This window comes from Microbacterium sp. CCNWLW134, from assembly GCF_037083565.1.
GTDB lineage: Bacteria > Actinomycetota > Actinomycetes > Actinomycetales > Microbacteriaceae > Microbacterium.
This window is the reverse complement of sequence record NZ_JBAOJU010000002.1, coordinates 730,966-787,937: the sequence shown is the minus strand read 5'-3', so window position 1 is coordinate 787,937 and position 56,972 is coordinate 730,966. Positions and strand designations below refer to the sequence as shown.

Below are 56,972 nucleotides of genomic sequence, written 5' to 3'. Positions count from 1 at the left end.
CCATCCCCGGTCCCGGCCGTCTCGACGCTCCACCCGTCGGCGCGGAGGAGGGCGATCGCGCGACGCAGGACGACATCATCCACGGTCCGCCCCAGGAACAGCACCTGTCGGCCGCCCGCGTGGCCCGCTCCCCGCCCGTCGTACCGCGACACCCCGCCGACACGTCGGACGCGATCGTCGAAGCCTGCCAGGCCTTCGGCCGGGATCGTGCCGACCGCCCACGGTGCGAGGATGCAGTCGGCCATCTCGTACGCCATCCGGTGCGGACGATCCGTTCGGCGGCCCGGCTGGGCCACCACCACGGTCGGGATCCCGAGCAGCCGCACGAACGCCGAGACCTCGGCACTCACGTCGACGACGAAGGCCGACACCTCGCCCGCGGCGGCCCAGTCGGCGATCACCGCGAGCCGTGCGCGGTGCCCGGGGTGCGCGATCGGCGCCCAGTGCAACGATCCGCGCGCGGTCTCGTCACCGAAGTGTCGCGCAGGACGCCGAGCGCCGTCCACGCCGATGATGTCGTCGGCATCAGAGGGGAGCCTCACCCATCGCGCGCCGGCGGGGAGGCCGATCGGCTCGGGCAGCGAGGAGAACACGGTGACCTCGTCGTCGAGGTGCGGAACGATCGCCCGAAGACGGGTGGCGTGCCCCCAGCCGTGGTGATGGACGTACCAGCCGATCACGCCCCGACCGCCGTGCCCACGACGTCCGCCGAGGCGAGCGCAGGAACCCCCGAACCGGATGCGGCGACCGACAGCACCCGCTCGATCTCGCGATGGCGCAGCTCGAGCGAGTAGCGCGCCGCTGCGGCATCCCGGATGCGGCCGCGAGGAAGACCCCATCGCGAGAGTCCGGCGAGGCCTGCGGCGGCGCGCGCGAGCGCGCCGACGTCGCCGGCCGGCACGACGGCCGTGGCGGGCATGCCGGCGAGGACCTCGCCGATTCCGCCGGAGTCGAAAGCGGCGACCGGGGTACCGGTCATGAGCGTTTCAGCGGCGACGAGCCCGAACGGCTCGTCCCACACGGGGGTCACGAGGGCAACGGCCGAGGCGCCGATCACCGCGCTCAGTGCGGGGAGGCTCATCGGGCCGAGGTAGTCGATGCCCCCGCCGAGGAGGGGTTCGATCTCCCTGGTGAAATAGGTCACGTCGCCGATCCGGCCGGCGATCCGCAGGTGAGCCCCGGCCCGCAGGGCCGCGCGGATCGCCAGGTGCGGCGCCTTCTCGGGAACGATCCGCCCGAACCACACCCAGTCCCGCCCGCCCGGACCGAGGCGCCACTGGTCGGCGTCGACGCCGTTGGCGAAGACGAACGAGTCGACGCCGGCCTGCGACCACGCCCGGGCGGTGAACTGACTCACGGCGAGGAAACGGTGAGGCTCCCGGCCGGACAGGCGCTGGGAAGCCTCGACCATTCCCGGCAGCGGCGGCGTGTGCAACGTCGTCACCACCGGCAGCCCGAGGTCGCGGCTCCAGAGGATCGGATCGGGGTGAAGGCTGTGGTTGTCGACGACATCGACCGGCAGCATGCCGGTCGCGAGCAGATGCCGCACCCGGTGGAACGCCTCGCCCATCCGCTGCTCGTGCCCTCGCGGGCTCAGCGAGTCGGAGGCGTCCTCCGGCCGGTTCCAGCGCGGGCTCGGAAGCCGCAGCTCCGGGTGCGCCCCGAGGAAGTCCGAACCATCGGCCGCGCACAGGAACACCGCGTGTCCCTGCCGCCGCAGCCACCGCACGCGATTCCAGACCACCGCCTCCAGGCCGCCTGCGTGCGGCTGGCGAAGCGCGTGCCGTTCCGGCGCGACCACCAGGATCCGCAGTCGCTCGACCCCGCTCATCGCCGCCCCTCCTCGGCAGGGCGACGCCGCGCACGTTCGTCGATCGCGCGCCGGTAGAGCGCGAGGTGCGCGGCCCGCACCTCGTCGCGCTCGCGCAGGCGCGCCCGGCGACGGGCGTCGCGCACGGCCGGCTCGTCCGCCGCCTGTCGGGCGACCCGAGCACGACGGATCGCCGCGGCCAGCGTCGCGGGGTCGTCGAGGTCGATGATCGAGAAGGACGATGGATGCTGCGAGGCGATGTGACCCACCGCGGTGCCCGCGACGGGCACCCCGAGGTCGAAGCACAGTTCCGCCCACCCCGAGTGCGTCCCGTGGCGATACGGCACGACGAACAGGTCGAGCGCGGCGAGCCACGCCTCGACGTCGACATCCGTCATGCGAGCCGTGCGTCGCAGGTGCACGGACGGGTGCTGCGCGGCGAGCGTCTCGAGACGCACGGCGAGTTCGGCGTCGCGCACCCGTTCGTTCATGAGGATCTCGATGATCACGGGCGTCTCGTCGCCCTCGAACAGGTCGGCGGCCGCCCCCGCAGCACGCACGGCGCCCGCAGCGTTGATGTTCGGCCGGAGGTCGCGCAGGTGCATCCCGACGCGCACCTCCTCCCTGCGCGGGGCGGGCGTGCGCGCGTCTCCGTCGTCGCCGGCCAGCGAGGGGTGGGGGATCACCGCGCATTCGCGGCCCCAGCGATGCCCGACCTCTGCGTCGGCGCCGGCGGTGAGAGTGGTGAGGTGGTCCGCGGCGGGGATGATCACGTCGAGCAGGTCGACGTAGCCGGTCTGGTCGAGGAGCTGCGGATTCTCCAGGTCGTGCACGGTGTAGATGACCGGAAGGCGGAGGTCACGAGCGGTGGCGAGCGCCGCTCGGAGTTCCGCGGGCGAGAACGACTCGAGTCCGAAGTGGACGTGCAGCGCGTCGAGGTGCTCGGCGTTGGCTCGCAGCCACCCCGTCGTCAGAGCAACGGGCGGCCACCACTGGCCGTCGGGAGCGCCGGGGACGGGCGGATCGGGCAGGACTTCCACGAAACGGCGGTCGGTGATCGCGTCCACGTAGGGATGCGCGGCAGGGATCGAGGCGATGCGGACGAGGCCGGTGTCGGTGCGTATTTCTTCTCTCCCTCCGCCCGTCGAGCGCTCCGCGGTACCAGATCCGCGCAGACGTCGCAATGGATACGGGCGAGGGAGGGACGACGTCATCGACAAGCTACGTTCACATCATGAACGGTGCCCCGAATGTGCCCGCCGCCGTTGCGCCGGGCGACCCTTCGGTGATAACGCGGCAGCAGCACTACGCCGAGTTCTTCGGGCTGTCCCCCGTGCCCGATCGGTACGGGGTCGTCGTCGGCAACTGCCAGGCCGAATCCCTGCGGATCGTGCTGGATGCCCCGGATCGGCGCTTCCTCCGCGTGCCTCCGGTGCACGAGATGACCGCCGACGAGGCCGCGAGACTCCACGAGATCATCACGGATGCGGCGTACGTGGTGACCCAGCCGATCCGACCCGATTACCGTGGCCTCCCCCTGGGCACCCGACAGCTCGCGGCCGCGACGGGGGGCGCCGTGCTGACCGTGCCGTCGGTCCGCTTCGCGGGGCTCCAGCCGTTCCAGGCCGCGATCCGGGTGCCGGGCGTGGACGAAGACCCGCCGATCGTGGCCTACCACGACGTCCGCACCCTGGCAGAGGCGGGCGGGATCGCCACGCGAACCGCGCTGGAGCCCGGCGACGTCCGCAGGGTCGCGCAAGACTCGCTCGGCGAGCTCCGCGCCCGTGAGCAGCACATCGACGTGCCGGTCTCGGACCTGTACGGCACAGGTCGAAACGGCGATCTCACCGCAGAGCACGCCCGCACGGTGAACCACCCCGGCAACGCGATCTGGCTGCCCCTCGGTGCGCGCGTGCTCGAGGCGCTCGGCCTCGACGGACCGGTGCACGATCCGGGGCGTCCGCTCCTCGCATCGGTCCGGAGCCCCCTCATCCCCGAGGTCGTCGAGGCCTGGTCGCTTACGGAGCCCCCGCGCACCCACTGGCTGGTGGAGGGCCGACCGGTCGACGACGCCGACGTGCGCGAGGCCCATCGACGCTGGTATGCCGCCCACCCGGCCTTCGTCGATGCAGCGCTCACGCGCCTCGCGCCCCTCCTCGCCCGGTGGCGGTCATGATCGCTGCGCCGTCCCTCGTCACGCACGAAGGCACGCACGGGGTCGCCGTGTACGGCCGGCAGCTCGCTGGGACGATCGCGGCGCAACGCCTGGGCGTGCGAGTGATCGACGTGGCCCACGAACCGGGCGTCGCAGCGGGCACGCCCGTCCATGTGCAGTTCACCGATCGCCTGTGGGGAGAATCGCCCGAGTCCGCGGCCGAACGCGTCACCGCCCTCGCCCGGCGGCGACCCGTCACCGTCACGCTGCACGACGTGCCCCAGCCATCGGACGGACCGCGGAACCTCCCGCGTCGGCAGGCCGCCTACGCCGCCGTCGCGGCCGCCGCCCGCGCCGTCGCGGTCAACAGCGATCACGAGCTCGCGCTGCTGGGCGAGGCGGACATCCGCGCGAGGTCGGTCACCAGCATCCCCCTTCCCGTCGATATCGCCGGCAGCACCGGCGCGGGTCCCCTCGACGGCACCGTCGGGGTTCTCGGCTTCTTCTACCCGGGCAAGGGTCACGACGAGGTGGCCCTGGCGGCGGCGCAGGCGGGCCTGCCACGGATGACGGTGCTCGGCCGGGCCTCCGACGGCCACGCCGCCGATCTCGAGACCTTCGTCCGCCGCGCGCACGCGCTCGGCGTCGAGGTGGAGGTGACCGGATGGCTCGATGACGCCGAGCTCGCCCGACGCGGTCGCACCGTCTCGGTGCCCGTGGTCGCGCATCGCCACGTCTCGGCCTCGGGCTCGCTCGCCACCTGGATCGGGTGGGGCCGGCGCCCCGTCGCCGAGCGGAACCGCTACGTCGACGAGATGGCGCGGCTGCGCCCGGGAACGCTGCACACCGCCGACCCCGCGGACCTCGCGACCGCCCTCCGCGTCGCGGCCGGCGACCCGGAGTCCACCCGACACGGTCTGAGCACGGTGCCGTTCTCCCTCGCCGAGGTTGCCGACGCGTACCTCTCCTGGTGGGACGATCTGCCATGACGGCCCGCGAACCGTGGATCGTCGGGAACTGCTGGGACTCCCTCGACGGCGTCACCCCCGAGCCGCTCCCCCGGGTCTCGGTGATCGTCGCCCACTTCGACCAGCCCGCCGAACTCGCCCGCACCCTCCACGCGCTGGATGTGCAGGATTACCCCGCCGACCTCATCGAGATCATCGTCGCCGACGACGGCAGCCCCGGAGAGGTCGCGGTTCCCTCCGGTGTCAGGCTCGTGCGGCAGGACGACCGCGGCTTCCGTCTCTCCGCCGTGCGCAACCTCGGCGTGCGCGCCAGCTCGGGCGATGTGCTGTGTTTCCTCGACGCCGATACGGCACCCGAGCCTGCGTACGTCCGTCGACTGACCCGGCTGCCGGCGCTCCTCCCCGAGGCCGTCACGGTGGGCCGGCGACGCCACGCCGACTTCGGCGCCCTGCGCCGCGACGCTCCCCTTCCCGAAGCGGCCGCCGAGCGAGAACTGGCCGAGCCCACCTGGCTCCGCGACGCGTATGCGCAGACCCGCAACCTGCTCGACGCCGACGACCGGTCGTATCGCTTCATCATCGGCGCCGTCATGGCCTGCTCGCGGCGCCTGTACGACGACGTCGACGGCTTCGACGAGTCGTTCACCGCGTACGGCGGCGAGGACTGGGAGTTCGCACACCGCGCCTGGCAGGCGGGCGCCGTCTTCGCCCACGTGCCCGACGCCGTCGCATGGCACGACGGCCCGGAGTGGTCCGAGCGCGACGGCTCGGACATCCCGCGTGCCAACGCGCAGTCGATCCGCCTCGCCCGCGACATCCCCGTCCGCGGCTCCGCGCCGCGAGGTTTGTTGCCGACCGCGCCCGACCTCGTCGTGCACGTCGCGGGCTCTCCTCCCGCGGCGGCGCTCTTCCTCACGGTCGACTCCGTGCTCGCGGCCTTCCCCCGGGCACGGGTGGTGCTCGACGACGGGGTCGATTCACCCCTTCCCGACCCCCGGGTGTCGTGGGGAGCCCTCCCCGATGCTCGGGTGGCCCTCCGCGTCGACCGGCCATTCGTCATCACCGACCCTGCCCGGCTCATCGATCTCGTCGATCGGCTGGGTACCGGAGACGTCGGAACGCTCCGCCTCACCGACGACACAGGCACACACCTCGGCGCGCTCCGCTCGCGCCGCGCGACCAAGCGCGCCGAGCGGTGGGGCACCGAATCCGCCTTCCGCGTCGCATCCGTCGTCGCATCCGGAGTGTTCCCGGTGCGCGACGATCCTCGGATCGAGGCCTGGGTGGGCGGATGGGGCGGACCCGACTCCTTCCGCTGACGCCGGCGTCTCCTAGTCGCGATGGTGCCGCATCGGCGGCAGCGTGGAGACCAGCACGGTATCGGGGCTCGTCTCCTTCAGAGCCGCTCGACGAGCGCCCCGCACTCTGACGGAAAAGTGCCTGCTCCGCAAGCCCGGCCCGGATCCCTTCGTGCCACATATCGTGACCGCATGAGCACTCGGGACCAGTACACCTTCGACGACCCGGTGAAGCGCTATCCCCGCGTCGAGCCACCGCTGCAGCACCAGCCCGAGCCGGGGGTGCAGGCGCGGATGCAGCCGGTCCCCGACCTGGGTGAAGAGACCTACCGCGGCACCGGGCGCCTTGCAGGCCGGAAGGCCCTGGTCACCGGCGGCGACTCGGGGATCGGCGGCGCCGTCGCGATCGCGTTCGCCCGCGAGGGCGCCGATGTCGCGATCGTGCACCTCCCCGACGAGACGGAGGATGCCGCACACATCCTGGAGCAGATCGCGGATGCCGGAGCGCGGGGCCATGCGATCATCGCCGACATCGCGGACGCCGCGCGCTGTCGCGAGGTCATCGACGAGGCGGTCTCGGCCCTCGGCGGCCTGGACATCCTCGTGAACAATGCCGGACGGCAGATCGCGGTCGACCGGGTCGAAGACCTCAGCGACGAACAGTTCGAGCTGACGTTCCGCACGAACGTCTTCGCGCCGTTCTGGCTGACGAAGGCAGCCCTCGCCCACCTCCCCGCGGGCGCGAGCATCATCAACACCGCCTCCCTCGAGGCGTACAAGCCCGCCCCCGACCGCCTCGACTACGCCGCGACGAAGGCGGCCATCAACAATCTCTCGAAGGGCCTCGCGCAGCAGCTCGCCGAGCGCGGAATCCGGGTGAACGTCGTCGCACCCGGGCCGGTCTGGACCGCCCTGCAGGTCTCGGACGGCGTCTCGGACGAGCAGATGAAGGCCTTCGACGACGAGAACACCTACCAGCGCTCCGGCCAGCCCGCCGAGCTGGCGCCCGCATACGTGTTCCTCGCCTCGGCGGAATCCAGCTACGTCTCGGGCGCGACGCTGAACGTCAACGGCGGGATGATCACCCCGTGAGACCCGAAGGCACGGTCTACGTGCTGCCGGGGCTCGGGCTGTCGGCCGAGGCCGCCGTCCCCCTCGTCACGCACCTCTCCCCCGGCCTCGCGGTGGTCGGCATCGACCTGGCGGGGCACGGCGGACGTGCGGATGCCGCGGACGGAAGCGTCTCCGCCCTCGCCGACGGCGTCATCGAGGCGATCGCGCAGACGGCGACCGGTGGCCCGTGGATCCTCTGCGGCCACAGCATGGGAGGAAAGGTCGCCGCCGTCGTCGCCGACCGCGTCCTCCGCGGTGACGCGCCCCTGTTCGGGCTCGCGGGGCTCGTCCTGCTCGCCCCCTCTCCGGCCACTCCAGAGCCCATGGCCACCGAAAAACGAGACCAGATGCTCTCGTGGGTGACGGATGGGCCGATCGCCGAAGAGCACGCAGGGGAGTTCGTGGCCGACAACGTCGCCGCGCCGCTGGATCCCGCCGACGAGACGGCGGCGATCGCGCAGGTGCGGGCGATGTCGCCGCTGGCCTGGCGACGCTGGCTCGAAGAGGGCAGCCGCGAAGACGTCAGCGCCGACCTGGACATCTCCGCCCTCCCCGCCGTCGTCCTCGCAGGTGCGGAGGACGGCGATCTCGGCGCCGACGCCCAGCCGGGCCTGGTCGCCCGCACCCTGCCGAATGCGACGGTCACGTCGTTGCCCGGAGCCGGCCATCTGCTGCTGTTCGAGCGCCCGGCCGAGGTCGCCGCGGCGATCGAAAGGCTCTGGGACACCGTCTCGGCGGCCTCCACCCGCGTACCCGAGAGCTGGGGACGTGTCATCGCCTCCGATCGGACCGATGCCGAGACCCGCGGCATCCTCTCCCGCCGCCATCTCGCGGACGACCCCGACGCCGAACCGCGGGCACTCTCGCGCGGGCAGCTGGTCCTTCTCGGGTCGATCGCAGCGCGCCTGATGCCGCGCGACCTCGACGACCGGTTCGACCTCGCTCGCGTCGTCGACCGCGAACTCGCCGCCGGCCGAGGCGACGGCTGGCGCCCACCGGGTCTGCCCCGCGACGCCGAGGCCTACCGGCTCGGACTCGACGCGCTCGCCGATGTCTGGCCGGGAGACACCACCAGTCAGGATCAGCTCATCTCCGACCTCATCGCCGGGGACGGTTTCACCGGCTCCCCGTGGGACGACGAGACCACCCGGCGGTGGTTCGAAGACATCCGTTCCGACCTCGCGCAGGCGTGGGTGTCGCATCCCGCCACCGCCGCCCGCCTCGGCTTCGACGGTTTCATCACCGCGATCACCGCTTCAGACCCCGGGTTCTCCGAGCTGCGCGCCGACCGCCGCGCAGCCTGGGAACCCGACACCCTCGGCACCCTCGCTCCGGAAGACGACGAATGAATCTCACCCATATGCGCACCTACCCCACCGACGAGACCGTCGACGTGGTGGTGGTGGGCACCGGAGCCGGAGGCGGCCCGCTCCTGGCCCGCCTCGCCGCCGCGGGCCTCCGGGTCGTGGCGCTGGAGGCCGGCCCGAACTTCGACCCCGACCGGCTGATCCCCGACGAGGTCGAGGGTCGGCGCGTGAACTGGATGTCGGAGCGGATCAGCGGCGGTGACGCCCCGACCGCGTTCGGGCCGAACAACAGCGGCCGCGGAGTCGGCGGCGGCACCCTCCACTGGGGAGCGTTCACACCGCGCCCCGACGCGCGCGACCTGGCGCTGCGGACCGAGTTCGGCGTGGGCGAGGACTGGCCGATCGACCACGGCGAGCTCACCCGCTACATCGAGGAGGTCGAGCGCACCATCGGCGTCTCGGGCCCGACCCCCTACCCGTGGGACGAGGAGCGGACGTACCACTGGCCCGGCACGGAGCGGAACGCTCCCGCCGAGCTCGTCGCCGAAGGGTGCGATGCTCTGGGCATCCGCAGCGCCACAGCCCCCGCGGCGATCCTCACCCGCGACCACGACCAGCCGCACTACGGCCGCCGTTCGCGCACCCTCAACCTCGGCAGCATCCACCAGGGCGATCGCACCGACGCCAAGGCGACGACGGCGAACACCTATCTGCCTGCGGCGGTGGCGGCCGGCGCCGAGATACGCCCCGACAGCACAGTGCACGGCATCGAGCTCGACCGTGCCGGCCGGGTCGTGGCGGTGGTGTACACCCGCGACGGGCGGGAGATGCGTCAGCGGTGCGCGACGCTGGTGCTGGCCGCAGGCGGGGTCGAGACGCCTCGCCTGCTCCTCCACACGGGGCTTTCGAATTCCAGTGGGATGGTGGGGCGCAATTTCCTCGCGCATGGCGCGCTGCAGGCGTGGGGGCGGGTCGATGCACAGGTCCGGGGCTACCGCGGGTATCCGTCCTCCCTCATCAGCGAGGACTTCATCCGACCCGCCGACGCCGATTTCGCCGGCGGCTATCTCATCCAGAGCCTCGGCGTCATGCCGGTGACGCACGCCACGATGCTCGTGCGTGGCGGCGACCTGTGGGGCCGCGAGCTGATGGAGGCCCTCGACGCGTGGCAGTTCTCGATCGGCGTCGGGATCAATGCCGAGTGCCTTCCCGCCGAGCGGAATCGGCTGGTGCTCTCGGACGAGCACGACGAGTTCGGTGTGCCCCGTGCCGAGGTCACGTTCACCCCGGGGCCGAACGAGAAGGCCATCGACGACCACGCGTCCCGTACCCTCACCGGCATCCTCGAGGCGGCAGGAGCCCGCGACATCCGTGTGCTCGCCCGTTCGGCGCACACCCTCGGCACGTGCCGGATGAGCTCCGACCCGGCCCGCGGCGTCGTCGATGCCGACGGCCGGAGTCACGACATCCCGAACCTCTGGGTGTGCGACAACTCGACCTTCCCGAGCGCCCTGTCGGCCAATCCGTGTCTGGCGCAGATGGCCCTGTCATTGCGGACGGCGGATCGGATGCTGGGCTCCCGCGCCGCCTGACGCGAGCCGAGGGTCAGTGGCCCTCGAGCTCGTCCTCCGACACGAGCTGACGGATGGTCAGCGCGGCGCTGACGAGCGCGAGGTGGCTGAGGGCCTGGGGGAGATTGCCCCAGAACGCCCCGTCGTCGGCGGAGATCATCTCGGCGTAGATGCCGACGTCGTTGGCGGCGCCCACGAGCGCATCCATCGCGGCGAGCGCCTCGTCGTGACGGCCGACGCAGGCGAGCGCGCCGGCCCGCCAGAACGCCGAGGCGACGAACGTGTGCTCCTCATCCGCCATGCCGGTGTACCGGTACAGCAGTCCGTCGCCGGCGCCCAGGGCCGCGGTGAGCGCGTCGATCGTCGCCGACATCCTCTCGCCCCGATCGAAACCGCTCTCGGCGTGCAGGAGCACGGAGGTGTCGAGATCTGCGGACCCCGGGTACATCACGTAGCTGCCGGCGTCGTCCGACCAGCCGAACTCGGCCACCCACTGTCGGATGCGCTCGCGCTCGGCGCGCCACCGGTCGGAGTTGCCGGGGATCGACCCGCGTTCGGCGAGCCACGCGGCGTCGTTGAGCGCCTGCCAGCATCCCATCTTCGACGAGACGTAGTGCCGGATCTCGGGAAGCTCCCACATGCCGGAATCGGGGTTGCGCCACAGATCGCAGGTGCGATCGGCCATGTCGGCGAGCATGCGTCCGGTGGCGACATCCAGGATGTTGCCGGCATCGACGTACGTCCGGCAGATCGCGAAGAGATCTCCGTAGACCCCCAGCTGCAGCTGATCGCGGGCCGGGTTGCCCGAGACGACGGGGCCGATCCCCTTCCACCCGTCGACGTCGAACTCCTCCACGCCCGACGTGATCTCGCCGCGGAGGGAGTACAGCACGTGCAGGTCGGGGCCGTTCTCGCGAATGGTGCGCAGCAGCCACGAGATCGCCGCGTGCGTCTCCTCCCGCAGGCCGAAGCGCACGAGGGCGTGTGCGGTGTAGGCGAGATCGCGCACCCACGCGAATCGGTAGTCCCAGTTCTTCCCACCCCGCGGGTTCTCCGGAAGCGAGGTGGTCGCGGCGGCGGCGATCGCCCCCGTCGGGGAGTACACGAGCAGCTTCAGCGCCAGCGCGCTGCGCTGCACGGCGTCTTGCCACGGGCCGTCGTACGAGAACTCACGAGACCACGATCGCCAGCCGTCGATGGTGCGGTCGACGCTGCGGTCGACGTTCTCGGGCACGGGAAGGTGGAGGGGTTCGCCGTCGGTGGCGACGACGACGATCAGGTGCCGCGACGCGGCAGCTGTCGTGAACCGGCCGCGCAGCACCGGACCGGTCACGCCGTCGGGGTCGGGGTCGTCAGGGCCGTGCTCGCTGCCGACGACGGCGAGGGACACACCCCCGACGCGGAGCACCGCGGCGCCCTCGTGCTGCTCGATCCACGGCGCCGCCGTCTGCAGTCGCGAGCCGGGCTGCACGGCCCACTGGAACTCGACACTGCCCTCGACACCCTCGATGCGGCGCGCGAGCTCGGCCCACGGCAGACGCCCCGCCACGCCGGTCACCAGCGCATCGGTCACCCGCGCGCGCCCCGACGGCGTCGTGAAGGTCGTCTGCAGCACGTTCGTCCGTGCGACGTAGCGCCGGCGGACGGTGTACTCCCCGACAGGCGCGAGCTCGATGCACCCGCCGGTGGCGTCGTCGAGGATGCGGGCGAAGACCGGCGGGGAGTCGAGGTTCGGCAGCGGAAGCCAGTCGATCTGACCCCGAAGACCGACGAGCGCGATCGTGCGGCCGTCGCCGATGGGTGCGTAATCGCGCAGGTCGCTGTGCGAGGGGGATGCGGGGGTCACGCGTTCAGGCTACGAAGGGTCGACGCATTCGCGGCAGGGTTGCGCCCGGAGGCGTCGGAAGGTAGCGCCGTATCGCGGTCTCGGCCCGCGCGCAACCCCGGGCCCCGGCATCCGTCCTCCCGCCTAGCGTGGCGGGCATGGCGAACATGTACACCCCTCAGGACCCCACGACCCAGTTCCCGCGCCCGCCCTTCCCGCCGCAGCAGCAGAGCGCGCCCGGCGACATCCACAAGATGGACCCCGCACCCGACCACGGCGAGACGACCTACGTCGGCTTCGGGCGCCTGCCCGGCCGGAAGGCTCTGGTGACCGGGGCGGACTCGGGTATCGGGCGCGCCGTCGCGATCGCCTTCGCCCGCGAGGGCGCCGACGTCGCCCTCAGCTACCTCGCCGAAGAGCAGGCCCAGGCCGAGGAGGTGGCCGCCCTCATCGAGAAGGAGGGCCGGGTCGCCGTGCTCCTGCCGGGCGACCTGCAGGAGGAGCAGACCAACATCGAGATCGTCGAGAAGGCCGTCGAGGGCCTCGGGGGACTGGACATCCTGGTGATCAACGCCGGCACCATGCCGACGGTCGACAGCATCGACGACTTCGAGACCAAGACCCTCGACCACGTCGTGAAGGCCAACATCTACCCGCTCTTCTGGCTCACCAAAGCTGCGTCGCCGCACCTGAAGCCCGGGGCGTCCATCATCACGACCTCGAGCGTCCAGGGCTTCCAGCCCTCGCCCTCGCTCGCCGAGTACGCGGTGTCGAAGGCCGGGATCGCGAATTGGACCCGCGCCCTGTCGCAGCAGCTGATCGAGCGCGGCATCCGCGTGAACGGCGTCGCGCCGGGCCCCATCTGGACGCCCCTGCAGCCGGCGTTCGTGCCGAACGAGAAGATCGAAGAGTTCGGATCGCAGACCCCGATGGGCCGCGCGGGCCAGCCGGTCGAACTCGCCCCGGCGTTCGTCTTCCTCGCCTCGCAGGAGTCCAGCTACGTCGTCGGCGAGACCATCGCGGTCACCGGTGGAATGCCGGTGCACTGACCCCGGAGGCGTTGTCTACACCGCACCGGTGCCGATCCGATCAGTTGCGATCGTTCGGGTCGACACCGGTGCGCTCACCGGTCTCGAGATCGGCGATCGCGCCATGATCAGCAGAGGTCAGTGAGAAGCCGAACAGATCGAGGTTCTGCCGAATCCGGTCGGGGTTCACCGACTTCGGAATGACGGTGACGTCGTTCTCCAGATGCCAGCGCAGCACGACCTGAGCCGGCGTGACGCCGTGCGCCCGAGCGATCCTCGTCAGCACCGGTTCATCGAGCAGACGGCCCCGGGCCAAGGGCGACCACGCCTGAGTGATGATGCCGAGGTTGGCGTCATAGGCGCGCACTCGGTGCTGAGGGAAGCGCGGGTGCAGCTCGACCTGGTGCACCGCGGGAATCACACCGGTCTCGGCGACGATCCGGTCCAGGTGCTCGGGATGGAAGTTGCAGACCCCGATCGAGCGGGCCCGCCCCTCTTCCCGGAGACGGATGAGCGCGCGCCACGCCTCGACGTATCGGTCGCGCAGCGGCGCCGGCCAGTGAATGAGGTAGAGGTCGACGTAGTCGGTGCGGAGCTTGTCGAGGCTGTCGTCGAACGCCCGCAGCGTGGAGTCGTACCCGTTGTCCTCGAAGCGCACCTTCGTGGCGACGAACACGTCGCCACGGGGCACATCGCTCGCCGCCAGCGCCGCTCCGACACCTGCTTCGTTGCCGTACATCGCGGCGGTGTCGATGGCGCGGTACCCCGCGTCGAGAGCCAGCGCGACGGCAGCGGCCACCTCGTCATCGGTCATCTTGTAGACGCCCAGGCCGACCCGAGGCATCCGGTGCCCATCGTTCAGGGGGATGCGGCGGTCGTCGCCGCCTTCATGGCTGACCAGAGGATCGACGGCGTGCGACGCGGACACAGCCTCATGCTAGCTGGCCCGTCGACGCCCGGTGACGGGACTTTCGGTCCGAGCGCGTCCGTCGCAGCGCCATAGCGTGAGGGCGGCAGATCGGAGAACGAGGTGCGACAGCAGACGATCGTGGTGGGTATCGAACCCGGGGTGGCCTCCATGGCTCTCCTCGACTGGGTCGCCGCCCGCGCAGCGCGCATCCCCCTCCGTGTCCATCTCGTCGCGGTCACGCGGTTCGGGATCGGCGGCTCTTCCGACGTCGAGGCGCAGACCGAGCTGGCGGCCGCGTATCTGAGGTCGGCGTCGGGCGACATCGCCGTCGACACCCACATCGTCACCGGCACCATGCCGGAGGCGCTCATGGAATACGACAGGGCGGCCGACCTCGTGGCCCTCGGCATCAGGCGCGGTGATCCGCTTCACAACCTCCTCCACGGCTGGATGCCGGTGCGCGCAGCCGCGCGGGCGGTGTCACCCGTCGTCTTCGTGCCGACCGACGGGGAACGGCCCGACGGGCCGGTCGTGGTCGGAATCGATCTCGAGACATCCGACGCCGCCGTCATGATCGCCGCGCGCGAAGCCGAGCTCTCGGGCGAACCGCTGGTCGTGGTGCACGTCGGGGCCGACCGGGGGGCGCTGGATCGCGCCTGCGAGCAGGCGAGGAGCATCGCGTCCGGCATCGAGGTCCGTCCGGAGTGGGTGCCACAGGGCGATCCCGTGGCGGTCATCCAGTCGGTCGCCGCCGACGCCTCCCTCGTCGTCGTCGGATCCCACCGCCGTGGCCCGCTTTCGAGCGCACTGCTGGGGTCGGTGAGTGTTCCGTCGCTGTGGCACCTGCGCGCCCCGGTGTGCGTCGCGGCGGAGCGCGAGGAGTGACGGGTCGGCCACGCCCACGGCAGGACCTTCGGCCCGCTTCCGACGCGGCCCCCGCGATGCACTGACCATGACCGGCCGGATGCCGGGGAGACCAGGGAGGAAACGTCCATGTCGAACGATTCGCATCGGTTCTCGGGCCGGACCGTCATCGTCACCGGCGCCGGGGCCGGTATCGGCCGAGCCACGGTGGAGCGGCTGCTCAGCGAGGACGCCCGAGTGATCGCCGTGGACGCTCTCGAGGAAAGACTCGCGCACCTTCCCGAAGCGGCCGACGACCGCCTCGTCGTCGTCGCGGCCGACATCACCGACCCCGAGGCCGCAGCTCGCATCCTCGGCGCCGCCGGTGCGCAGATCGACGGCCTGGCGAACATCGCCGGCATCATGGACGGTTTCGAACCCACAGCCGAGATCGACGACGCCACCTGGGATCGGGTGCTCGCGGTGAACCTGACCGGGATGATGCGGCTCACCCGCGCGGTGCTTCCGGGCATGGTCGAACGGGGTCGAGGCAGCATCGTCAATGTCGGGTCGGAGGCCGGACAGCGGGGATCTGCGGCGGGGACGCCCTACACGACGTCCAAGCACGCGGTGAACGGTTTCACCCTGAGTACGGCGTTCTTCTACTCGCCCAAGGGGGTGCGCTGCAACGTCGTGGCTCCCGGGCCGGTGGCCACGAGCATCGAGGCACCCTTCCACTCCGAGTGGGCGCAGCAGCGGCTCGGACCGTTGTTCCAGACCAATCTGCCGCCCGTGGCGCAGCCGCAACAGCTGGCATCGGCCATCGCGTGGCTGCTGAGCGACGACTCCTCGAACGTGTCGGGCGCCGTGCTGAGTGTCGACGGCGGCTGGGCCGCCGTCTGAGACCCGGCGGGACCTTCGACCCCCGCTCACCGACGCGACGCGCTCGATCCTGGGCGCATGACATCTGATCGACCGCCCACCGGGCAGGGCGCTGCGGCCTGGCCCTCCCCTCCGGCCCGGCCCTCCGCGTCGGCGGAGGGGAGTCCGGTCGGCGCACCCGTGGTGGCCGAGAGCTCCCGCTCCTTCGTCGCCGCGTGGCTGCTGTCGCTTCTTCTCGGGTTCCTCGGGGTGGACCGGTTCTATCTCGGCAAGGTGGGCACCGGCATCCTCAAACTCCTCACCGCCGGTGGACTCGGCATCTGGTACGTCATCGATCTCGTGCTGCTGCTCGCCGGACTGGCGCGCGACGCCGAGGATCGGGCGCCGTACGGCTACGAGGGCGCCAAGAAGACCGCGTGGATCGTCACCGGCGCGTTCGCCGCCGTCGCCCTCCTCGGCGGCATCATCAACTCAGCCATCGCCGCGCTGGCCGCGGCCATCGGACAGTAGGGAGTCGGCGATGAGAGTTCTCGTCACCTATGCCAGCAAGAACGGATCGACCGAGGAGATCGCCGAGACGATCGCCGACGAACTCCTGGCGTACGGCCTCGATGTGGTGTGTCGCTCGGCCCATGACACCGACGCGGCCGATGTGGATGCGGTGATCCTCGGGAGCGCGGTGTACGCGGGCCGGTGGCTGCGACCCGCGCGGCATTTCCTGAAGGAACAATCCGACCGCCTGCGGCGGATGCCGTTCTGGATCTTCAGCTCCGGGCCGTTCGGCGAGCAGGCGACGCGCCCCACCGAGGACGACCTCCGTTGGCAGGAGCCGCCGCGGGTCCTGAGCCGCGCGGAATCCCTGGGGGTGCGCGGGCATGTCGTCTTCGGTGGTCGACTTCCCACCGAGCCGCACGGGTTCATCGAGAACGCCATGGTGCGCAACACCCCGGAGGACACCCGTGATGCGCGGGACTGGTCGGCGATCCGCGCGTGGGCGGCCTCGATCGCACGCGAGCTCGGCGCGCAGGAACGGATCGGGCGCCCGGTCGTCAGCGCCTGACGCCGCGACCCCGCCGTCACGGAGGAGCACACGATGAGACGACTCTGGGTTCAGATCATCCTCGGGGTCCTGGTCCTCGTCGCCGGGGCGCTGCTGCTGATCGAGGCCACCGAGGTGGCCGCGGTGCCGTCCCTCGTCTGGGGCGGTGTGCTGCTCGTCGCCGGCGCCACGTTCTGGTTCGTGTTCTTCACCGACCGCCCCTCGTGGTGGGCGGCGATCCCCGGCGCGGCGCTGATCGGCGCGGCCATCACGATGGTGATGCAGCTCGACCCGGCCGGATTCGGGCAGTGGACGGAGGTGCCGATGCTCGCGGTTCTGGGCGTGGGCTTCGCGGCGGTGTACCTGCGCGACACCCAGCGGTGGTGGGCGGTGATTCCGGCCGGAATGCTGCTGACCCTTTCCGTTGTCACCTGGCTGGCGGGCTCGGCCTCCGGCCCCGTGGTGGGCGCGACGTTCCTGTTCGGCGCCGCCGTCACCTTCGCTCTGGTCGCCCTGGTGCCGGGGGGTGCGCAGCGCCGGTGGTGGGCGTGGATTCCCGCCGGCGTGCTCGCCGGCGGCGCGATCGTCATCCTCTTCACGGCCGCGGAGTGGTTCACCGCTCTGACGTACGTCTGGCCGGTCGCCGTCATCGTCGCCGGCGGCGTGTTGATCTGGAACGCCATCCGAAACCACCGGCAGCGGGGGGACGAGGGCGATTCGGGCACCGCACAGCCCGGCGGGGCCGCTTCGGGGAATCGGTAGTCGACGAGGAGGAGTCGTGTTCACCGGTCGTGGTGCTGGCTAACATGAGCTCAGCAGCCCCCTGAGGATGACAGATGACCGTCACGCCCCCCGCGGTGTACCCACGGCGCTCTGTGCTGCGATTCGTCCCCGTCGGCGTCGCGCTGCTCTGCGTGCAGCTGGACTTCTTCTCTCTCGGCCTGGCGCTGCCGTCGATCGCCGCGGCGTTCGGCGCCTCGGTCACCGACCTGCAATGGGTGCTGTCGGCGTACATGCTCTCGCTCGGGGCGTTCTCCGTACCGGCGGGGCGGGTCGGCGACGTGATCGGCCGACGGGCTGCCGTCATCGCCGGTCTGTCCCTCTTCGCCGGCGCATCCGTCCTCTGCGCGCTCAGCGGGGATGTCGTCACGATCGTCGCCGGTCGGTTGGTGCAGGGCGTCGGAGCGGCGCTCATCCTCCCGAACGCGTTCGCACTGATCACCAACGACACCGACGACGCCGAACGACCCCGCGCGCTCGGGTGGATGATCGGGGTGTCCGGGCTCGGTACGGCCCTCGGTCCCATCGTCGGAGGACTGCTCGCGTCCACGGTCGGGTGGCCGTGGGTCTTCTGGCTGAACGTCCCGCTGGCGACGATCGCCGCCGTCGGCACGATGCGGGTCCGGGACTCGCGCAATCCCGAGGCCGGGACATCGCTGCGCACGATCGACTGGGCCGGAGTCATCACGGTCGTCCTCGGCCTCGGTCTGGTCAGCGTCGGGATCGACAACGTTCCGGACCTCGGTTGGGCGGCAGCGTTGTCATCCGGCCTGATCGTCGTGGGCCTGTGCGGACTCGTCGCGTGGGTTCTCGTCGAGCGACGAGCCCGAAATCCGCTGATCCACGCCTCCCTGCTCCGCAACCGCGCCTACCTCGCCCTTCTCAGCGTCGGCACCATCGGGAACATGGGAACGAACGTGCTCATCGTCACGGCGACGTTCACGCTGCAGTCGATTCGCGGGTTCGATCCGCAGGTCGCGGGGCTGTACTTCCTCGCGGGATCGACGGGGGTGGCCATCGCCGGCCCGATCGCCGGCCGGCTCTGCCAGCGGTGGTCGGCGATCCGGGTCCTCGGCGCCACCACGGCCCTCACCGCGGTCGGCTTGTCGGCCATGCTCGTCGACACGCTCCCGCTGTACTGCGTCGCCATGTTCGCCGCCGGCCTCGCCGGCGGAATGACCTTCTCCGCCGCGCAGATCGGCGTGCAGACGGTCGTCCCTCCGCGCATGTCGGGAGAGGCGACGAGTTTCCTGCTCATGCCGGTGGTCGCGCTCGGCGGATTGGGCGTGGTCATCGTGTCGGGGGTGATCGAGGCGATCGGCGGGGGTGAGCCGACGACCTCGGGGATCGGCGTCGTGCTCGTGGGTTACTCGGCCATCCTCGTGGTCTCGGGCGTGGCGCTGCTCCTCGCCGATCGGGCCGGACTCTTCCGTCCTGAGCGGTCGTCCTGAGCGGGAGGTTCTCGACGTCTTCTTCGCACCACGACGAGCCAGGTTCCCACGCTGAGCGCCGCGGCCCCCGTCAGGGCGAGCACCCACCCGACCCATCCACCCGAGTCCTCCTCGACGGCCGCGAAGGTACCGGGAGCGAATCCCACGACAAGCGTCAGAGCCTCGTCCGCCGCGAGGTCTTCTGCCGACACGTCGATCAGCACCGCGCCGAGCTGGCCCGGTTCGACCGTCAGGTCGCAGGTCCGCGACGATCCCTCCGGCGCGATGAGGCACCGAGGCTCACCCTCGATCGAGGGGACGAGTTCTTCCGGCACGCGCAACGTCGCGCGCACCTCGCCCACGGCAGGCGAACGCTCCCGCCCGTTGACGGCCCAGGTGAACTCCTGCACCTGCGCACCGTCGCCGACAGCGACGACACCGTCCACGGTGTAGGTGAAGACGAACCTCTGGGTTCCGCGAAGGCCGGCCGGAGCGAACGCCGTCATCGAGGAGACACCGTCGGAGCTGTCGACCTCGCTCGGTCGCTGCGACCCGTCGGTGTCGGTGACCGAGATCCATCGGAGCACCCGGGCCGCGCCGTCCGATGACTCGGCGATGTCGCGGCGCATGCCGCGACTCTCACCGGACGCCGGGAATCGGGCGACGAACGTCTCGGCGACGGTGAGGGCGCTGACACCGTTCTGCCCGCGGGTGATCCCGTAGTCGGCCTGCATGCTCTCGACGACGACACCCTCGCCGTCGGTCGAGATCGCCGCGATCGCGGGGGCGCCGGCGGTCGCGAACCCGATGGTGGCGGCGAGGGCCAGCGCAGAGCGCATGCGCCATCCTTTCGACGGGAGAATGGTGCGCGTCATCGTCCCGGTGACGCGGGAATGCCCTGCTGCGACAGCAGCTGCGGGATCTGCGTGCGGAAGGGGAAGAACCCGCGGCGGGCATGCGGCCACGCGAGTGAGTCCCAGTCACGTCGTGCCGCTCGCAGCGCGATGCCACCCTCGCGGAGGCCTGCGCGAAGCGCGGTCATCCGCTCTTCCACCGGACCGACCGGCGCGTACGGGATCACGACGGTGTCGAGATTCTCGGCCGCCGCCCACTCGACCACCGCAGCGGCCGGATCGACGCCGAGCACGAGGGCGGTGGCTGCCGGCGCCGCCCTGTCGAGACCATCGGCGAGGGCGCCGGCGGTGAAGGCGCGGACGGTGTCCGACGCTCCCATCGGGGAGCGAGCCTCGGCATCCGCGGACGCGGCGATGGCGACGACTCCGCCGTCGAGCCACGGGTGCTCGCCGCGAAGGCTGTCGAGGGCGAGATCCTCCTCGTGCAACAGGATGCCCAGCCGTTCGCCCGACGGCGCGGTCTCGACCGACGGAATCGGCGAGCGCGGGGGCAGCGGCTCCTCGGAGGGGGCCGGGGCGCTGGTGGCGAGCCCCTCGGGGTGGAAGCGACCCTCGGTGTAGCGGGCGATGTTCGAGGCGGTGGCGAGGTAGGTCTTCCCGACCGTCTGAAGGCCCGCGACCCAGCGCCACGAGAGGGTGTTCGATGCGGCATCCCCGTCGAGCAGGTGCCGGTAGAAGAAGTCGGCGCCGAGCTGCCACGGCAGACGCAGGGTGAAGATCCAGATGCTCGCGAACCACATGCGGGTGTGGTTGTGGAGATACCCGGTCTCAACGAGCTCGCCGGCCCACGCGTCCATCGCGTCGATGCCGGTGCGTCCGGAGACGGCGTCGCGGTACTCCGGCGTGTCGGCGCTGCCTGCGTCGATGAGCTCGGCGACGTCCTGCCGATAGCGCCGCCACACCTCCGGATTCTGCTCGAGCCACCCCTTCCAGTACGTCCGCCACATCACTTCCTGCACGAACTTCTCGGCCGCCGACAGGCTGTGCGCCTCGAGCACCGCCGTCACCACCTCGCGCTCGGTCACCAGTCGGTGCCGGATGTAGGGCGACAGCGTCGACACGTTGGTGCGGTGGGGGCCGGTGTCGATGTTGCGCTGGCGCGCGTAGGCGGATCCCGCTCTCGGCACGAAATCCCTCAGGGCCTCGAGGCCGGCCGCCCGGGTGGGATCGAACATGCCGCCATTATGTGTCGCTCCCGATGGGGCGAGGGTCAGCAGACGCCGGGGACGCAGCCGGTCATGCGCAGACGCGCACCCGGCGACCTTCGAATGCCACGACATCGCCGAGCTGGAGCTGCCGCCCCCGGCGGCGCTCCACCTCGTCGTTGACCCTCACGAACCCGTCGATGATCGCCTCTTTGACGTCACCGCCTGAGTCCAGCACGCCGGCGAACTTCAGGAACTGTCCGAGGCGGATGCTCTCGCCCCCGATCGAGACGTCGGTGATCGGCGTCGCATCCGGCATCCTCGAATGCTAACCCGACACGGGGCAGCGCGCCCGCGGCACGGCCCGCCGGTCAGGGGTCAGGCCTTCACCATCCCGTAGATCGGACTCTTGGCCTGCTCCGCCTCGAAATCAGGACCGAGCGGGATGCCGGTGCGGTCGCGCAGCACGAGCGTCGCCGTCAGGCCCAGCACCGTCATCCCCGCGAGGTAGAGGGCGACCGACCAGGTGGAACCGGTCGCCTGCACCAGGGCGGTTGCGATGGTCGGGGCGAACGCGCCTCCGAGAATGGCGCCGATCGCGTACGAGATCGACACTCCCGAGAACCGGATGGAGGCCGGGAACAGCTCGGCGTAGTACGCCGCCTGCTGGCCGTAGGTGAAGCCGAGCCCGATGGCGAGGATCGCCAACCCGGCGAAGAGGAGACCGATGTCACCGGTGTTCACGAGGGGGAACAGGGTGAACACCCCCACCAGCTGCAGGAGCCATCCACCGATGTACGTCGTGCGGCGACCGATCTTGTCGCTGAGCCATCCGGCGATCCAGGTGGAGACCAGCCAGAACACCGCGGAACCGGTGACGGCGAGGAGCACGCTGCTGCGCTCCATCGCCAGCGGGCCCTCGGGGTTGGTCGCGTAGTTCTGGATGTAGCCGCCGGTGGTCATGTAGCCGACCGCGTTGTTGCCGGCGAAGACGAGCGCGGCGATGAAGACCAGCAGGGCGTGCTTGCGGAACAGCTGCGCGATCGGGGTGCGGGTGCGCTCCTTGCGCTCGGCCAGCTCGACGAAGACCGGGCTCTCCTCGACGCGGCGACGGATGTAGTAGCCGACGAGGATGAGCACGATCGAGAAGAGGAACGGCACGCGCCACCCCCACTCGAGGAAGGCGTCCCCGGGGGCGAGGACCGACATCAGCGCCATCATCCCGGACGCGAGGAGCAGGCCGATCGGCACACCGATCTGCGGTGACGCGCCGAAGAGCCCGCGCTTGCGCGTGGGGGCGTGTTCGACGGCCATCAGCACCGCACCGCCCCACTCGCCGCCTGCCGAGACGCCCTGCAGGATACGCAGGACGATGAGCAGGATGGGCGCGGCGACGCCGATGGCCGCGTAGGTGGGCAGGAGGCCGACGAGGGTCGTCGCGACCCCCATGAGCACGAGGGTGATCACGAGCACGATCCGGCGCCCGTACTTGTCACCGTAGTGACCGGCGAGGAAGGCTCCGAGCGGGCGGAACAGGAAGCTGATCCCGACCGTGAGGAACGACAGGATGATGCCCATCGTCTCGCCGAGCGGCGCGAAGAACAGCTGGGCGAAGACCAGTCCCGCCGCCTGGGCGTAGATGAAGAAGTCGTACCACTCGACCGTGGTTCCCACCACGGTGGCGAACACGACGCGGCGGCGGTCCGTCGGTGTGCTGATCGTGCCGGTGGGCGTGAACCCCTGTTGCGATGTCTCGCTCATCTTCCGTGACTCCTCGTGACGACGTTGTCTCCGGCGGTGCACGATGTCTCGCTTGCCGGTGCGGTGTCGATAATATACGATTTGGAATATGCCGCAAGTGCGGAAGCGAGGGAGCTCATGACTGAAGACATCGCAGTGACGGATGCCGCCGATCGGCGTTTCTCTGCGCTCCCCCAGCGCCCGGGGAAGATCGTGGCGATCCACCTCAGCTACGCCTCGCGTGCCGACCAGCGCGGACGCCGCCCCGCAACGCCGTCCTACTTCTTCAAGCCGTCGAGCTCCGTGGCCGCCTCCGGCGACACCATCGAGCGCCCGGCCGGCACCGAGCTGCTCGCCTTCGAGGCAGAGGTCGCGCTGATCATCGGCCGCGACGCCCGCCGTGTCGGCGTCGATGAGGCCTGGGCGCACGTCGGATGGGTCACCGCATCCAACGACTTCGGTCTCTACGACCTGCGAGCGAACGACAAGGGATCGAACGTCCGCTCCAAGGGCCGCGACGGCTACACCCCGATCGGCGGTCGACTCATCACCGCGAGTGAGATCGATCCGGGCGACCTCCGTGTCCGCGCCTGGGTGAACGGCGAGCTGGCACAGGATGACACCACCGCCGGGATGATCTTCCCCCTCGCCCAGCTCGTCGCCGATCTGTCTCAGCACATGACCCTCGAACGCGGCGACGTCATCCTCACCGGCACGCCGGCGGGATCGTCGGTCGTCGTCCCCGGCGACGTCGTCGAGGTCGAGGTGGACGCCCCGAACGCGCCCGGCGCCCCCTCCTCCGGGAGGCTGCGCACGACGGTCGTGCAGGGCGAAGAGGGGTTCGACCCCCGCGTCGGCTCCCTTCCCGCCGTCGACGACCTGCAGCGAGCCGAGGCGTGGGGTTCACGCGAGGCTGCGGGGCTGGGCGCCGATCCGACCTCGGGGCTGTCAGCCGACGTGCGCGCCAAGCTCGAGCGCACCCCGGTCGCGGGGCTGTCGCAGCAGCTTCGCAAGCGCGGCCTGAACAACGTCACGATCGACGGCGTCCGCCCGCTCCACCCCGGAAAGAAGCTCGTGGGCCTGGCCCGCACGCTGCGATTCGTTCCCAACAGAGAAGACCTCTTCGACAGCCACGGCGGCGGCTACAACGCCCAGAAGCGTGCCTTCGACGCGGTCGGCGACGGCGAGGTGCTGGTCATCGAAGCGCGGGGCGAGGCCGGGTCGGGCACGCTCGGCGACATCCTGGCCATCCGCGCACACGCCCGCGGCGCAGCGGGCATCGTGACCGACGGCGGCGTCCGAGATGTCGACGCCGTGGCTGCGGTCGGCATCCCGGTCTACACCGCCGGCGCGCACCCCGCGGTGCTCGGCCGCCGCCACGTGCCGTGGGACGCCGACCTCACGATCGCGTGCGGTGGAACCACCGTCCAGCCCGGCGACATCCTCGTCGGCGACGCGGACGGCGTCATCGTGATCCCGCCGTCGATGGTCGAAGAGATCGTCGATGCGGCCCTGGAGCAGGAGGTCGAAGACGGCTGGATCGCCGAACAGGTCGCCCAGGGGCATCCGGTCGACGGACTCTTCCCGCTCACCCGCGAGTGGAAGGAACGGTACCTCGCATGGCGAGCGGAGAGGTGACCGCACAGGCATCGAGCCTCAGCAAGTCGCAACGCGCCTACCACTGGGTGAAGGAGCGTATCGCGTCGCAGGAGTTCACTCCGGGGTACCGGCTGGTGCTCGGCACCATCGCCGCCGAGCTCGACATGAGCGTGGTGCCGGTGCGCGAAGCGATCCGGCAGCTCGAGGCCGAGGGGCTCGTGACGTTCGAGCGCAATGTGGGGGCGCGGGTCTCGATGGTCGACGACACGCAGTACCGGTTCAGCATGCAGGCTCTGTCGATCCTGGAAGGCACCGCGACGGCGCTGGCCGCGCGGCGATTGAGTATCGACGACATCCGTCATGCCCGGCAGGTGAACGAGCGGATGATCGAATCGCTCGCCGACTTCGACCCGCGCTCCTTCACCCGCCTGAACCAGGAGTTCCACGCCACGCTCTACGGCAGGTGCGCGAACCCGAGGATGCTCGAGCTCGTCGAAGCGGAGTGGGGGCGTCTCGGGCACCTGCGCGATTCGACGTTCAGCTTCGTCCCCGGCCGTGCGCAGGAGTCCGTCCAGGAGCACGAGAACATCCTGCGGCTCATCGAGACCGGTGCACCCCTCGGCGAGATCGAGAAAGCCGCACGGCGCCACCGTTCGGCGACGCTCGATGCCTACATGATCCACGAACACCCCGACGAGACCCTCGGCCTCCCGGCCTTCTGACCCTCGCGAAGGAGCACCATGACAGACACCGCTGCGCGCACCACCGAGCGGCATGTGCCCGCTGATCTGCCCGGCCACATCCAGCACTACATCGGCGGCGAGTTCGTCGACTCGCTCGACGGCGCGACCTTCGATGTGCTCGACCCGGTCTCGAACGAGACCTACCTCACCGCAGCGGCCGGAAAGAAGGCCGATATCGATCGTGCCGTCGCCGCCGCGCGCGTGGCGTTCACCGAGGGGCCGTGGCCGAGGATGCTGCCGCGCGAGCGTTCGCGGATCCTCCACCGCATCGCCGACATCGTCGAGTCGCGCGACGCCCGCCTCGCCGAACTGGAATCGTTCGATTCGGGCCTGCCGATCACCCAGGCTCTCGGCCAGGCGCGCCGCGCGGCGGAGAACTTCCGCTTCTTCGCCGACCTGATCGTCGCGCAGTCCGACGACACCTACAAGGTGCCGGGGCGCCAGATCAACTACGTCAACCGCAAGCCGATCGGGGTCGCCGGCCTCATCACGCCGTGGAACACGCCGTTCATGCTCGAGTCGTGGAAGCTCGGACCCGCCCTCGCGACCGGCAACACCGTCGTGCTCAAGCCCGCCGAGTTCACGCCGCTCTCGGCGTCGCTGTGGGCGGGCATCTTCGAGGAGGCTGGCCTTCCGACCGGCGTGTTCAACCTCGTCAACGGTCTCGGCGAAGAGGCCGGAGACGCGCTGGTGAAGCACCCCGACGTGCCGCTGATCTCTTTCACCGGTGAGAGCCGCACCGGGCAGATCATCTTCGGTAACGCGGCGCCCCACCTCAAGGGCCTGTCGATGGAGCTGGGTGGCAAGTCGCCCGCCGTCGTCTTCGCCGACGCCGACCTCGACGCCGCCATCGACGCGACGATCTTCGGCGTCTTCTCACTGAACGGCGAGCGCTGCACCGCCGGCTCCCGCATCCTCGTCGAGCGGGAGATCTACGACGAGTTCGTCGAGCGGTACGCCGCGCAGGCGAAGAGGGTCAGGGTCGGCCACCCGCACGACCCCCGCACCGAGGTGGGCGCGCTCGTGCACCCCGAGCACTTCGACAAGGTCATGGGCTACATCGAGATCGGCAAGACCGAGGGACGCCTCGTCGCCGGCGGGGGCCGCCCCGAGGGCTTCGAGACCGGCAACTTCGTCGAACCGACGGTGTTCGCCGATGTCGCGCCGGACGCGCGGATCTTCCAGGAGGAGATCTTCGGCCCCGTGGTCGCGATCACCCCCTTCGACACCGAGGAAGAGGCGCTCGAGCTCGCCAACGGTGTGAAGTACGGTCTGGCGGCCTACATCTGGACGAACGATCTGAAGCGCGCGCACAACTTCTCGCAGTCGGTGGAAGCCGGCATGGTGTGGCTGAACTCCAACAACGTCCGCGACCTCCGCACCCCCTTCGGCGGGGTCAAGGCCTCCGGCCTCGGACATGAGGGCGGGTATCGCTCGATCGACTTCTACACCGATCAGCAGGCCGTGCACATCACGCTCGGCACGGTGCACAACCCCACGTTCGGCAAGTAAGGACCCTGACATGAGCCACCGCGACGACATGACCCTGACCTCCTCCGGTTTCTGGGTGGGCCAGGAAGCGCCGATCCAGTCGGCGAACCCCATCCCCACCCCGGCCTCTCCGGCGCCCGACATCCTGCGCTGCGCCTACATGGAGCTCGTCGTCACCGACCTCGCCGCATCCCGGGAGTTCTACGTCGACGTGCTCGGTCTGCATGTGACGGAGGAGGACGACGAGGCGATCTACCTGCGGTCGACCGAGGAGTTCATCCACCACAACCTCGTGCTGCGTCAAGGCCCGATCGCGGCGGTGGCCGCGTTCTCGTACCGCGTGCGCTCGGCCGAAGACCTCGATAAGGCTGTTGCGTTCTACTCCGAGCTCGGGTGCGAGGTGCGGCGCGAACCGAACGGGTTCACCCGGGGCATCGGGGACTCGGTGCGAATGATCGACCCGCTGGGCTTCCCCTACGAGTTCTTCTTCGCCACCGAGCACGTCGAGCGACTCTCCTGGCGCTACGACCTGCACAGCCCCGGCGAGCTCGTGCGTCTGGACCACTTCAACCAGGTCACTCCCGACGTTCCCCGGGCGGTGAACTTCATGCAGTCCCTCGGGTTCCGCGTCACCGAAGACATCCAGGATGAGGCAGGCACGGTCTACGCCGCCTGGATGCGGCGCAAGCCCACCGTGCACGACACCGCGATGACCGGCGGTGACGGCCCGCGCATGCACCACGTCTGCTTCGCCACGCACGAGAAGCACAACATCCTCGCGATCTGCGACAAGCTCGGCGCCCTGCGCCTGTCCGACCGGATCGAGCGCGGACCCGGCCGTCACGGCGTCTCGAACGCCTTCTATCTGTACCTGCGGGATCCCGACGGGCACCGCGTCGAGGTGTACACCCAGGACTACTACACCGGCGATCCCGACAACCCCGTGGTCACCTGGGACGTGCACGACAACCAGCGCCGCGACTGGTGGGGAAACCCCGTCGTGCCGTCCTGGTACACCGAGGCCTCACTCGTGCTCGACCTCGACGGCAACCCGCAGCCGGTCGTCGCCCGTACCGACTCGTCCGAGATGGCGGTGGCCATCGGAGCCGACGGCTTCTCGTACACCCGGGCGCCGGAGCGGAGCGACGGCGAGTTCAAACTCGGCAACCAGCTCTGAGCCGCGGAAGGACATCGGATGCTGCCTGCTGACACCATCGCGCAGATCGCCGCGGAGCTCGCCGAGGCCGACCGCACGAACGGCGTGATCCCGCGGATCACCGCGCGCTACCCCGACGCCACCGTCGAGGACTCCTACGCGATCCAGGGCGTCTGGCGAGACCGCAACATCGCGGCCGGGCGCCGACTCGTCGGTCGCAAGATCGGTCTCACCTCCAAGGCGATGCAGGAGGCGACAGGCATCAGCGAGCCCGACTACGGCGTCATGTTCGACGACACCGTCTTCCGCTCGGGCGACGAGATCGACGCCTCCCGGTTCTCCAACGTGCGTATCGAGGTCGAGCTCGCGTTCGTGCTCGGCCGCCCCCTCCACGGGCCCGGCTGCACGCTCGACGACGCGCTCGCGGCGATCGACTACGCGGTCCCCGCCCTCGAGGTGCTGAACTCCCACATCGAGCTGGAAGGTCGCACCATCGTCGACACGATCTCCGACAACGCCGCCTACGGCGCGATGGTGCTCGGCGACGTGCACAAGCGCCCCGATGAGATCGACCTGCGATGGGTGCCCGGCGTGCTCTCACGCAACGGCGAGATCGTCGAGACCGGCGTCGCCGCCGGCGTGCTCGGCCATCCCGCCACCGGCGTCGCGTGGCTGGCGAACAAGTTCCACCAGCATGGCGCGCGCCTGGAGGCGGGAGAGATCATCCTCGCCGGCTCGTTCACCCGGCCGATGTGGGTGGCAGCCGGCGACGACGTGCTGTGCGATTACGGACCGATGGGAAAGATCACATGCCGCTTCGTCTGAGTCCGACCTTCCGGGCCGCACTCGCGGCATCCGCTCGGCCGCTCGCAGGGATGTGGGTGTGCTCGGGCTCGCCCCTCGTGGCCGAGATCTGCGCGGGATCGGGCCTGGACTGGATGCTGATCGACATGGAGCACGCCCCGAACGGTCTGGAGTCGGTGCTCGCGCAGCTGCAGGCCGTCGCGGCGTACCCCATCACGCCGGTGGTCCGTGTGCCGAGCAACGACCCGGTCGTCATCAAGCAGGTGCTCGACCTCGGTGCGCAGAACATCCTGGTGCCGATGGTGTCGTCGGCGGCCGACGCCGAAGCCGCGGTGTCGGCGATGCGCTATCCCCCGCGCGGGCAGCGCGGCGTCGGGTCGGCGCTGGGGCGCTCGGCCCGGTGGAACCGGATCGACGGCTACCTCACCGACGCCGACGAGCACGTGTCGCTCTTCGTCCAGGTGGAGACGGCGGCAGGGGTCGCGGCCGCCGGAGAGATCGCCGCGGTCGACGGGGTCGACGGGGTCTTCGTGGGACCGAGCGACCTCGCCGCCTCCCTCGGGCTGCTGGGTCAGCAGACGCACCCCGACGTCGTCGCTGCTGCGCATCGCGCGTTCGCCGCGGTCCTCGCGACAGGCACGCCGGTCGGTGTCAATGCCTTCGACCCCGAGACTGCGCAGTCCTACCTCGACCAGGGTGCCTCCTTCGTGCTCGTGGCAGCCGATGTGGCGATTCTCGCCCGCACGTCCGAAGCACTGGCGGCGCGGTGGTCGCCTGCGGATACGGCTGACCCGGAGCGCTCGAGCTACTGACGCCGGTCGGTGTGGTCCGCCTGGTCGGCGGCATCCGCTTCGTATATGATCTGACCGTCCGGCCCGCACAATCGGGCCGGTGCTCGAAAAAAGGGCACGCAGCCGTGCGCAGCACGTGTGAGACACATACGGTTCCCGCATCCGTACGTCGTCCTCACCCCCGTGAGGGCCGAAAGGCTCCGTCATGTCCACTGTCTCCGCACACGTCGCCGCGACCCTCGCCCACCACGTCGAGCATGTCTTCGGGGTGATGGGCAACGGCAACGCCTACTTCCTCGACGCACTCGAACGCGAGGCGGGCACGACCTTCACGGCGGTCCGCCACGAGGCCGGCGCCGTGGTCGCCGCCGACGCCTACCACCGCGCGTCCGGCCGATTGGCCGCGGCCACCGCCACCTACGGCGCCGGCTTCACCAACACCCTCACCGCCCTCGCCGAAGCGGCCCAGGCCCGCGTGCCGCTCGTGCTCGTGGTGGGAGATGCGCCCACCTCAGGGCCCCGGGCCTGGGACGTCGACCAGATCGCACTGGCGGCCGGGGTCGGCGTCCGCACCTACACCGTGGGTCGGGCCGATGCCGCCGCCACCACCGTGATCGCGATCGAGCACGCGCTGACCTACCGGGTGCCCGTGGTGCTGGCCATCCCCTACGACGTCGTGACGCGTGAGGCGGGCCCCGTGCCCGATGCACCGACGCCGCGCCTGCCCGAGCCGCAGGCACCGGCCAGCGCTTTCGCCCGAGCCGCCGTCCGCGACATCGCCCAAGCGCTCCGCGACGCCGAGCGCCCCCTCCTGCTGGCCGGTCGCGGCGCCTGGATCGCCGGCGCAGCCGAGGCGCTCGGCGCTCTGGCCGACGCGACCGGGGCGATCACCGCCAGCTCGTCCCTGGCCCGCGGGATCTTCCCCGGTGGCGAGTACGACCTCGGCGTGACCGGGGGCTTCGGCGCCGAAGGCGCGATGGAGCTCGTGCGCGAGGCCGATGTGGCCGTCGTGTTCGGCGCGTCGCTCAACCAGTTCACGATGCGGTTCGGCGAACTCTTCGCGCCCGGCGCCCGCATCTTCCAGGTCGACCTCGCACCCACGGCCACCCATCCGCATGTCGGCGGCTACGTCCGGGCAGACGCGGGGCTCGTCGCCGAGGAGCTCGTCGCCGAGCTCGCCCGGCTCGGCGGTTCGCCGAGCGGCTGGCGCGAGTCGGTCGATCTCGCGCCGCTGCGCCGGTACGACGAGGGCGACGGCGTCGCTCCCGACGGCCGGCTCGACCCGCGCTCGGTCGCCGCCCGCATCGGCGAGCTCCTGCCCGCCGATCGGGTCGTCGTCTCCGACGGCGGGCACTTCATCGGCTGGGCGAACATGTACTGGCCGGTCGCCTCACCGGATCGGATGATGATGGTCGGCACGGCCTACCAGTCGATCGGCCTCGGCTGGCCCTCCGTGCCGGGCGCCGCGCTCGCGCATCCGGAGGCCACCGTCGTCCTCACCACCGGCGACGGCGGCGGCCTGATGGCCCTCGCCGACCTCGAGTCCGCCGTGCGGGTCGCGCAGGGCCGCGGTCTCGCCGTGGTCTGGAACGACGCCGCCTACGGGGCGGAGATCAACCTGTACGGACTGAAGGGCCTCGCCCGCGGGCCGATGCTCATCCCTCAGGTCGACTTCGCCGCGCTCGCCTCCGGAGTGGGGGCGGAGGGTGTCGTCGTCGGGCGGATGGACGACCTCGACCGCCTCGCCTCGTGGGCGGCGACACCCGCAGACGAGCGCCGCTTCCTCGTGCTCGACTGCCGGATCTCGGGCACCGTCATCGCGCCGTACCAGGAGGAGATCCTGCGGGTGAACGGCGTGACCCTGCCGGCGACGGCAGGGGCTTGAGCAGCGGAATCTCGACCACGAAGGCAGCACCGCGACGCCCGGGAAGAGCGACCGTGGTCACGTCTCCCCCGTGCGCGCGTGCGACACCGCGCGCGATCGCCAGCCCGAGCCCCGCACCGCCCCCGAGGTCCAGCGCGTGCGGGGACCGCGCGGTCGTGCCCCGCCATCCGGGATCGAAGAGGTACTCCACATCACCGGGGGCGATCCCGGGGCCGTCGTCGGTGACCGTCACCCGAGCCGTGTCACCGCCGGCGTCCACGCGAACGCCGACGTGACCGCCGGCGGGCGCATGCTGGAGGGCGTTGGCGATCACGTTCGCGATCGCGCGACCGAACTCCGACGGGTCGACCTCCACCGTCGCGTCGGCAGCCACATCGACCGCGAGCTCGATGCGCGCGGCCTCGGCGACGGCGCGCACGTTGGCCGCGACGTCGCTGGCGAGGTCTCCGAGGGAGGTCGGCTGGCGGCGGAGTGCGAGCGCTCCGGCGTCGATGCGTGAGACGGCGAAGAGGTCGTCGACGAGCCGGTTGACGCGGTCGACCTGCGCGGCGATCTGCGCGAGATAGCGGTCGGGGTCGGGTGCGAGCCCGTCCTGCAGCGCCTCCGCCTGGGCTCGGATGCCGGCGAGCGGCACGCGGAGGTCATGGGCGATGCGGACCACCAGCTCCTGCCGGGCGACAGCCTGCCGTTCAACCTCGTCTCGCGCCTCGCGCAGCCGCGCGTCCGAGGCGGCCAGCTCCCGGAGCACCGCACGGAATTCCGCCACCGGCAGCGTGGTCGCCTCCGCCGATGACACCGCGATACCGGCCCCCAGGTCGCGCGCCGCGTCGCCGAGTGCCCCCGCCGCACGGCTGATCCGCGTTCCCAGCAGCACCGCGACGACGATGGCGACGAGCCCGCTCGTGACGGCGATGGCGAGGGCGAGCTGCACGTCGGTCTCGGACAGGTACATCGCCTGCGCAGCCACGAGCACCCCGCCGACGACGGCAGCGACCGCGGCGACGACGACCGTGATGACGTGGACGATGATCCTCGCGCCGGCGAAGAACCTCAGCAGAGCCCAGGCCGCGATGCCGACAGCGGCGGCGATCCCGGCCGAGGAGACCACGACGATCAGAAGATCCGGCGCGGTCACGAGTCCGGTCCCCGTCGTCGATCCTGCTCTCGCGCGTCCGCGCCGGAACCGGGCAGATCCAAGCGGTATCCGAATCCCCACACCGTGACGAGCATCGTCGGGTGCGCGGCGTCCGCCTCGATCTTCTCCCGCAGCCGGCGCACGTGCACCGTCACCGTGGAGGGATCGCCGTGCGACCACCCCCAGACGGCCTCGAGGAGAGCCTCCCGTGTGAACACCCTGCCGGGGCGTCGGGCGAGGTAGAGCAGGAGGTCGTACTCCCGAGCCGTGAGCACCAGCTCGTCGCCGCCGCGGATGACGGTGCGGGCCGCGGTGTCGATCCGGAGCGCGCCGCGGTCGAGCACCGCCTCGCCCGGCGTCTGCGGCGAGCGCTCGGCCGCGAGCGCCCGGCGCAGAACGGTGCGGACGCGAAGGGCGAGCTCACGCGGCGAGAACGGCTTGGCCAGGTAGTCGTCGACGCCCGCCTCCAACCCCTCGATCCGATCGTCTTCGGCACTCAGGGCCGTGAGCATGATGACGGGGACGTCCGGGCGTGAAGCGCGCACCCGTCGGCACACCTCCAGCCCGTCCACGCCGGGAAGCATCCGATCGAGGACGAGAAGGTCGGGCCGAAGGGTCGCGGCGCGTTCGAGGGCCGAGAAGGCGTCGATCGCGGTGTGGACGGTGAAGCCGGCCCGTTCGAGGTAGGCACGACTGACCTCCAGCACGGTGGGGTCGTCGTCGACGAGCAGCACGCTGCGACCGACGAGCAGGGCGTCGGTCGCTTCCTGGGGCGAGGATGGCTCAGCCGGCACCGATCCACTCCTCGAATCGAGCGATGGGGTCATAGAGGCCGGCGTCGAGCATCCAGGTCTGCAGCTGCTTGTCGAACCCGGTGATCACGGCGATGCCGACGAGGATGAAGATCGCGCCGATCGTGCGGCGGAACCAGCCGTCCGGCTTCGCCATCCAACCCAGCCGCTGGACGACGCGGCGGCCGAGGAGCGCAATCAGCAGGAGCATGCCGGCGAGCCCGAGCGCATAGGCGAGGACATACGTCACCCCCTCGGCGAAGGACACCGGCAGAACGGCTGCGACGATGAGCGCGTATGTCGGGCTGCAGCTGGAGAAGACGGGCCCCAGAGCGGCGCCGGTGAGGATGTCGCCGGCGTAACTCTGGCGTTGGACGGAGCGATCGAGCGCGGTGTTCGTCCGCGCCTGCAGGCCGAAGCGCCCCGAGATCCGATCCCAGATCGCCGGGAAGAGGAGGTCGAGACCGAGGAGGATGACGATCGCACCCGAGATGATCTGCCAGACCTGCGGCGGAATGCCGAGGAGAGCCGTGGTCGCTTTGAGGGCGAGCGTGAACGCCACGACGCTTACGGCCAGCGACGCTGCGATGACATAGGGCCGCCACCTCGCGCGCCGCGCGTCGCCGCCGCGGACGATCGACCCGCCGACGATGACGGGTAGGAGGGGCAGAACGCAGGGCGCCGCAACGGTGAGGATGCCTGCGGCCAGCGCGCCGAGGAGCGAAGCGGTCATCGGACCGGCTCAGGGAATCGCGGCGACGAGCGAGTCGACCGACGGGTCCTCGTAGAGGACGCTCGAGGAGATCTGCTCGCCGTCGTCATCGACGAAGACCACCGTGGTCTGCAGGGTCACACCATACTTCTGACGAAGGTCGGTGCGGCTGTCGTAGTCGACCTTGAAGACGGTGAGGCCGTCCGGCGCCCCCATCGCCCGGAGGTCTTCATCGAGTGCGCGACACTGCGGGCACCAGGATGCGTGGAAGAAGAGCGCCTTCTGCCCGGGCGTGGATTCGATCGCTCCGTCGGAGTAGTCGAGGTAGACCCCCTCCGCGACGGCGGCGGGCTCCGACGGCTCCGGCTCCATCGACGACGAGGTCTCTTCGGGGGCCATCGGCTCGGCGCTCGGCGTCGAGGCGTCGGACATGGCGGGGGTGCTCGACGCGGAGGGCGTGGACGCCGCCTCCGTACTCGCACAGCCCGCGAGGACCAGGCCCCCCGCGACGACGAGCGCGGCGATCCCGGTGATGCGCGTTCTCATGGTGACCGATCCGTTCCGGCGGCTGTTCTCTCCGCCCTCCTGTTTCACGGTAGCCACCCGGTCGACCCGGGAGGGAGGGAAGTCCTTACGGTTCCGTGACGGATGGGCACGGACGCCTTGGTAGCGTCGAGCCATGCTCGACGCGAACGTTCACCTCGGCGCGTTCGAGAGGGCGAGCGCGGCCTTCGCCGCCGAGATCGACGAGCATGACGCGAATGCGGCGATCGGCTGGTCGCGCTGGCCGACGGTGTCATCGCTGGTGACGCATCTCGGCGGCATCCATCGGTGGGCGGCGGAGATCGTCCGCACGAGGGTTCCGGTCGACCGAGCCACCCTGTCCGCGAATCCTTCCGACCCGTCTCGTGCGTGGTACGAATCCTGTCGAGACGAGCTTCTGGCCGCCCTGCGTGCCGCAGATCCCGACGGCCCCTGCTGGGTGATCGGTGGCCGCCCGGATGGCCGCGTCGGGTTCTGGCGGCGAAGGATGGTCTTCGAGACGACGAAGCACCTGATCGATCTCCGCGCCGCGGGCGGCGAGACGTGGCGCGTCGCGCCCGAGCTGTCCGCCGCGGAATACGCTGACGCGGTCGACGAACTCTTCGAGGTGTTCCTGGCCCGGAGCCGCGCCACTCTCGACCCGCTCCCCGCCGCCCTGACGCTGGCGGCGGCCGACGTCGACCGAACCTGGACCCTCAGCACGGATTGGCAGGTGCACGCGGTTCCTCGCGGCATCGAAGGAGCGCGTGTCACGGCCACGGCCGGTGAGCTTGCGCTGTTCGCCTGGGAGCGAGGCCACCCCCTTGCGCAGCCGGATCGCTACGCCGTCGACGGCGATACCTCGGTCATCGAGGCGTTCGCGCGCGCTCCGGTGCATCCGTGATCAGCTCTGACCCCTCCTCCGGCCGACGCTGAAGCAGCTCGAGGATCCATGCGATGACGACGCCGGTCACCACGACGAGGAAGACGTCGCCGAGTCCGATCGGACGCAGCAGGAACAGCCAGATGACGGCGACGACGGCGACGATGCCCCGGACGAGTCTTCTCCGCTCGGCGAGCCACAACCCGAATCGCCCGGTGTTCAGTCCTCGTTCCTGTAGGCCGCGTCTCGCGGCCGAATCGAGGCTGTGGATGCTGCCCCGCACGCGGACCGCAGAGGTCGAGCGTCCGGCGAGCCAGCCCGCGACGATGAGGAGCACGCCGATCAGAGTGAAGACGACCGCGGTCTCGCGCATCGCGTCGACGAAGCGTCCGTAGATCACCTCCAGTGCCGAGGGGGAGAGGTCGAGGCGTTCGGCGACGATACCGACGGCGGCGCCTCCCACGAGGAACGACACCGCCAGGCTTCCGGCTCCGAGCGCGAAGCCGATGCCGGCGCCGATGACCGCTCTGCTGCGCCGGCGCGCCAGCAGGATGCCGCCCGCCGCCAGGGCGAGGGTCACGATCGGCAACCACGTCCCCACCGTCACCGCCAGGGCGTATCCGAGCCGAACGGCTTGCAGTCCCTCCCCATCGCCGACGATGATCACCCGGTCGACTTCGGGGATCAGCTGAGCGATCGCGACATCCCGGTCGAGGAGCACCTGCTGGACGCGCTCGACGATCGCCCCCAGCTGAATGCCCACGCCGTCGTCAGTGCGGACGACCACTCCCCCGCCGTCGGAGGTGGCGGACACCGTCAGCGCGCGATGCGCGGCCCGCGTGGCGGTCGCCCACACATCCGAGAAGGCATCCGACTCGACGACCGTCGTCACCGCTCCTGCGACCAGACTCTCCAACCCGTTCGCCGCCGGGGCCTGAAGCAGCCCGAGCGCCGCCTCCGCCCGCGGTGGGAGGCCGAGGTCTGCGATGCCGTCGAAGACATCCGCCGTCAACGCCTCGAAGTCGACCTGCTCGCCGATGGCGTCGAGCGTCTCGTCGATGATGAGCTGCTGGACCGCGGGGTCGTCGACCAGCGGCGCAAGAGTCTGCACGAAAGCATCCTCGTCCACCAGTTGGATCCGGGCCCACGCGGCGACGATCGTCACCGGGAGGAGGAGGGAGGCGACGACGATGAGAAGCGCGGACGCGACGGCCCGCCACCGCGACCCCTCGACGACGCGGACCGGCTTCGCCGCGGCCGCGAGTGCGGAGTTCTCGTTCTCCAACGCGCGCACGCGGTCTTTGAGTGCCGCCAGTTCGGAAGAGTCGCCCGGGCCTGTCATACGGCTCATCCTGGCGGTTGGGAGCCCGCGTGTGGGTCACGGACTGGTCACGCCGCGCGTATCGGAGGTCCGACAAGCGTCGGGTCCTTGTTGAGAACGAGATCCTGCGGGTGGGACCCTGCCGGGGCGGGGAGAGTCCGCAATACTCTGAAGGGTGACCACGCCCGACGCCCCGATCGAGGAAGAGGCTCCGCACGAGTCCGCCTCGATGACCTTCGCCGACCTGGGGCTGGGTGACGCGATGCTCGCGGCGCTGCGCGACGTCGGCTACGAGACACCCTCGGCGATCCAGGCAGCGACGATCCCGACCCTTCTGGCCGGTCGAGACGTCGTGGGCCTCGCGCAGACCGGCACGGGCAAGACCGCCGCATTCGCGCTGCCGATCCTCGATCGGCTCGACCTCTCGCAGAAGACACCGCAGGCGCTGGTGCTGGCCCCCACGCGCGAACTCGCGCTGCAGGTGTGCGAAGCCTTCGAGAAGTACGCATCCCACCGGCGCGGTGTGCACGTGCTGCCCGTCTACGGCGGCCAGGGCTACGGTGTGCAGCTGTCGGCCCTTCGACGGGGCGTGCACATCATCGTCGGAACCCCCGGGCGCATCATGGACCACCTCGACAAGGGAACGCTCGACCTGACGGAGCTGAAGTTCCTGGTGCTCGACGAGGCCGACGAGATGCTGAAGATGGGCTTCGCCGAGGATGTCGAGACGATCCTCGCCGACACTCCCGCCACGAAGCAGGTCGCGCTCTTCTCGGCGACGATGCCTGCGGCCATCCGGCGTATCTCCCAGCAGTACCTGCATGACCCTGAAGAGATCACGATCAAGACCAAGACGACCACGTCGTCGACGATCACCCAGCGCTACCTCATCGTGTCGTTCTCCCAGAAGATGGATGCGCTCACCCGCATCCTCGAAACCGAGAACTTCGACGGCATGATCGTCTTCGGTCGCACCAAGAGCGTGACGGAGGAGATCGCCGAGAAGCTGCGCGCGCGGGGATACTCGGCCGCAGCGATCAACGGCGACGTCGCCCAGCCCGTGCGTGAGAAGACCATCAATCAGCTCAAATCGGGCAAGCTCGACATCCTTGTCGCGACCGACGTAGCCGCCCGCGGACTCGACGTCGAACGCATCTCGCACGTCGTGAACTTCGACATCCCCACCGACACCGAGTCGTACGTGCACCGCATCGGCCGCACCGGGCGGGCCGGACGGTCAGGCGACGCGATCAGCTTCGTCACGCCGCGCGAGCGCGGGCTCGTGCGTGCGATCGAGCGCGCCACGCGTCATCCCCTCATCGAGATCCCCTTGCCGAGCGTCGACGAGGTCAACGTCACCCGACTCGCGCGATTCGACGACAGCATCACCGCAGCCCTCGCCGAGACGGAGCGCATCGACCGCTTCCGCGACATCGTCGCGCACTACGTCCGTCATCACGACGTTCCCGAAGTCGATGTCGCGGCCGCCCTCGCCGTGGTCGCGCAGGGCGAATCGCCGCTTCTGCTCGAGCCCGATCCTGAGCCGCAACGCCGCGAGGGGTTCACCCGTGACCGCGGCGAACGCCCAGCCCGCTTCGACCGCGATGGCGACGGCACCGAGCGGCGACCCCGCACTCCTCGCGAGGGGATGGCGACCTATCGCATCGCCGTCGGCAAGCGCCACCGTGTCGAGCCGCGCCAGATCGTCGGAGCACTCGCCAACGAAGGCGGCCTCAAACGCGACGACTTCGGGGCCATTCAGATCCGGCCGGATTTCTCCCTCGTCGAGCTCCCCGCCGATCTGTCCCGCGAGACGCTCGCGCGACTGGAGAGCACCCGCATCTCGGGCAGGCTCATCGAGCTGCGGCTCGACACGGGGGGCCCGGGGCGCCGGCCGCGCCGCGACGACGACAGGCCGCGTCGCGGGCCGCGCGCGTGAAGGACACCCCCACGCGCTGGAGCCGACGCTCGTGACACGCACCGACGCGTCGAAGGTCATCCTGCCTCTTCAGCGAGCTCCGATGGATGTCGGAGGCGTGACATAGCGTGCCGCAATGACGATCAACGATGTCCTCGTAGAAGACGAACCCGCGGTGCTGATTCTCGAAGCTTTGCTTTCACTGAAGCCGAGCGACGGAGACGCCGATGGAATGGCCACGCTCACAGGAACGATCGGCGGTGACAGCGGCGCCGCGCTTCTCCATGCCCTCGGACGGATCGAGGCGAAGTTGCGCGCCGACGACATGCGCAGCTTCCTCCCCGGGGCTACACCCAACAGACGCACGCAAGAACAGCGGGGCGCGGATGCGTTCTTCATCCTCGCCGACCGGGTGGACGAGGCCCTGTCCGAATGGCGTGCACGAAGCGCGAACTGACAGTGGGTGGTGGCGGAGACGGAGGGATTTGAACCCTCGGTCCCCGTGAGGGGACTCCACCTTAGCAGGGTGGTGCACTAGGCCTGACTATGCGACGTCTCCAGGCATCCGAGCAGAAACCCGGACGCGCTCAGCCATCATAACGGGTGCCGCGGGCGACACCGAAACCGAGCTCAGCCCGAGAGGTTCCCGGCCGAGCACGTCTCCTGCGCGGCGGTCTGACCCTGGATCGAGTCGGGCAGCACGGCCGCGGTCTCGGTCGGCGAAGGCTCGACGGGCGCGGCACCCTCCGTGGGCTCGACGGGCTCAGTCGGCTCGGTCGGCTCACCCTCGACGGGCGCATCGGTCGGGGCGGGATCGGCCGTGATGACGCCACCGCTGAGGTTCGGGTCGCTTGTCAGCTGCAGCGGCTGGTTGGCCTCCAGGGCCGCCCACAGCTGCTCCGCGGCCGCCTCATCCGGCACCACGCGGTTCGGGTTGGAGGGGTCGTCGAAGACGGGATAGCGAACGAACACCATCTCCTCGAACGGCACGCCCTGCACGGCGCGTGCGATCTGCACCATCGTCACAGGGTTGGTCAGGCTCTGCGAGGGCGTCACGTTGTCCACGACGGTGGTCGCCAGTCGCAGCAGCGTCGAGGGGTTCGTCAGCACCTCCTCACTGACCAGCTTCCGCGCAAGCGATGACATGTACTGCTGCTGGTTGCTGATGCGCGCGAGATCGCTGCCGTTCTCGAGCCCGTAGCGGGTGCGCAGGAACTGAAGGGCTTCCACGCCCTGCACGTTGCGGGGCCCCGCCGCCCAGTCGATGCCGGTATAGCGGTCGCGCATTCCCCCGTTGCCGATGCAGACGTCCACACCGCCGATCGCGTCGGTGATGTCGATGACGTTGCCGAAGCTGACCTTGGCGGCGAAGGGGATGTTCATGCCGCTCAGCTGCGACACCGTCTTCACCACGCAGTTGAGGCCCCCGTACCCCCATGCGGAGTTGATCTGCTCGTAGCTCGATCCACCCGTCTCGCTGCCGTCCTCGCGCGTGCAGGAGGGGATCGACACCATGAGGTCTCGCGGGAACGAGATGACCGTCACCCGACGCGGGTTGTCGGAGATGTGCAGCAGCATGTTGACGTCGTTGAGCTGGCCCTCGGCGTCCGGTCCGGTGCAGCGGTCGCCGAACAGATAGGCGTACTCCGGCTCGCACTCGTCGGTGCCGACGAGCAGCAGGTTGACCCCGCCCTCGATCGCCCCGATGTCGGGCGGGACCGACCCCTGGCCCTCGAGCTCCACAGCCTCCGACGCGAAGCTCGTGGTCAGGTCGTAGTAGGCGTAGGCGCTGACGCCGAGTCCCGAGACCAGGACGACGGCCGCGACGATGCCGAGCATCTTCATCAGCGAGGCGAACGGATGCGGCGACCGCAGCCGACCGTGTCGGGCGACCGTTTTGCGCCCACGCGCACCGGTTCTGCTCGTCTGACTCACTCGGGTCCTCACGGGTAGGAAGCGGAGGGTGTGGGATTCGAACCCACGGGACATCTCTGCCCACTGGTTTTCAAGACCAGCTCCATCGGCCGCTCGGACAACCCTCCCGAACGCACGCCCTGCGGCATCCGTTCGAATCGGCGTCGAGTCTAGTCGACAGCGCCAACCCCTCATTCTTCCCACAGCGCCTGGCAGAGCCCTGGGAGGCGCGCCCGCCCGCCTCTTCGGGGCACTCGACCATCGCCGGTCCGCCCTGCCAAGATGACCTCATCCGCGACCCGACGCGAAAGGTCCGACGATGGCCGCGCACGACATCCCCGACACCCCCGAGATCCGTGCGACGCTGCAACACTCGCAGGATGAGGGTCTCGCCGCCCTCGGCCTGACGTCCGACACCGTCGAGCCGTGGGAGGACGGGTACCGCGCTGCCGCAGCCGCCGATTCGACGTTCGAGTGGTGGTACTTCGACTGCCAGTTCGATGACGGATCGACCCTCGTCGTCACGTTCTCGAACAAGCCGCACACCGATCCGTCCGGTCCGCTGACGCCCACCGTCCTCGTCATCCGTCAGTTGCCCGACGGCACCCGCCGACACCTCGAGCCGACCTTCCCCGCCGACGAGTTCGCCGCCGCCACCGACGGCTGCGATGTACGCATCGGTCCGAGCCGCGTGACCGGCGACCTCCGCACGTACGACCTGCATATCGAAGCCGACGACATCGTCGCGGACGTGCACATCGATCGCGCGGCGCCGTCATGGCGACCGGGAGCCGGCATCACCTACTTCGGACAGGCCAAGGACCGCTATCTCGCCTGGGTCGTGCCCGTGCCCTACGGCACGGCGCACGCGACGATCACCGAGGACGGCACGACACGGCAACTGACGGGAAGCGCCTATCACGACCACAACTGGGGCAATCATCTGATGGGCTCCTTCCTCGACCACTGGTACTGGGGCCGTGCGCACGTGGGCGACTACACGCTCGTCTACGTGCGGATGACGACGAAGGGCCTCTTCGGCTTCGGCGAGATCAATATCCCCACTTTCTTCCTCGCCAAGGGCGACACTGTCATCACCGACGACCTCGTGCCGCTCCGGCTGACCACGAGTGGCGACGTGCCCGGCCCGGGGCACCAGTCCTACCCGACGCGCATGGAGTGGACGTGGCGAAGCGACCGGGGGTCGATCGCGATGACGGTGACCAACCCGACGCTGATCGAGTCGCTCGACATGAAGGTGCCCCGGCACGGCGTCGGTGCGCTGCTGCACGCCGGTGAGCACCCGATGTACTACGACTTCAACGCCGACATCGACCTCGACATCCGCCTCGACGACCTCACCGACCACGTCACCGGACGCACCCTCTACGAGAAGATGATGTTCCGCTGACGGCCCCGTGCCCGGTTACAGCGCGCGGAGGATGGCGGCCACGCCGCCGGCCTGCACGGTGCTTGTGACCTCGCCGGCGGCGGCCCGCACCTCGTCGGGCCCCTGCTCCATGGCGACGGCACGGCCGCCGTGCTGGAGCGCCCACTCGAACATGCCGACGTCGTTGCGCCCGTCGCCCATCACGAGCACGCGCGACGGGTCGATGCCGAGCTCCTTGCGAACGAGCTCGAGCGCGGTCCCCTTGTCGACGCCTTGGGGTGCGACATCCAGCCACGCCGTCCAGCCGACCGCGTACGACACCTCGTTGAGCCCGACGCGCTCGACGAGCTCGATGAAGTCGTCTTCGCTGTCTCCGGGCGAGACGACCACGACACGACAGACCGGCTGCGCGACGAGTTCGTCGAACGACACCCGACGGGCGCCGGCGAGGTTCCAGTCCTCGAGGTATTCGGTGTAGAGCCGGCTGCCGTCGGGCAGCTCGACCATGTACCGCGCGTCGGGGAGGTGCTCGCGCAGCAGGCGCAGCACCTCGGTGGCGTCGAAGGTCTCGGTGTGCCACCGCTCGTAACGCACCTCATCGGCGTCGACGCGCTTCATCACCATCGCGCCGTTGGAGCAGACCACGTACTCGGGGGCGATGTCGAGGACACGGAGGATGCCTCGGGTGGACTCCCAGCTGCGTCCGGTGGCGAGCATCACCTCGTGGCCGGCGGAGCCGGCATGCGCGACGGCGTCGACGACGCCGGGGCTGAGCGTCTCGTCTTCGAGGAGGACGGTCCCGTCGATGTCGAGCACGATGAGAAGGCGTTGGCCCGCGGCATCCGGTCGGTCGGGTCCCGTCGCGAGATCCTCGACGAGCTCGGCAGCGTCCTCCTGCTCGGTGCGTTCGATCTCGCCCGTGTCGGGGAGGCCGGTCTCGGCAGACTCGGCGGTCATGACACCGGCTCGATGACCTCGAGGCCGCCGAGGTAGGGGCGGAGCACCTCGGGCACGACCACCGAGCCGTCGGCGCGCTGGTGGGTCTCGAGCATCGCCACGATCCACCGGGTGGTGGCGAGGGTGCCGTTGAGGGTCGCGACGAATTGCGTCTTGCCGCCCTCGTCGGCCGGCAGCCGGTGCCGGATGTTCAGGCGCCGCGCCTGGTACGTCGTGCAGTTGGAGGTCGAGGTCAGCTCGCGGTAGGCGTTCTGGGTGGGCACCCACGCCTCGATGTCGTACTTGCGTGCGGCGCTGGAGCCGAGGTCGCCGGCGGCGACGTCGATCACCCGGTACGACAGGCCGAGATCCTGCAGCATGCCCTCTTGCATGTCGGCGAGACGCTGGTGCTCGGCCTCGGCCTCATCGACGGTGGTGTAGACGAACATCTCCAGCTTGTTGAACTGGTGGACGCGGATGATGCCCCGGGTGTCCTTGCCGTACGAACCCGCCTCGCGGCGGTAGCAGGTCGACCAGCCGGCGTAGCGCTTGGCACCCCGGGAGAGGTCGAGGATCTCGTCCATGTGGTAGCCGGCGAGGGGAACCTCGCTCGTGCCCACGAGATAGAGGTCGTCCTCCTCGAGGTGGTACACCTCGTCGGCGTGCTGACCGAGGAATCCGGTGCCGCGCATCACCTCGGGGCGCACCAGAGTCGGCGGCACGAGGGGCGTGAATCCGGCCTGCAGCGCGCGGTCGAGGGCGAGGGTCATGAGCGCGAGCTCCAGGCGCGCGCCGATGCCGGTGAGGAAATAGAACCGGCTGCCCGACACCTTCGTGCCGCGCTCCATGTCGATCGCCCCGAGGAGCTCGCCGAGCTCGAGGTGGTCGCGTGGTGCGAAGTCGAACGTCGGCGTCTCACCGTGCGTGCGGAGGGTCACGAAGTCGTCTTCACCACCGGCGGGCACCCCGTCGATGACGATGTTCTCGATGCGCGCGAAAGCGGCGTCGGCAGCTTCCTCCGCGGCGGTCACGGCGTGCTGGGCCGTCTTGACGCGCTCGCTGAGTTCCTTCGCCTCGGCCACGAGGGCGGCCTTCTCGTCTTTGGGAGCCTGCGCCACCCGCTTGCCGTGCGCGTTCTGCGCCGCGCGCAGTTCCTCGAACGCGGTGATGGCGGCGCGGCGGGCGCGGTCGGCGTCGAGGGCGGCATCGACGGTGTCCGCCGACTCCCCCCGTGCCTCCTGCGAGCGCTTGACCAGCTCGGGATTGTCGCGGAGAAGCACGGGATCGATCACGGAACGAGTCTAATCACCGGCCTCCCGGGTCCTAGTCTGAGTGCATGCCAGGGGGACAGAACGACAACGAAGAGGCGCCCGACCGCGCCGACCCGCCGCACCCGTCCGATGCGGTGTACTCCGACGGCCCCGACGAGCCCGAGCTCGAGGCCGCCGACGAGGAGCTCGCCGAGCAGACCGAGGAGATCGCCGAGGGTGACCTTCCGGAGGGCGACGGCATGACGGGCGACCTCCTGGACGACGAGGAGATGGACAGCGGCACGACGTCCTCGAACGCCCCGGGCTCGACCGGCGCGCCCGACCCGACCGAGGCCGCCGCCCCCGACGACGTCATCCGCGAGCCCGACGACGTCGAGCCCGACACCACCGACGGCGAAGAGGGCGAAGCCCGCCGCGTGTCGGCCGAGGGCGAACCCGCCCCGATGGCCGACACCGAAGGGCGCCCGAGCCCGAAGGCGGCCCTGGTGTACAACCCCATCAAGGTCGATGCCGACGACCTGCGTGCACGCGTCGAGCGCGCCGCGAAGGAGGCGGGCTGGTCGGAGCCGCTGTTCTACGAGACCACGGTCGACGACCTCGGCGACGACGTCACCCGCCAGGCTCTGAAAGAAGGTGTGACCGCCGTGCTCGTCGCCGGTGGTGATGGCACGGTGCGCGCCGTGGCCGAGGCGATGACCGGCACCGGCGTTCCCCTGACGATCGTCCCGAGCGGCACCGGGAACCTCCTCGCCCGCAATCTCCTCCTCCCCCTCGACAACCCCGACGCCATGATCCGGGCGACCTTCGACGGCGATTCGCTGGCGATGGATGTCGGCTTCGCCAGCCTCCGACGCGAGGACGGGAAGGTCGACGAGCACGCGTTCGTCGTGATGGGCGGCATGGGCCTCGACGCCGCGATGATCGCCAACACCAACCCGAAACTGAAGAAGCAGGTCGGCTGGGTGGCGTACGTCGACGGCGTGGCCCGGTCGCTTCCGGCCGCGAAGCCGTTCCGGCTGATGTACCAGCTGCCTCAGCGCCGCATCCACGCGGCGCGCGTGCAGAGCGTGCTGTTCGCCAACTGCGGGTCACTTCCGGCGGGACTCGAGCTGATCCCCGAGGCGTCGGTCGCCGACGGCAACCTCGACATCGTCTTCATTCAACCCAAGGGCCTCCTCGGCTGGATCTTCGTCTGGCGCCGGGTCGCGTGGGACAACAGCTTCCTCCGGCGGTTCCGGAGCGGACGTCGCGTGATGGCGCTGCGGACGAAAGACAACGCCGTGCGGTACTCGCGCGGCCTGGGCGTGGACCTCGCGACCTCCGAGCCCCACCCCGTGCAGCTCGACGGCGACGAATTCGGTGAGGCCGCTCAGGTGCGCGTGCGACTGGAGCCCGCCTCGCTCCTCCTCGCCCTCCCCCGCGGGCACAAGGTCGAGGGTCTCTAGCGAAGCCCCCCACCCGTCGCTACGGTGTCTCGCATGGCGGCATCATCTGAAGCGCGCGCCTTCTGGGCGCAGATGGCCGCGGCGCCGCAGCAGGTGTCCCTCCCCGTTGCGGCGCGTCGGCCGCGGGGGAGCACGCCGAGGATGCCACGGCGGAACCGAGCGGCGTGACCTTCTCGTCGCATCCGCTCGGGCTTCGGGTCCGCCCGACCGACGGCGAGATCGGTGCGCGCATCCTCTACCTCTTCGGCGGCGGCTACATGCTCGGATCTCCGGCGTCGCGCCGGAAGACGGCGGGCCACCTGGCTCGTTCCGCGCATGCCGAAGTGTGGGTGGCGTCCTATCGCCTGGCCCCGGAGCACCCCTTCCCCGCCGCGTTCGACGATGCCACGGCCGCCTTCCGGGCGCTCCCCGCCGACCTGCCGAGCTTCGTCGCGGGGGACTCGTCGGGGGGAGGCTTGGCTGCAGCGGTGGGATCCGCCGAAGGCGCGGACGGGCTCATCCTCTTCTCGCCCTGGGGTGATCTCACCTGTTCCGGAGGCACGATGGACGCGAACGCCGCCGTCGACATCGAATGCACCCGCGACAGCCTCCTCGAGATGGCCGGCTGGTACGCGGGAACGCACGATCGGCGCGATCCGCGGATCTCGCCCGCGCTGGCGTCGGGGGGCCGCCTTCCGCCGTTGCTGGCGTTCGCGGGCAGCGACGAGATCCTCCTCGATGATGCCCGCCGGCTGGTCGCGCGTTCGGTGCGGGGCGACCTCGTCGTCGGCGACGGGATGCAGCATGTCTGGCCGATCTGGGACGGAGTGTTCCCCGAAGCCGGCGAGGCGATGGCGCGGGCGGGCTCCTGGATCCGCGACGCGTCCTCCGGCGGCTCGTCGAGCTGAGTTCACCCCCGGGTGCGCTCCGCCGCGCGAGGATGGGTGCATGGCTGCGCCCTCGATCGTCTGGTTCCGCGACGACCTCCGCCTCGGCGACAACCCCGCGCTGCGCGCGGCGCTCGACCGCGACGCGCCCGTCATCGGCGTCTACGTGCTCGACGAGGATTCCCCCGGCGTGCGCCCGCTCGGCGGGGCCGCGAGGTGGTGGCTCCACCACTCGCTGGCCTCGCTCGGCGACGACCTCGCCGCCAAGGGGGCGACCCTCGTGCTGCGGCGGGGCGCGGCATCCGATGTCCTTCCCGCTCTCGTCACCGACACCGGTGCGGGCGCGGTCTTCTGGAACCGGCGCTACAGCCTGCCCGAACGCGACATCGACGCCGATCTGAAGGCGAGCCTGCGTGAGGACGGTGTCACGGTCGAGTCGTTCGCCGCGTCGCTGCTGTTCGAGCCGTGGACGGTGAAGACCGGGGCGGGGAAGCCGTTCTCGGTCTACAGCCCGTTCTGGCGGGCGTGCCTGTCGCTGCCGGCGCCGCGGGCGCCGCTGCCCGAACCCCGCGAGGTGCCGGGGTTCTCGGGACGCGTCGACTCCGACGACCTCGACGACTGGGAGCTGCTGCCCACCTCGCCCGACTGGGCCGGCGGCCTGCGCGAGCGGTGGACACCGGGCGAGGCGGCGGCGAAGCGGCGGCTGAAGGAGTTCATCGCGGGCGACCTCGGCGGTTACGACCGGAGCCGCGACGAACCGGCGTCGGGGTCGACGTCGATGCTGTCGCCGCGCCTGCGCTGGGGCGAGCTCAGCCCCCACCAGATCTGGGCTGCCGCGGTCGACGAGGGGAACCCCCGCCGGTTCCTCTCCGAGCTCGGGTGGCGCGAATTCGCCTGGCACACCCTGTTCCACCACCCCGACCTCGCGACGGTGAACCTCCGCCGCGAGTTCGACGCCTTCCCGTGGCCCCGGCTGAAGCCCTCGCACCTGCGGGCGTGGCAGAGGGGCGAGACCGGCGTGGCGATGGTCGATGCCGGAATGAAGGAGCTGTGGGTCTCGGGCTGGATGCACAACCGGGTGCGGATGGTGACGGCGTCGTTCCTCATCAAGAACCTCCTCATCGACTGGCGGCGCGGCGAGCAGTGGTTCTGGGACTGCCTGGTCGACGCCGATGCCGCGAACAATCCGTTCAGCTGGCAGTGGGTCGCGGGGTCGGGCGCCGACGCCGCCCCGTACTTCCGGGTGTTCAACCCCGAGCTGCAGGCCGAGAAGTTCGATCCGAGGCGCGAATACATCCGCACCTGGGCGCCCGAACACGTCTCCGGCGACGCCCCCGCGCCGATCGTCGACCTGAAGGAGTCCCGCAAGGCGGCGCTGGAGGCGTACGAGGCGGTCAAGCGCGCGCCGCGCTGACGGGGCGTGTCCCTAACTCCTGCAATACCCGCCCGAAGCGGCGGTGATCGGGGCCGCGGCGGCGGCTGGGGCCCATCCTGCAGGAGTTCGGGACACCCGCACGGCGGGAATGTCCAACGGGGTCCGTCCGTTGGCCACACACATGACCACCATCGGAATCATCGGCGCCGGACACATCGGCAGCCAGCTCGCACGCGCATTCACCGGAGTCGGCTACGACGTCGTCATCGCGAACTCCCGCGGACCCGAAACGCTCAAGGATCTCGTCGACGAGGTGGGCCCGAAGCTCCGCGCCGCCACGGCAGAGGAAGCCGCCGAGGCCGCTGACATCGCCGTCGTCACCGTGCCGCTGAAGGCGATCGGCGCGATCCCCGTCGAACCGCTCGCCGGCAAGATCGTCCTCGACACCAACAACTACTACTTCGAGCGCGACGGCCACATCGAGGCCCTCGACCGCGGCGAGACCACGACCTCGCAGCTTCTTCAGGACCACCTCCCGACCTCGAAGGTCGTCAAGGCGTTCAACAACATCATGTCCACGCAGATCACCACCGACGGTTCGCCCGCAGGGACGCCGAACCGCCGCGCGCTCGGTACGGCGAGCGACTTCCCGGAGGCCATCGAGACGATGACGCGCCTCTACGACGAGCTCGGCTTCGACACCGTCAACGCCGGCCCGCTCAGCGAGTCGTGGCGTCTCGAGCGCGACCGCCCGGGGTACGGGCAGCGTCAGACCGCGGACGAGATGCGCGAGAACCTCGCCCGAGCGAACCGCCTTCCCTGATCGGAGCACCCTTCGGTATGAGCATCACCCTGTCGGTCCTCGACCTCGTGCCGGTGCGCGCCGGTCAGACCAGCGCCGAGGCGGTCGCGGCATCCCTCTCCCTCGTCGAGACCGCGGAACGTCTCGGCTACGAGCGGTACTGGTTCGCCGAGCACCACAACATGCCGGCCGTCGCTTCGACGGCACCACCGGTGCTGATCGCCGCAGCCGCGGCGCGCACCTCGCGGATCCGGGTCGGGTCCGGCGGGGTGATGCTTCCCAATCACTCCCCCCTCGTCGTCGCCGAACAGTTCGCCGCGCTCGAGGCGATCGCGCCCGGCCGCATCGACCTGGGCATCGGACGGGCGCCCGGCAGCGATCCGGTCATCAGCCAGCTGTTGCGGATGTCGGGAACCACCAGCGACGTCGAACGCTTCCCTGACCACATCGGCGACATCCTGGCGCTCACCTCGCCCGATGGCGCGGCGATCCGCTTGACCTCCGGCAGCACGTACGAGGTGCGCGCGACCCCGGCGGCGCAGAACGCCCCCGACGTCTGGCTGCTCGGTTCGAGCGATTACTCGGCCCAGCTCGCCGCCTCGCTCGGTCTCCCCTACGTCTTCGCCAACCACTTCTCCGGTGCCGGCCTCGACCGGGCCCTGCAGCTGTATCGCGACCAGTATCGGCCTTCCGAGGCGCACCCGAATCCGCGTACCTTCGTCACGGCCAACATCGTCGCGGCCCCCACCTCGGAAGAGGCGGAGGCGCGAGCCCTGCCGCAGCTGCGGATGATGGTGCGGCTGCGCACCAACCAGACCCTCACCCCGCTCGAGACCGTCGAAGACGCGCAGAGCGCGGCGCCGCTCTCCCCCATGGCCGATCAGATCATGGCAGCCGCCCGCGCGACCTGGTTCGTGGGCACCGGCGACGACGTGGCGGCGGGCCTGGCCGATCTCGCCGCACGCGCGGGGGTCGACGAGGTCATGGTGTCGCCGATCGCGGGAGCGTTCGCGTCAGAACAGAGGGATGCCGCGGCGGGGCGCACCCAGTCGCTCACGCTCCTCGCCCAGGCGATGGCGTCTCGCGCCGACGCGGCGTCGGCAGGGACGGCGCCCGCACTCGCGGGCTGAGCGACGTCTCGGCGCTCCCGGTCCCCCTTTCGCGCGGACGTCCGCATTCGAGAGGCTCGACGTGCCCTGCGTGATCCGCAGGAGCGCGAAGGACCTCCGCAGCGCGAGACCTGGGCCCACGACGCAGCCTCGGGGATCGGCACAACCTCGGCCCATCCGGGGGGTGTGGGCCGAGGCTGCGCCGATCTCCGAGGCCGCGTCGCGCGGCGCGCGCTCCTCGTCAGCGCCCCGCGACGGCGGGCGCCTCCTTCGACGGGTCGCCGGCTTCGGCTTCGCCCGACGCCGCCGCGGCGGCGGCCCGGCGACGCTCGACCTCCAGCGGGTCGGCGAACGCGTCTGCGCCCTGCGCGGCCGCGTCCGCGTCGCTGAGCTTCGGACGACGCGGCCACCACACCCGGTCGCGCAGGAGGAAGGTCAGCGCGGGCACGATGACCGTCCGGACGAGCAGTGTGTCGATGAGCACGCCGATGCAGACGATGATGCCGATCTGCGTGAGGGTGATGAGCGGCAGCACCCCGAGGACGGCGAACACGGCGGCGAGCAGGATGCCGGCGCTGGTGATGACGGCACCGGTCGCCGCCAGCGCCCGGATCATCCCCTGGGTGATGCCGAGCCGGTCGGCCTCCTCCTTGGCCCGGGTGACGAGGAAGATGCTGTAGTCCACGCCCAGGGCGACGAGGAAGAGGAAGCTGAACAGCAGCACGTTCGTGTCGATCGCGGGGAAGCCGAACAGCGGCGTCTGGAACAGCCACCAGCTCGCCCCGACCGCCGAGAAGAAGCTCACCACGACGGCGACGAGCAGCAGCAGCGGCGCGACGAGAGCCCGCAGCAGCACGACGAGCACGATGAAGACGAGCACCAGGATGAGCGGGATCACCAGCGCCTGGTCGCGGGCCTGCGCGTCGGCGACGTCGAGCGAGCGGGCGTCGAGTCCGCCGACCAGGCCGTCGCCGGCACCCACATCATCGAGCGCGGCGCGCATCGCCGTGATGGCGGCGTACGCCTCCGGGGTCTCGGCGCTGGCGTCGAGGGTGACATCGATGCGCGCGAGGTCGTCGGTCTCCTCGGCGATCACTGCGGCGTCGACCCCATCGATGGTCTCGAGTTCTGCGATGGCCGCTTCGGCGTCATCCCTGCTGACGACGACCGTGGCGGGCGAAGTGGCACCTGCCGAGAACGCGTCGGCGATGATCTCCTGACCCACGACCGCCTCGGGCTTGTCGAGGAACCGGTCGTTCTGCGACAGACCGGTCTGCACGAAGAACACGCCCGAGGCGAGGGCGCCCAGCACGACGAATCCGCTGATCGCGACGATCGCGGGGCGGCGCGAGACGGCGCGCCCGAGCTTGCCCCAGGGGCTCCGCGAAATGGCGTCGCGCGACCCGAACCGCGGGATGTAGGGCCAGAACAGCCCTCGCCCGAACAGCACGAGGGCGGCCGGGAGCACCGCCAGCGCGAAGATCATGGCGACCACGATCCCCACGGCGCAGGCCAGTCCGAGGGCCCGGTTGCCCGCGAGCTCGGCGAAGAGGAGTGTCGCAAGGGCCAGCGCGACGGTCGATCCACTCGCGATGATCGCGGGGCCGGCGCCGCGCACCGCCCGCCGCATCGCCTCGCGGCGATCTTCATGAAGCCGCAGCTCGTCACGGTAGCGGGCGATGAGAAGGAGGGCGTAGTTCGTGCCCGCACCGAAGACGAGCACCGAGAGGATGCCGGTGATCGACGGGTCGAGTTCGACGCCGACAGCGGCGGCGACGTTGCGTGCCACGATGCCCGCCAGCGCGTCGGCGACGCCGATCACCGTCAGCGGCACGAGCCAGAGCCACGGACTGCGATAGGTGATGAGGAGGAGGATCGCGACGACGACCACGGTGGTCAGCAGCAGCGTGATGTCGGCCCCGGCGAACACCGCGGCGAGATCGACCTCGAAGCCTTCGGGACCGGTGAAGTACACGCGCACGTCGTCGCCGAGGTCGGCGGAGGCGGCATCCTTGATCTCCTGCGCACGCTCGGACTGCGCCTCGATGCCGGTCTCGGGATCGAGCGGCACGATCACCAGCGCGACCCGCCCGTCATCCGAGACCTGCGCCGGCGGCACGAACCCGTCGGGGGTGAAGTCGACCAGGTCGCCGAACACCTTGCCGTTGATGGTCTCCAGAGTCTCGGCGCTGAGCTCGTCGCCCTCGGCCTCGAAGACCAGGAACGCCGAGGTGGTGTCAGCACTCGGGAATTCGTCGAGCAGCTCGTCGACCTGCACCGACTCCGCGGAATCGGGGAGCCCGACAGCGGGGGCGTTGTCGGACTCGCCGCCGCTTCCCCAGGCGAACAGCGCCGCCGCCGCGGCGGCAGCCAGGACCAGCACGATCCACGAGGTCTTGGCTGCGGTGATGAAGCGCACATACCCGGTCATCCGTCGTCTCCTGTGTGTCGATGAGAGGGATTTAATTAGAAAGGCTAGATATGAGGAAGACTAGCGCAGTTATACTGGCACGGTGCACGCAGCGGAAGTCCCGTCAGCGCCGGCACCCCCCGGCCCGCCCGGGTTCCGCGCGCCCACCACGCTGCTGCGCGAAGTGCTCGACGTCAGCGAGCTCTTCGAAGAGCGGATGCGTCGGGAGCTCACGGTCAATCCGACCGACCTCGAGGCGATGGTGCATCTCCTGACGGCCGGCCCCCTGACGCCGAGCGAGCTGGCCAAGCGTCTCGGGATCTCGACGGCGTCGACCACCACCGCCGTGGACCGGCTCGTCGCGCTCGGTCACGTCACGCGCGAACCGCACCCCACCGATCGCCGGGGGGTCATGGTCGTTCCCACGCCCGCATCCCGCGTCCGCGCACTCGGCATGCTGACGCCGATGATCCAGGACGTCGACCGCGAACTCGACGATTTCACGGCCGAGGAGCAGGAGGTCATCGCCCGTTACCTGTCACGGGTGGTCGCGACCTACCGGGCTCACGCAGCCGTCGACGACTGAGCTTCGCGGCGATCGGCGCGGAGGTGTATCCAGCCTTCCGCGCCCGCGACCACGCCCATCAGGACGACCGCCGCCGTCAACGCCGCCGCAGGAGGGAGCACCGCCAGGAGCGGGATGGACACGGTGGCGACGACCGCCTCGAGACCACGGAAGTACGGGCGACGTTCTCCGACCAGCACGGCGAACCAGATCGTCCCCGCGGCGAACAGGGCGATGCCCGAGCCGAGCGCGGCCGCACCGAACCATCCCAGCGGTTCGGTGTCGGTGATGTGGGCCATCGCGTCCTCGATGCCGAGGGCGGCCAGGACGATACCTGCGACGATGAGGAAGTGGACGTAGGAGTATGCGTCACGGGCGAGCTTGACGAGGGGCCCGCCGGACAACCGGGCGAGTGCGTGCTCACCCACGGTCGCCAGTCGGCGGAAGTACGACCACCAGAGCAGCACCGAGATCACGATCGAGGTCGCGGTGCCGAGAATGATCGGCACGCTGATCGGCTCGCGGGCCACCCCGACCCCGATCGCGACGATCGATTCGCCGAGGGCGAGGATCACGATGAGACCGTGACGCTCCGACCAGTGGGCGACCGAGTGGATGCGCCACCCGCCCCCACCGGGTGACAGCGCCCGGGTGCCCAGCCCCTCGAACACGATCGCCAGGGCCCAGACCCACGCCTGCACCTCTCCACCGATGGCGGCACCGATGATGAGCGCGGCACACGCGGGAAGCACCGACGACACGCTCCACACCCTCAGCTGCCGCAGCAGCGGCGGATCATCCGTCGCGGTGACGAAGAACAGGATGAGGTGCACCAGGCGCACGACGGCGTACGCGACGGCGAACACGATGGGGCCGTAGAGCCCACCGTCGAAGTCGTCGAAGGCCTCGGGGATCGTCAGGGCGCAGAGGAAGACGCCGATCATCGCCACGGTCATCCCGGTGCGCAGGAACGGCTGGTCCGCCGGCAACCGGTTCGCCAGCCACGCGTAACCCACCCAGGTCCACCACAGCAGGGCCAGGATGATCAGAGCCTGCGCGATACCCGCTGCATTGTGCGTCTCTGCCATCAGCCGCGAGACCTGCGTGAACGCGAAGACGTAGACGAGATCGAAGAACAGCTCGAACGTCGTGACCCGGCTGTCCTCGCCCGTGGTCATCGGCCGCGGCAGGCGCACCCGACCAGGGCGGCGGCCGGCCGGAGCCGGGGGGTCTGCGGGGCTCACGAGGTCAGTGTAGGACCGGGGAGCAGCCCGAGGAACACCCGATGCCGTCGGCGGTCGATCAGTGCTCGGGCTCGCCGCTGAGGAGTCCTCGCAGCCAGTCGCGCGCCTCGACGAAGACGTCGTCGGAGTACCGGTCGGGATAGCGCACGACGGCTCGGTCGGCCCGCGGGTACGAACCGAGGAAGATCACCTTCGGGCTGAAGCGGCGAAGGCCCAGCAGCGCATCGGCCATGCGCTCGTCATGGACATGGCCGTCGGCGTCGATGACGAAGCGATAGCGGCCGAGCTCGTCGCCGATCGGCCGTGAGGCGAGGAGCGAGAGATTGATCCCGCGGGTGGCGAACTGCTCGAGCATCTCCAGGAGCGCCCCCGGGCGGTCATCGGGAAGCTCGACGATGAGCGATGTCTTGTCGGCTCCGGTCGGATCGGGCGGCGCCACGGTCTTGCCGACCAGCACGAACCGGGTCACGGCATTGAGGTTGTCGCCGATCTTCTCGGCGAGAAGCTCGAGGTCGTGGTGCTCGAGGATCCCCGGCGGGGCGATCGCGGCATCCGCATCGCTGGTGCCGTCCAGAAGGCCCAGGGCGCTGGCGACGTTGCTGGATGCCGGGATGTGCGCGTGGGCGGGAAGGGTCCGCGTCAGCCACTGCAGGCACTGCGCGTAGGCCACCGGGTGCGCCGAGACGAGTGAGACGTCTTCGAGCCGCACTCCTCGGCGCCCGACGAGCACGAAGTCGACCGGCACGAGGTACTCGCCGATGATCCGGAGACCCGCAACGGTGGCGAGGGCGTCCTGGGCGGTGGACACACCGCCGTCGACGGAGTTCTCGATCGCGATCATCGCCGCGTGCGCGCGATCGTCGACGACGTCGGAAAGGGCCTCACCGACGTTGTGCACGGGCCGCCAGATCTGTCCCCGGGCCTCGGGAACCTGCGCGAGCGCCGCCTCGGTGAAGGTGCCGGCGGGGCCGAGGAAACTGTAGGTCCGGCGAGTGGGAACGGATGCCTCGGTCCCGGCGGCGTCGGAAGTCACGGCGTTCAGCCTAGCCACCCGCCATGTCAACCCGTGCGGGAGGTGGCCCGATCGGGGCAGACTGGGGGCATGACGCGCGCAGGAAAGCCCGCCGAGGCCTCCGATCTCATCGACATCGACGCCCTCATCTCCGCCTACTACGATCGCAAACCCGATGCCTCCGTCCCCGCGCAGCGCGTGGCGTTCGGCACGAGCGGTCACCGCGGATCGTCGCTGAACACCAGCTTCAACGAGGACCACATCCTCGCCACCACGCAGGCGATCGTCGACTACCGGCGGATGGCGGGCATCGAGGGTCCCCTGTTCCTGGGGCGCGACACCCACGGGCTCTCCCTCCCCGCCGAGCGGAGCGCGGTCGAGGTGCTCGTCGCGGCGGGCATCGATGTCCGTGTCGATTCCCGCGACTCGTGGGTCCCTACACCGGCCCTCAGCCACGCGATCCTCACCTACAACCGCGGGAAGAGCGCGGATGACCCCGGGCGGGCCGACGGCATCGTGGTGACTCCGAGCCACAACCCACCCGCCGACGGCGGGTTCAAGTACAACCCGCCGCACGGCGGACCGGCCGACACCGACGCGACCGGGTGGATCGCGAGCCGCGCGAACGAGCTCATCGCCGCCGGCCTCGAGGGCGTCGCGCGCAGGAAGTACAGCGACATCGACGCTGACACGCTCGGAAGCTACGACTTCCGCGAAGCGTACGTGCGCGACCTCGCCACCATCATCGACGTCGACATCATCCGCTCGGCCGGCGTGCGCATCGGCGCCGACCCGCTCGGCGGCGCCTCGGTGGAGTACTGGGCGCGCATCGCCGAGATGTACGAGCTCGATCTCACGGTCGTGAACCCCGACGTCGATCCGACCTGGCGCTTCATGACGCTGGACTGGGACGAGAAGATCCGCATGGATCCCTCGTCACCGTCGGCGATGGCCTCGCTCGTGGCCAAACGTCACGACTACGACATCCTCACCGGCAACGACGCCGATGCCGACCGGCACGGCATCGTCACCCCCGACGCGGGGCTGATGAACCCGAACCACTATCTCGCTGTCGCGATCGACTATCTCTTCTCCCACCGCGAGAACTGGCCCGCCGGGGCGCGGGTCGGCAAGACCCTGGTGTCGTCGATGATCATCGACAGGGTCGTCGCCGGGCTCGGCCGCAGCCTCTACGAGGTGCCGGTGGGGTTCAAGTGGTTCGTTCCCGGGCTTCTCGACGGCTCGGTCGCCTTCGGCGGAGAGGAGTCGGCAGGCGCCTCGTTCCTCCGGAAGGACGGCACGGTGTGGACCACCGACAAGGACGGCATCCTGCTGTGCCTGCTCGCCGCCGAGATCCTCGCGGTCACCGGGAAGACCCCGTCGGAGCGCTACGCCGAGCTGGAGGCCGAGTTCGGGTCATCCGCCTATCAGCGCGTCGACGCCCCCGCGACACCCGAGCAGAAGGCGAAGCTGTCGAAGCTGTCTCCCGACGCCGTCACGGCGTCCGAGCTCGCCGGTGACCCGATCACCGCGAAGCTCTCGCACGCACCGGGGAACGACGCGGCGATCGGCGGCCTGAAGGTGCAGACGGCCGATGCGTGGTTCGCCGCACGCCCGTCGGGCACCGAGGACGTCTACAAGCTGTACGCCGAGTCGCTCCGCGGCGAGGAGCACCTTCGGCAGGTGCAGGAGGAGGCACGCGCGGTCGTTTCGGCGGCCCTCGACGGCTGATCCGACACGCCCGCTCACCCGCGCGTCATCGACCGGCGCGGAGCGTACCGAATTCTTCTGCCCGCGTCGACCCCGCGGGGCATACACTGAGCGTGTGACCGAGAGCGTCGCACTTACCCGAGGTGCACCCACTCTCCACGATGTCGCCCGCGAAGCGGGGGTGTCGTTGGCGACTGCGTCGCGCGTTCTGAACGGATCGAATCGCAAGGTCGCCGACAGCTACCGAGTCCGCGTGGAGGCGGCCGCGACGAAGCTTGGCTACACCGCCAACGTCGCCGCGCAGGCGATCGCGCGCGGCGCCTCGGCCATCACGGCGTTCGTCGTCACCGACATGACCGATCAGAGGTTCGGCGCGCTGACCCGCGCGCTGTCGCGCGAGACCGAGGCGGCGGG

At 70.4% G+C, this 56,972-nt stretch carries 52 protein-coding genes and 2 tRNA genes (2 of these 54 only partly in view); 32 read left to right on the top strand and 22 right to left on the bottom strand.

Annotated features, from left to right (window positions below; all coding sequences use genetic code 11):
- The 3 genes in view from V6S02_RS14335 to V6S02_RS14325 are tightly spaced (each overlapping or abutting the next) and all read right to left on the bottom strand, a layout consistent with a single transcriptional unit that may run on beyond the window.
- Positions 1-680 carry the 5' portion of a glycosyltransferase gene (locus V6S02_RS14335; protein WP_336401387.1) on the bottom strand. Its footprint begins 325 nt before the window's first position, so 680 of the gene's 1,005 nt are visible here — the first part of the coding sequence; the start codon lies at positions 678-680; the stop codon falls past the left edge of the window.
- Positions 677-1,831, bottom strand: coding sequence for a glycosyltransferase (locus V6S02_RS14330; protein ID WP_336401386.1), 1,155 nt, complete (start codon positions 1,829-1,831; stop codon positions 677-679). Before V6S02_RS14330 ends, V6S02_RS14335 begins: the two co-directional genes overlap by 4 nt.
- Entirely contained in the window at positions 1,828-2,877 is a 1,050-nt protein-coding gene (locus V6S02_RS14325; protein WP_336401385.1) for a hypothetical protein, read from the bottom strand. Before V6S02_RS14325 ends, V6S02_RS14330 begins: the two co-directional genes overlap by 4 nt.
- A gap of 167 nt (positions 2,878-3,044) precedes the next feature.
- On the opposite strand from V6S02_RS14325, the gene V6S02_RS14320 reads away from it, so the two are divergent.
- From V6S02_RS14320 to V6S02_RS14295, 6 genes are all read left to right on the top strand, one after another.
- Entirely contained in the window at positions 3,045-3,986 is a 942-nt protein-coding gene (locus tag V6S02_RS14320) for a WcbI family polysaccharide biosynthesis putative acetyltransferase (protein WP_336401384.1), read from the top strand.
- Positions 3,983-4,954, top strand: coding sequence for a hypothetical protein (locus V6S02_RS14315; protein WP_336401383.1), 972 nt, complete (start codon positions 3,983-3,985; stop codon positions 4,952-4,954). Before V6S02_RS14320 ends, V6S02_RS14315 begins: the two co-directional genes overlap by 4 nt.
- A complete protein-coding gene (locus V6S02_RS14310) occupies positions 4,951-6,252 on the top strand; it encodes a glycosyltransferase (protein WP_336401382.1) in 1,302 nt (433 codons plus the stop codon). The genes V6S02_RS14315 and V6S02_RS14310 overlap by 4 nt, the downstream gene beginning before the upstream one ends.
- A gap of 171 nt (positions 6,253-6,423) precedes the next feature.
- Positions 6,424-7,323: an SDR family oxidoreductase gene (locus V6S02_RS14305; RefSeq protein WP_336401381.1), complete on the top strand. Its 900-nt coding sequence runs from the start codon at positions 6,424-6,426 to the stop codon at positions 7,321-7,323.
- Complete coding sequence (locus V6S02_RS14300; protein ID WP_336401380.1) at positions 7,320-8,693, top strand: alpha/beta fold hydrolase; 1,374 nt, start codon at positions 7,320-7,322, stop codon at positions 8,691-8,693. Before V6S02_RS14305 ends, V6S02_RS14300 begins: the two co-directional genes overlap by 4 nt.
- On the top strand, positions 8,690-10,243 hold the full coding sequence (locus V6S02_RS14295) for a GMC family oxidoreductase (RefSeq protein WP_336401379.1): 1,554 nt from the start codon (positions 8,690-8,692) through the stop codon (positions 10,241-10,243). Before V6S02_RS14300 ends, V6S02_RS14295 begins: the two co-directional genes overlap by 4 nt.
- A gap of 13 nt (positions 10,244-10,256) precedes the next feature.
- Here the strand turns inward: V6S02_RS14295 and V6S02_RS14290 are convergent, their stop codons facing one another.
- Positions 10,257-12,068 carry a glycoside hydrolase family 15 protein gene (locus tag V6S02_RS14290; protein ID WP_124292461.1) on the bottom strand — a complete coding sequence of 604 codons (1,812 nt, stop codon included), beginning with the start codon at positions 12,066-12,068 and terminating at the stop codon, positions 10,257-10,259.
- 137 nt (positions 12,069-12,205) lie between these two features.
- Between V6S02_RS14290 and V6S02_RS14285 the strand changes: the two genes are divergently transcribed.
- Positions 12,206-13,096 (top strand): SDR family oxidoreductase, encoded by an 891-nt coding sequence (locus V6S02_RS14285; RefSeq protein WP_124292460.1) that lies wholly within the window; start codon positions 12,206-12,208, stop codon positions 13,094-13,096.
- A gap of 40 nt (positions 13,097-13,136) precedes the next feature.
- On the opposite strand, the gene V6S02_RS14280 is transcribed toward V6S02_RS14285, so the two are convergent.
- Positions 13,137-14,003: an aldo/keto reductase gene (locus tag V6S02_RS14280; protein WP_336401378.1), complete on the bottom strand. Its 867-nt coding sequence runs from the start codon at positions 14,001-14,003 to the stop codon at positions 13,137-13,139.
- Positions 14,004-14,105: 102 nt separating this feature from the next.
- On the opposite strand from V6S02_RS14280, the gene V6S02_RS14275 reads away from it, so the two are divergent.
- The 6 genes from V6S02_RS14275 (at position 14,106) to V6S02_RS14250 (ending at position 18,980) form a co-directional block, all read left to right on the top strand.
- Positions 14,106-14,870: a universal stress protein gene (locus V6S02_RS14275; protein WP_336401377.1), complete on the top strand. Its 765-nt coding sequence runs from the start codon at positions 14,106-14,108 to the stop codon at positions 14,868-14,870.
- Between the two features lie 108 nt (positions 14,871-14,978).
- Positions 14,979-15,731 (top strand): SDR family NAD(P)-dependent oxidoreductase, encoded by a 753-nt coding sequence (locus V6S02_RS14270; RefSeq protein WP_336401376.1) that lies wholly within the window; start codon positions 14,979-14,981, stop codon positions 15,729-15,731.
- Between the two features lie 57 nt (positions 15,732-15,788).
- The gene (locus tag V6S02_RS14265; RefSeq protein WP_336401375.1) at positions 15,789-16,220 is read left to right on the top strand and encodes a TM2 domain-containing protein; all 432 of its coding nucleotides are present in this window, start codon (positions 15,789-15,791) and stop codon (positions 16,218-16,220) included.
- A gap of 10 nt (positions 16,221-16,230) precedes the next feature.
- On the top strand, positions 16,231-16,770 hold the full coding sequence (locus tag V6S02_RS14260; protein ID WP_336401374.1) for a flavodoxin domain-containing protein: 540 nt from the start codon (positions 16,231-16,233) through the stop codon (positions 16,768-16,770).
- A gap of 33 nt (positions 16,771-16,803) precedes the next feature.
- Positions 16,804-17,511, top strand: a complete 708-nt coding sequence (locus V6S02_RS14255; protein WP_336401373.1) for a hypothetical protein — start codon at positions 16,804-16,806, stop codon at positions 17,509-17,511.
- Positions 17,512-17,585: 74 nt separating this feature from the next.
- Complete coding sequence (locus V6S02_RS14250) at positions 17,586-18,980, top strand: MFS transporter (protein ID WP_336401372.1); 1,395 nt, start codon at positions 17,586-17,588, stop codon at positions 18,978-18,980.
- Here V6S02_RS14250 and V6S02_RS14245 read toward each other — a convergent pair.
- From V6S02_RS14245 to V6S02_RS14230, 4 genes are all read right to left on the bottom strand, one after another.
- Positions 18,896-19,798: a DUF2207 domain-containing protein gene (locus V6S02_RS14245; protein ID WP_336401371.1), complete on the bottom strand. Its 903-nt coding sequence runs from the start codon at positions 19,796-19,798 to the stop codon at positions 18,896-18,898. The two genes, V6S02_RS14250 and V6S02_RS14245, sit on opposite strands and share 85 nt — an antisense overlap.
- 32 nt (positions 19,799-19,830) lie before the next feature.
- Positions 19,831-21,048 (bottom strand): FAD-binding domain-containing protein, encoded by a 1,218-nt coding sequence (locus V6S02_RS14240; RefSeq protein ID WP_336401370.1) that lies wholly within the window; start codon positions 21,046-21,048, stop codon positions 19,831-19,833.
- A gap of 61 nt (positions 21,049-21,109) precedes the next feature.
- Positions 21,110-21,337, bottom strand: a complete 228-nt coding sequence (locus tag V6S02_RS14235; protein WP_124292445.1) for an RNA-binding S4 domain-containing protein — start codon at positions 21,335-21,337, stop codon at positions 21,110-21,112.
- 59 nt (positions 21,338-21,396) lie between these two features.
- Positions 21,397-22,779, bottom strand: a complete 1,383-nt coding sequence (locus tag V6S02_RS14230; protein WP_124292444.1) for an MFS transporter — start codon at positions 22,777-22,779, stop codon at positions 21,397-21,399.
- 117 nt (positions 22,780-22,896) lie between these two features.
- Between V6S02_RS14230 and V6S02_RS14225 the strand changes: the two genes are divergently transcribed.
- From V6S02_RS14225 to V6S02_RS14195, 7 genes are all read left to right on the top strand, one after another.
- A complete protein-coding gene (locus tag V6S02_RS14225; protein ID WP_336401369.1) occupies positions 22,897-24,396 on the top strand; it encodes a fumarylacetoacetate hydrolase family protein in 1,500 nt (499 codons plus the stop codon).
- Positions 24,378-25,079 (top strand): GntR family transcriptional regulator, encoded by a 702-nt coding sequence (locus tag V6S02_RS14220; RefSeq protein ID WP_336401368.1) that lies wholly within the window; start codon positions 24,378-24,380, stop codon positions 25,077-25,079. Before V6S02_RS14225 ends, V6S02_RS14220 begins: the two co-directional genes overlap by 19 nt.
- Before the next feature lie 18 nt (positions 25,080-25,097).
- Positions 25,098-26,612, top strand: a complete 1,515-nt coding sequence (gene hpaE / locus V6S02_RS14215) for a 5-carboxymethyl-2-hydroxymuconate semialdehyde dehydrogenase (protein ID WP_124292441.1) — start codon at positions 25,098-25,100, stop codon at positions 26,610-26,612.
- 10 nt (positions 26,613-26,622) lie between these two features.
- The gene (hpaD, locus tag V6S02_RS14210; protein ID WP_336401367.1) at positions 26,623-27,768 is read left to right on the top strand and encodes a 3,4-dihydroxyphenylacetate 2,3-dioxygenase; all 1,146 of its coding nucleotides are present in this window, start codon (positions 26,623-26,625) and stop codon (positions 27,766-27,768) included.
- Between the two features lie 18 nt (positions 27,769-27,786).
- A complete protein-coding gene (locus V6S02_RS14205) occupies positions 27,787-28,572 on the top strand; it encodes a 2-keto-4-pentenoate hydratase (protein ID WP_336401366.1) in 786 nt (261 codons plus the stop codon).
- Positions 28,557-29,363, top strand: coding sequence for an HpcH/HpaI aldolase family protein (locus V6S02_RS14200; protein WP_336401365.1), 807 nt, complete (start codon positions 28,557-28,559; stop codon positions 29,361-29,363). Before V6S02_RS14205 ends, V6S02_RS14200 begins: the two co-directional genes overlap by 16 nt.
- A 184-nt stretch (positions 29,364-29,547) precedes the next feature.
- Positions 29,548-31,227 carry a thiamine pyrophosphate-binding protein gene (locus V6S02_RS14195; RefSeq protein WP_336401364.1) on the top strand — a complete coding sequence of 560 codons (1,680 nt, stop codon included), beginning with the start codon at positions 29,548-29,550 and terminating at the stop codon, positions 31,225-31,227.
- Here the strand turns inward: V6S02_RS14195 and V6S02_RS14190 are convergent.
- Genes V6S02_RS14190 through V6S02_RS14175 form a run of 4 tightly spaced genes read right to left on the bottom strand, consistent with a single transcriptional unit; the run spans position 31,157 to position 34,411 of the window.
- Positions 31,157-32,362, bottom strand: coding sequence for a sensor histidine kinase (locus V6S02_RS14190; protein ID WP_336401363.1), 1,206 nt, complete (start codon positions 32,360-32,362; stop codon positions 31,157-31,159). The two genes, V6S02_RS14195 and V6S02_RS14190, sit on opposite strands and share 71 nt — an antisense overlap.
- A complete protein-coding gene (locus V6S02_RS14185; protein ID WP_442927933.1) occupies positions 32,359-33,189 on the bottom strand; it encodes a response regulator transcription factor in 831 nt (276 codons plus the stop codon). The genes V6S02_RS14190 and V6S02_RS14185 overlap by 4 nt, the downstream gene beginning before the upstream one ends.
- The gene (locus tag V6S02_RS14180; RefSeq protein ID WP_336401361.1) at positions 33,146-33,886 is read right to left on the bottom strand and encodes a cytochrome c biogenesis CcdA family protein; all 741 of its coding nucleotides are present in this window, start codon (positions 33,884-33,886) and stop codon (positions 33,146-33,148) included. Before V6S02_RS14180 ends, V6S02_RS14185 begins: the two co-directional genes overlap by 44 nt.
- Before the next feature lie 9 nt (positions 33,887-33,895).
- Complete coding sequence (locus tag V6S02_RS14175) at positions 33,896-34,411, bottom strand: thioredoxin (RefSeq protein WP_336401360.1); 516 nt, start codon at positions 34,409-34,411, stop codon at positions 33,896-33,898.
- A 133-nt stretch (positions 34,412-34,544) separates the two neighbouring features.
- Between V6S02_RS14175 and V6S02_RS14170 the strand changes: the two genes are divergently transcribed.
- Positions 34,545-35,291, top strand: a complete 747-nt coding sequence (locus V6S02_RS14170; protein WP_336401359.1) for a maleylpyruvate isomerase N-terminal domain-containing protein — start codon at positions 34,545-34,547, stop codon at positions 35,289-35,291.
- Here V6S02_RS14170 and V6S02_RS14165 read toward each other — a convergent pair.
- Positions 35,254-36,612 carry a hypothetical protein gene (locus V6S02_RS14165; RefSeq protein WP_336401358.1) on the bottom strand — a complete coding sequence of 453 codons (1,359 nt, stop codon included), beginning with the start codon at positions 36,610-36,612 and terminating at the stop codon, positions 35,254-35,256. The two genes, V6S02_RS14170 and V6S02_RS14165, sit on opposite strands and share 38 nt — an antisense overlap.
- Positions 36,613-36,820: 208 nt before the next feature.
- On the opposite strand from V6S02_RS14165, the gene V6S02_RS14160 reads away from it, so the two are divergent.
- Together V6S02_RS14160 and V6S02_RS14155 are read left to right on the top strand one after the other, a co-directional pair.
- Positions 36,821-38,530: a DEAD/DEAH box helicase gene (locus V6S02_RS14160; protein WP_336401670.1), complete on the top strand. Its 1,710-nt coding sequence runs from the start codon at positions 36,821-36,823 to the stop codon at positions 38,528-38,530.
- A gap of 115 nt (positions 38,531-38,645) precedes the next feature.
- Entirely contained in the window at positions 38,646-38,966 is a 321-nt protein-coding gene (locus V6S02_RS14155) for a DUF222 domain-containing protein (protein ID WP_124292430.1), read from the top strand.
- A 10-nt stretch (positions 38,967-38,976) separates the two neighbouring features.
- On the opposite strand, the gene V6S02_RS14150 is transcribed toward V6S02_RS14155, so the two are convergent.
- The 3 genes from V6S02_RS14150 to V6S02_RS14140 all read right to left on the bottom strand — a co-directional run bounded on the left by V6S02_RS14150 (position 38,977) and on the right by V6S02_RS14140 (position 40,551).
- Positions 38,977-39,068 (bottom strand) — tRNA-Ser (locus tag V6S02_RS14150).
- A 71-nt stretch (positions 39,069-39,139) separates the two neighbouring features.
- The gene (locus V6S02_RS14145; protein WP_336401357.1) at positions 39,140-40,354 is read right to left on the bottom strand and encodes an LCP family protein; all 1,215 of its coding nucleotides are present in this window, start codon (positions 40,352-40,354) and stop codon (positions 39,140-39,142) included.
- 112 nt (positions 40,355-40,466) lie between these two features.
- Positions 40,467-40,551: transfer RNA gene (locus V6S02_RS14140), tRNA-Ser, on the bottom strand.
- Between the two features lie 191 nt (positions 40,552-40,742).
- Between V6S02_RS14140 and V6S02_RS14135 the strand changes: the two genes are divergently transcribed.
- Complete coding sequence (locus V6S02_RS14135; protein ID WP_336401356.1) at positions 40,743-41,834, top strand: hypothetical protein; 1,092 nt, start codon at positions 40,743-40,745, stop codon at positions 41,832-41,834.
- A gap of 15 nt (positions 41,835-41,849) precedes the next feature.
- Here V6S02_RS14135 and V6S02_RS14130 read toward each other — a convergent pair whose 3' ends face one another.
- Both V6S02_RS14130 and serS read right to left on the bottom strand, forming a co-directional pair.
- Entirely contained in the window at positions 41,850-42,770 is a 921-nt protein-coding gene (locus V6S02_RS14130; protein WP_336401355.1) for an HAD hydrolase family protein, read from the bottom strand.
- Complete coding sequence (gene serS, locus V6S02_RS14125; RefSeq protein ID WP_141939781.1) at positions 42,767-44,041, bottom strand: serine--tRNA ligase; 1,275 nt, start codon at positions 44,039-44,041, stop codon at positions 42,767-42,769. Before serS ends, V6S02_RS14130 begins: the two co-directional genes overlap by 4 nt.
- A gap of 44 nt (positions 44,042-44,085) precedes the next feature.
- Between serS and V6S02_RS14120 the strand changes: the two genes are divergently transcribed.
- From V6S02_RS14120 to V6S02_RS14100, 5 genes are all read left to right on the top strand, one after another.
- A complete protein-coding gene (locus V6S02_RS14120; protein WP_336401354.1) occupies positions 44,086-45,465 on the top strand; it encodes a diacylglycerol/lipid kinase family protein in 1,380 nt (459 codons plus the stop codon).
- Between the two features lie 164 nt (positions 45,466-45,629).
- On the top strand, positions 45,630-46,352 hold the full coding sequence (locus V6S02_RS14115) for an alpha/beta hydrolase fold domain-containing protein (RefSeq protein ID WP_336401353.1): 723 nt from the start codon (positions 45,630-45,632) through the stop codon (positions 46,350-46,352).
- 40 nt (positions 46,353-46,392) lie between these two features.
- The gene (locus tag V6S02_RS14110; protein WP_336401352.1) at positions 46,393-47,745 is read left to right on the top strand and encodes a cryptochrome/photolyase family protein; all 1,353 of its coding nucleotides are present in this window, start codon (positions 46,393-46,395) and stop codon (positions 47,743-47,745) included.
- Positions 47,746-47,854: 109 nt separating this feature from the next.
- Complete coding sequence (locus tag V6S02_RS14105; protein WP_336401351.1) at positions 47,855-48,529, top strand: NADPH-dependent F420 reductase; 675 nt, start codon at positions 47,855-47,857, stop codon at positions 48,527-48,529.
- A gap of 17 nt (positions 48,530-48,546) precedes the next feature.
- Entirely contained in the window at positions 48,547-49,638 is a 1,092-nt protein-coding gene (locus V6S02_RS14100; RefSeq protein ID WP_336401350.1) for an LLM class flavin-dependent oxidoreductase, read from the top strand.
- A gap of 220 nt (positions 49,639-49,858) precedes the next feature.
- On the opposite strand, the gene V6S02_RS14095 is transcribed toward V6S02_RS14100, so the two are convergent.
- Positions 49,859-52,048, bottom strand: coding sequence for an MMPL family transporter (locus tag V6S02_RS14095; RefSeq protein ID WP_336401349.1), 2,190 nt, complete (start codon positions 52,046-52,048; stop codon positions 49,859-49,861).
- Between the two features lie 82 nt (positions 52,049-52,130).
- On the opposite strand from V6S02_RS14095, the gene V6S02_RS14090 reads away from it, so the two are divergent.
- Positions 52,131-52,613 carry a MarR family winged helix-turn-helix transcriptional regulator gene (locus V6S02_RS14090; RefSeq protein WP_336401348.1) on the top strand — a complete coding sequence of 161 codons (483 nt, stop codon included), beginning with the start codon at positions 52,131-52,133 and terminating at the stop codon, positions 52,611-52,613.
- Here the strand turns inward: V6S02_RS14090 and V6S02_RS14085 are convergent.
- Together V6S02_RS14085 and pheA are read right to left on the bottom strand one after the other, a co-directional pair.
- Complete coding sequence (locus tag V6S02_RS14085; RefSeq protein ID WP_336401347.1) at positions 52,592-53,836, bottom strand: low temperature requirement protein A; 1,245 nt, start codon at positions 53,834-53,836, stop codon at positions 52,592-52,594. The genes V6S02_RS14090 and V6S02_RS14085 overlap by 22 nt on opposite strands.
- Before the next feature lie 58 nt (positions 53,837-53,894).
- Positions 53,895-54,869: a prephenate dehydratase gene (pheA, locus tag V6S02_RS14080; protein WP_336401346.1), complete on the bottom strand. Its 975-nt coding sequence runs from the start codon at positions 54,867-54,869 to the stop codon at positions 53,895-53,897.
- A 69-nt stretch (positions 54,870-54,938) separates the two neighbouring features.
- On the opposite strand from pheA, the gene pgm reads away from it, so the two are divergent.
- Together pgm and V6S02_RS14070 are read left to right on the top strand one after the other, a co-directional pair.
- Positions 54,939-56,579 carry a phosphoglucomutase (alpha-D-glucose-1,6-bisphosphate-dependent) gene (gene pgm / locus V6S02_RS14075; protein ID WP_336401345.1) on the top strand — a complete coding sequence of 547 codons (1,641 nt, stop codon included), beginning with the start codon at positions 54,939-54,941 and terminating at the stop codon, positions 56,577-56,579.
- Positions 56,580-56,673: 94 nt separating this feature from the next.
- A protein-coding gene (locus tag V6S02_RS14070; protein ID WP_336401344.1) for a LacI family DNA-binding transcriptional regulator crosses the window boundary here: on the top strand, positions 56,674-56,972 show its 5' portion. The gene runs 259 nt beyond the window's last position; only the first 299 of its 558 coding nucleotides appear in the window; its start codon is at positions 56,674-56,676; its stop codon lies off the right edge, out of view.

Bases quoted from the DNA above. Each gene is read 5' to 3' on its own strand.
- V6S02_RS14330 (WP_336401386.1), bottom strand. From the start codon at position 1,831: ATGAGCGGGGTCGAGCGACTGCGGATCCTGGTGGTCGCGCCGGAACGG.
- V6S02_RS14320 (WP_336401384.1), top strand. From the start codon at position 3,045: ATGAACGGTGCCCCGAATGTGCCCGCCGCCGTTGCGCCGGGCGACCCT.
- V6S02_RS14315 (WP_336401383.1), top strand. From the start codon at position 3,983: ATGATCGCTGCGCCGTCCCTCGTCACGCACGAAGGCACGCACGGGGTC.
- V6S02_RS14310 (WP_336401382.1), top strand. From the start codon at position 4,951: ATGACGGCCCGCGAACCGTGGATCGTCGGGAACTGCTGGGACTCCCTC.
- V6S02_RS14305 (WP_336401381.1), top strand. From the start codon at position 6,424: ATGAGCACTCGGGACCAGTACACCTTCGACGACCCGGTGAAGCGCTAT.
- V6S02_RS14295 (WP_336401379.1), top strand. From the start codon at position 8,690: ATGAATCTCACCCATATGCGCACCTACCCCACCGACGAGACCGTCGAC.
- V6S02_RS14285 (WP_124292460.1), top strand. From the start codon at position 12,206: ATGGCGAACATGTACACCCCTCAGGACCCCACGACCCAGTTCCCGCGC.
- V6S02_RS14270 (WP_336401376.1), top strand. From the start codon at position 14,979: ATGTCGAACGATTCGCATCGGTTCTCGGGCCGGACCGTCATCGTCACC.
- V6S02_RS14265 (WP_336401375.1), top strand. From the start codon at position 15,789: ATGACATCTGATCGACCGCCCACCGGGCAGGGCGCTGCGGCCTGGCCC.
- V6S02_RS14260 (WP_336401374.1), top strand. From the start codon at position 16,231: ATGAGAGTTCTCGTCACCTATGCCAGCAAGAACGGATCGACCGAGGAG.
- V6S02_RS14255 (WP_336401373.1), top strand. From the start codon at position 16,804: ATGAGACGACTCTGGGTTCAGATCATCCTCGGGGTCCTGGTCCTCGTC.
- V6S02_RS14250 (WP_336401372.1), top strand. From the start codon at position 17,586: ATGACCGTCACGCCCCCCGCGGTGTACCCACGGCGCTCTGTGCTGCGA.
- V6S02_RS14245 (WP_336401371.1), bottom strand. From the start codon at position 19,798: ATGCGCTCTGCGCTGGCCCTCGCCGCCACCATCGGGTTCGCGACCGCC.
- V6S02_RS14240 (WP_336401370.1), bottom strand. From the start codon at position 21,048: ATGTTCGATCCCACCCGGGCGGCCGGCCTCGAGGCCCTGAGGGATTTC.
- V6S02_RS14235 (WP_124292445.1), bottom strand. From the start codon at position 21,337: ATGCCGGATGCGACGCCGATCACCGACGTCTCGATCGGGGGCGAGAGC.
- V6S02_RS14230 (WP_124292444.1), bottom strand. From the start codon at position 22,779: ATGAGCGAGACATCGCAACAGGGGTTCACGCCCACCGGCACGATCAGC.
- V6S02_RS14225 (WP_336401369.1), top strand. From the start codon at position 22,897: ATGACTGAAGACATCGCAGTGACGGATGCCGCCGATCGGCGTTTCTCT.
- V6S02_RS14220 (WP_336401368.1), top strand. From the start codon at position 24,378: ATGGCGAGCGGAGAGGTGACCGCACAGGCATCGAGCCTCAGCAAGTCG.
- hpaE (WP_124292441.1), top strand. From the start codon at position 25,098: ATGACAGACACCGCTGCGCGCACCACCGAGCGGCATGTGCCCGCTGAT.
- hpaD (WP_336401367.1), top strand. From the start codon at position 26,623: ATGAGCCACCGCGACGACATGACCCTGACCTCCTCCGGTTTCTGGGTG.
- V6S02_RS14205 (WP_336401366.1), top strand. From the start codon at position 27,787: ATGCTGCCTGCTGACACCATCGCGCAGATCGCCGCGGAGCTCGCCGAG.
- V6S02_RS14200 (WP_336401365.1), top strand. From the start codon at position 28,557: ATGCCGCTTCGTCTGAGTCCGACCTTCCGGGCCGCACTCGCGGCATCC.
- V6S02_RS14195 (WP_336401364.1), top strand. From the start codon at position 29,548: ATGTCCACTGTCTCCGCACACGTCGCCGCGACCCTCGCCCACCACGTC.
- V6S02_RS14185 (WP_442927933.1), bottom strand. From the start codon at position 33,189: ATGACCCCATCGCTCGATTCGAGGAGTGGATCGGTGCCGGCTGAGCCA.
- V6S02_RS14180 (WP_336401361.1), bottom strand. From the start codon at position 33,886: ATGACCGCTTCGCTCCTCGGCGCGCTGGCCGCAGGCATCCTCACCGTT.
- V6S02_RS14175 (WP_336401360.1), bottom strand. From the start codon at position 34,411: ATGAGAACGCGCATCACCGGGATCGCCGCGCTCGTCGTCGCGGGGGGC.
- V6S02_RS14170 (WP_336401359.1), top strand. From the start codon at position 34,545: ATGCTCGACGCGAACGTTCACCTCGGCGCGTTCGAGAGGGCGAGCGCG.
- V6S02_RS14165 (WP_336401358.1), bottom strand. From the start codon at position 36,612: ATGACAGGCCCGGGCGACTCTTCCGAACTGGCGGCACTCAAAGACCGC.
- V6S02_RS14160 (WP_336401670.1), top strand. From the start codon at position 36,821: ATGACCTTCGCCGACCTGGGGCTGGGTGACGCGATGCTCGCGGCGCTG.
- V6S02_RS14155 (WP_124292430.1), top strand. From the start codon at position 38,646: ATGACGATCAACGATGTCCTCGTAGAAGACGAACCCGCGGTGCTGATT.
- V6S02_RS14145 (WP_336401357.1), bottom strand. From the start codon at position 40,354: ATGAAGATGCTCGGCATCGTCGCGGCCGTCGTCCTGGTCTCGGGACTC.
- V6S02_RS14135 (WP_336401356.1), top strand. From the start codon at position 40,743: ATGGCCGCGCACGACATCCCCGACACCCCCGAGATCCGTGCGACGCTG.
- V6S02_RS14130 (WP_336401355.1), bottom strand. From the start codon at position 42,770: ATGACCGCCGAGTCTGCCGAGACCGGCCTCCCCGACACGGGCGAGATC.
- V6S02_RS14120 (WP_336401354.1), top strand. From the start codon at position 44,086: ATGCCAGGGGGACAGAACGACAACGAAGAGGCGCCCGACCGCGCCGAC.
- V6S02_RS14110 (WP_336401352.1), top strand. From the start codon at position 46,393: ATGGCTGCGCCCTCGATCGTCTGGTTCCGCGACGACCTCCGCCTCGGC.
- V6S02_RS14105 (WP_336401351.1), top strand. From the start codon at position 47,855: ATGTCCAACGGGGTCCGTCCGTTGGCCACACACATGACCACCATCGGA.
- V6S02_RS14100 (WP_336401350.1), top strand. From the start codon at position 48,547: ATGAGCATCACCCTGTCGGTCCTCGACCTCGTGCCGGTGCGCGCCGGT.
- V6S02_RS14095 (WP_336401349.1), bottom strand. From the start codon at position 52,048: ATGACCGGGTATGTGCGCTTCATCACCGCAGCCAAGACCTCGTGGATC.
- pgm (WP_336401345.1), top strand. From the start codon at position 54,939: ATGACGCGCGCAGGAAAGCCCGCCGAGGCCTCCGATCTCATCGACATC.